This window comes from Aeromonas sp. 6P (assembly GCF_051919525.1).
In the GTDB taxonomy this organism is placed as follows: domain Bacteria; phylum Pseudomonadota; class Gammaproteobacteria; order Enterobacterales; family Aeromonadaceae; genus Aeromonas; species Aeromonas veronii.
The window spans coordinates 3,518,603-3,576,273 of the sequence record NZ_JBQBEO010000002.1 but is presented as its reverse complement, the minus strand read 5'-3'; the positions used below and the strand labels follow the sequence as shown (position 1 = coordinate 3,576,273).

Sequence of the window (57,671 nt, the reverse complement as noted above, 5' to 3'; positions counted from 1 at the left end):
CGTGCTCGGCGGTCAGGGGGATGCGCAGACCTTTATCATCCGCGGCATGGGGGAAAACCGGGTCAAGGTGGTGCGCGACGGTGTGCGCCAGAACGATGCCTACAGCAAGGGTGGGGTTGGCCAGAGCTACTTCGATACCGACATGATCAAGCAGGTAGAAGTGGCCAAGGGGCCGGCGTCTGCCGCCTACGGTTCCGATGCGCTGGGTGGCGTGATTGCCATCACCACCAAGGATGCCAGCGATTTCCTCAAGGGCAAGGATAGTTATCTGGATGTGACCAGCGGTTACGCCTCCAGCAGCCACCAGAAGATGGCGGGCTTTACCGGCGCCCTGCGCACTGGTGAAGTGGAGAACCTGCTGCGCTACACCTGGCGCGATGGCGGTGTGACCCAGAATTTCGACTCCACCAAGAACGACTTCGATATCGGTACCCACGCTCTGCTGCTCAAGAGCAAGTGGAACCTCTCCGATGAGCAGTTCCTCAAGCTGACCGTTGACTACCTGACCGATGGCGAGGAGCCGGATGCGGTCAAGCTCAACAAGGTCGGTACCGGTACTGCCCGTGTCTTTGATCAGCCCATCACCGACAAGCAGACCGACAACCTCTCTGTGGTGCTGGATCACGGCATCGCGCTGAATCAAGGCTGGGCCGATCGGATGGATAGCAAGGTCTACTTCGCCCGCACCAAGCAGACACTGGATCAGTACGCCTCATCCAAGTATCCGGTCAGCCCCGGCAACCCCTATGTGACCAAAAACTCGCTTGATCACAACGTGTTCGATCAGAAGAACATCGGCGCCCAGCTGCAGTTCCACAAGGCGGTCGCCAACCACCGCCTGGCCTGGGGGGCTGAATACGAGCACACCGACAACGAACGTACCCGTTACAAGGGGCCGACGACTCCCGGTGATTTTGTCGGCTACAACGAGCTGAGTTTCCCGGCTACCACCAGCGAGCGCAGCGCCCTGTGGGCCTTTGACGAGATCAAGTTTGGCGAGCGCTGGGTACTGACCCCGGGTGCCCGTTATGACTACTACCGGATGACCCCGGACAACGATCCCGCCTACACCGGCGACAAGCTGCACAAGTTCTCCGAAGGGGAGTTGTCACCCAAGCTGGGTCTGGTGTTCAAGGCCCACGAGGCGGCCAACCTGTTCGCCCAGTACAGCCACGGTTTCAAGGCCCCCATGTATGACAGCGCCTTCTCCACCCTGAACCATCAGGCTTACGGCTATCGCATCGAGCCCAACCCGAACCTCAATCCGGAGAGCAGCGACGGCATCGATCTTGGTGTGCGTGGCAGCAGCAACGGCTTCAGCTATGAAGTAGCCAGCTTCTACAACAAGTTTGAAGACTTCATCGAGATGGTGGAAGTGGGCAAAGAGGGGCGCACCGCCGTCTATCAGTACCAGAACCTGAGCAAGGCGACCACCAAAGGGGTCGAAGCCAAGGCGGATTACTGGCTCAACGACATCGTCAATGTCTGGGGCAACCTCGCCTACATCGAAGGCAAGGATGGGGATGGCAACTATATCAACAGCCTGAGCCCGCTCAACGGCTCCGTCGGTGTGCGTCTGGAACAGTTCCAGTGGAACTTCAATACCGCGCTGCGCTTTGCTGACGATATGGACAAAGTCCGTAAAGACAGCAAAGGCAACGATTACGTGAAGAGCGCCGGTTGGGGTGTCGTGGATATGTACGCCCAGTTCAACCCGATGAGCGATCTGCAGCTCAACGTCGGGGTCTTCAACCTGTTTGACAAGGAGTACACCAGCTACGAGCGCATCGCCGGTCGTGATGCAGGTTCCGACAACAGCCTGATGACCGAACCGGGCCGCAACCTGAGTGCACGGGTCAAATACGTATTCTAAAGAGCAAACAACAGACGCAGATAATCAAAGGGGCTTCGGCCCCTTTTTTGTCGCTGCCATGTTGTGACGATGGAGCAGATCAAATGTTTGCCTAAAAAAGAAACCCGCCGTGGGCGGGTGGAAGGATTGCAACACTAACCAGGAGGAGGTGTTACCAGGTAGACCCCGCATCTTCGGTAATAGTTCAATTTTATTGAAGTTTTTTCGTTTTCTTCGCGGGGTTTCCATCGGGATCTGTGGGTGCGGATGGGTTATCATTCTGCTCCCGTCATCCGGTTGCAGAGGATCTATGCCCGCGTTTTCCTGGTTAGCGCTCTTTTTCGGCGCCTTCTATTTTGTCTACGGTGCTTACTTGCCGTTCTGGTCGCTCTGGCTGGAGGGGGTGGGCGTCAGTGCCGAGATGATAGGTCTGCTGCTGGGGGCGGGGATGGCGATCCGCTTTGCCGGCAACCTGATGGTGATGGGGCAGATCAAGGGGGCGGGCCATCTGCTGCCGGTTACCCGGTTGCTCTCCCTGCTCAGTCTGCTGGCGTTTCTCGGCTTCTATCTCAGTCATCACCTCTGGTGGCTGGTGGGCTTGACCCTGCTGGCGAACTTTATCTATCCGACCCTGATGCCGGTGGGTGAGGCGCTGGCGACCCGCATGGTGGTGCAGGCGCATATCGACTATGGCAAGGTGCGACTTTGCGGTTCGTTTGCCTTTATCGTTGCCTCGACCCTGGTGGGGGCGCTGGTGGGCAACTTCGGCAGCGACTGGATTTTGCACACCATGGTGGCGGGGCTGGTGCTGATGCTGTTGCTCAGCTGGCTGCCACTTAGTCCCGCGCCACAGGATGTGCAGGGGGAGCGCGCCAAGGCATCCCTGCTGGCGACCCTGCGCAGCGCGCCGGTGCGCCGCTTCCTGTTGCTGACTGCGCTGCTGCAGGGAAGCCACGCCGCCTACTACGGTTTCAGTGCCATCTACTGGAAGGCGCAAGGGTATAGCGGCACCATCATCGGTTACCTATGGGCGATCGGGGTGGTGGCCGAGATCTGTATGTTCGCCGCCGACAAGCGCTTCCTGCAACGCTTCGGGGCGCAGAGCCTCTTTATCGCCGGAGCCATCGGTTGCGTGGTGCGCTGGGTATTGCTGGGGGCTTCGACCGAGCTGTGGGTACTGGTGCTGGGGCAGCTGCTCCACGCGGTCACTTTCGGGGTGAGCCATCTCGGGGCAGTGCGCTTCATGACCCGCCAGCTACCGGCCGAGCAGTTGATCCCGACCCAGTCCCTCTACGCTGCGCTGGGTCTTGGCATGACGGTGGCGGCTCTGATGGCACTCTGCGGCGTGCTGTTCGAGCCCCTTGGCGGCGGCATCTTCTTCCTGATGGTGCTGGTGGTCTTGCCGGTGTTCTTCCTGCGGCTGCGCCCCTTTGTGCCCTCAGCGCAGGAGAGTGCTCCGGCCTGATATCTGTCTGTTTGAATCATCACCTGGAAAAAGGGAGAGCCACGGCTCTCCCTTTTTCGTTGCTGCGGTTTGCGGTGTTACTGCTGCTCGCCAAGATAGTGGCGTCTGAGGCGGCGCCAGGTATCCGAGCCGATGGTGCCGGCAAGCAGTTCACTGGATGCGGCATCAAAGCGGCCATCCGGCAGCCAGCCCAGTTGGGGCAGCAGTTGGGCCAGCGTCACGTCATTGTGTTTCAGCTCCCGCTCCAGTGCCTCCCAGAAGGCGCTCCCCTTGACGTAAAAGAGCGGGTAGTAGGAGCGATCGCCAGCCATCACTTCGCGGGCAGCCCGATAGAGGCCGCTCTCGTTATGAGGCAGTTGTTTGCCCCGCCCGGCCAGTTCGTTGATCGCCGTGACCTGATGCAGCCGAAAGCGGCGCAGAGCCTTGATGGCGAGGTATTCTGCAAGGCTCTCTTCAACCCAGGTGGGCTGTGGCGTCGAGCTGCGGTCGTTAAGAATGTGCACCGCCTCGTGGGCCGAGGTGCGCAGCAGGCGCAAGGGGGCCTGTGGCGTCGGCTTGCCATTCATGGTTGGGTAGTTGGCGACAAACACCTGATCCCCGGCGGCTCCGCCAAGAGAGTGGGTCGCCACATCTCGCCCGAGCCACACCAGTTGCCATGGATGAGTGGGCTGGGCCACATCGAGCTGAAAGGCCAGATAGTCGATGATCTCATTCAGTTGTTGCTGCAAGGCCGGCAGATCGAGCTGGTTGGCAATCTCGTCATGGCTCAGCACCAGCCGCGGATCCGGCTTGGTGACGGGGACAATTTGCAGACCAAATGGCAGGATCAGCGGTGGCTGGTTGACATCCGGTAACGGTTGGCAGCTGCCATCCGGCAGACAGACCTCCCCTTGGTGGCTCCCTTGCTGGCGCACAAAGTTACCCCACTCGGTCAATAGCCACTGGTCGGGAGCAAACAGCAGCGACTGTTGGGCCGAGGCATCAGCACCCTCTGCCGGAGCCGGTGTGAGCGTGATCTGCCAGCCGATCTCCTTGCAAGAGAAGGGTTGGTTGAGAGCAACCGGCTGGTTGTCTGCAAGGCAGACCAGCGCGGGGGAAGCCGGCGTGGCACTGCCCGGCAACTGGCGGGTTGGGAGTAGGGTAAAAGGGGGCTCGCCCTGCATGGTAAGGCGCACTTGCAGCACATTGGCGCTGGCGCCCTGCTCGACAAGGTAGCGGGGGCCGCTCCCGTTATCGCTGGCGCAGGCACACAGCGGCAGCAGCCACAGGGCAAACAGGGTGATATGACGACTCATAAGGGGTTAGCGCTCCTGCTCGTAGCCCAGCAGATCGCCGGGCTGGCACTGGAGTTCACGGCAGATGGCCTCCAGAGTGGAGAAGCGCACCGCCTTGGCGTGGCCATTCTTGAGGATCGAGAGATTGGCCTCGGTGATGTCGATGCGCTGGGCCAGTTCACGGGCGGTCATTTTGCGCTCGGCCAGCAGTGCATCGAGTCGGATGATGATGGGCATGGGATCCTCACACCGTCAGTTGCTGTTCATCGGCCAGCAGTTTGGCCTCGCGCATGACCAGTGCCAGCGCCAGTACGATCAGTCCCGCCAGCAGTACCCGGAAATCTGAGGTACTCAGCGCTATGGTACCGAGTACTTCCGGGCCTCTCATGGTGAGCACAGTATCCAGCAGGGGCAGGTGGATCAACTCGACCACGAAGGTTGCACAGAGCAGCAGCCCGATCTGCCGGTAGCGGCGGATTTGCTCGAAGGTGAAGAGCAGGCCGTGGCGGTAGCCACGAAACAGCTGGCGCAGTTGCCAGAGCATCATCATGAAGACCAGATCCGGCAACAGTTGTACCAGAGTGCCGAGCAGCCGGGTGGAGAAGTGCAGCGGATAGTCTGCCGGGTTGATGCCGGGACGGCTCAGAATGGTGTTGAGCTTCTCCTGCAGCAAATCGGCGCCACCGAAGGGGGTCCACACCTCCAGCAAGGTGATCAAAGGGGTCGCCAGCAGAGCCAGTAGCAGCAGCCATTCGATCAGCATGCTCGAGCGTTCGAGTTTGTTGGATATCATCTCATTCCTCGCCGTTATGGGTGTTGTCTGAAAGGTAAAGTTTATCGTTTATCAATATTCACAGCGGCAATGTTTATTGTTTTGCGATATACAGTCAAGATGAAACTTATTGAGAAACGATAATTTCAATCTGTCCGAAGGGGATGACTTTTGGCTGCAGCCTCTCTAGACTGGCGAGGTTGTATACAAAAACTCAACATGGACAAGGAGTTATCGATGCACCAGGGATGGCTGCTGATCGGATTGTCGCTCTCCTATCTGGGGCTGCTGTTTCTGATTGCCTTCGTGGCGGACAAGCACAAGCGGCATCGCATGAAGGGGCAGCCCCTGCTCTACAGTCTGTCGCTGGCGGTCTACTGTACCTCCTGGACCTTCTTCGGCACCGTGGGCCAAGCGAGTGAATCCCCCTGGTCGCCGGTGCCCATCTATCTCGGCCCCATGCTGGTCTTTCTGTTTGGCTGGCGGCTGCTGGCGCGTCTCATTCTGGTGGCCAAGCGGGAACACATCACCTCCATCGCGGACTTCATCGCCGCCCGTTACGGCAAGTCCCAGCGTCTCGCCATGCTCATCGCCCTTATCGCCATCATGGGGATCCTTCCCTACCTGGTGCTGCAGCTCAAAGCGATCGTGACCGGGCTCGATCTGCTGATGGTCAACAGCGTAGGGACGGGGCACGCCAGCGCTATATCGGGCAATACCGCCGAACTGGCGCTTGGGGTCGCCATGTTGCTGGCGTTGTTCAGCATCCTGTTTGGCACCCGCCATCTCGATGCCACCGAGCACCACAGGGGGATGGTGGTGGCCATCGCTTTCGAGTCGGTGGTCAAATTGCTGGCCTTTATCGCGGTGGGGGGCTTCGCCCTCTGGCTGATCCTGAGCAAACCGGGCGAGGCTCACGAGCAGGTGACCCGCGACTTCTTTGCACAGGTGGTGGCGGTGAGCCCCGGCAATCTGCTGGAGCTTGCCATCTATACGGTGCTGGCGATGTGCGCCGTCATCTGCCTGCCGCGCCAGTTTCATGTGACTGTGGTGGAGAACAATCAGGGGCAGGACCTGCACTGGGCGCGCTGGATCTTCCCGCTTTACCTGTTCGTGATGGGGCTCTTTATCTGGCCGCTGGCGCTGGCGGGCAAGCAGTGGGTGGGTGCCGATATGGCCTCCGACACCTATGTGATCAGTTTGCCGATGGCCCTCGGGTTCGATGGCATGGCGATGCTGGCGTTTCTCGGCGGCACCTCGGCGGCTACCGGCATGGTAATCGTCTGCACCATCGCACTGGCGATCATGGTGAGCAATGATCTGGTGCTGCCGGTGCTGCTGCGCCGCTTCTGGCGGCAGGGGCGTGACGAGCGGCTGGTACGGCTGCTGTTGCAGGTGCGCCGTGGCGCCATCCTGCTGATCTTGCTGGCGGCCTGGGGTCTCTACCTCTGGCTCGGCGATCTCACCAGCTTGTCGCGCATCGGCTATCTCTCTTTTGGCGCGGTGGCCCAGTTTGCGCCAGCCCTGCTGCTCGGTCTTTACTGGCGTCACGGCAATCGCAAGGGGGTCTATCTTGGGTTGAGCCTCGGGGTGAGCCTCTGGTTCGTCACCCTGCTGGTGGAGAGTGGCTTGCTGGCGGGCTCGCCCTTGGCCGAGCTGCTGGCGCCGCCGGACTGGCCTGCGTTTCGCGAGCTGAGTCTCGGGGCCTGGTGCATCTTCCTCAGCCTGCTCTTCAACCTGCTCGGTTATGTGGCGGGCTCGCTGCTGTCGCGCCCTGCGGTGAGCGAGCGGCTGCAGGCGGCCAACTTTGTCGGCAAGCCGAGTCGCGATACCGCTGCCCTCTATCAGGCGCGGGTCTCGGTCAAGGAGCTGGAGATGCTGGCGGCCCGTTTCGTCGGTTCAAGCCGGGTCAAACGCGCCTTTGGTCGCTTCGCCGGTGAGCGCGGCGGCACCCTGGCGCCCCAGATGCAGGCTTCGGCCGAACTGATTGCCCACACCGAGCGGCTGCTGGCGGGGGTGTTTGGCACCTCGTCGGCACGGCTGGTGCTCGCCTCGGCCCTGCAGGGGCGCAATATGCAGCTCGAGGAGATCGCCACCATCGTCGATGAGGCTTCCGACGTGTTTCGCTTCAACCGCGGCCTGCTGCAGGGGGCGATCGAGCATATCGGGCAGGGGATTTCGGTGGTGGACAGGGAGCTTAGGCTGGTGGCATGGAACCGCCGCTACATCGAGCTGTTCCACTATCCGCCAGGGCTTATTCAGGCAGGGCGTCCCATCGAGGAGATCATTCGCTACAACGCCCAGCAGGGGCTCTGTGGCCCCGGCGATATCGAGGATCACGTGGCGCGGCGCGTCGCCTTTATGAAACGCGGCAGCGCCCATATCTCGGCGCGGGAGCGCCCGGACGGGCGGGTGATCGAGATGCAGGGCAACCCCATGCCCGCCGGCGGTTTTGTCATGACCTTTACCGACATCACGCCGTTTCGCGATGCGGAGCGGGTGCTGCGCGAAGCGAACGAACATCTGGAGGCACGGGTGGCCGAGCGCACCCGTGAGCTCTCCGAACTCAACCGCCAGCTGCTGTTGGTGAACCAGCAGGTGGAGCGGGCCAATCAATCCAAGAGCCGTTTTCTGGCGGCGGTCAGCCACGATCTGACCCAGCCCCTCAATGCCGCCAAGCTGTTTACCTCCTCCCTGCTGGAGATGTTGCCCGATGCTGGCGAGCAGGCCCGCATCGCCCGCCATATCGATGATGCGCTGGGGGCGACCGAGGATCTCATCACCGATCTGCTCGATATCTCGCGGCTCGAAGCGGGCAAGTTCAAGGCCAAGAAGCTCGACTTTGCCCTGTGCGATCTGCTCGACAACCTCAAGGCGGAGTTTGGCGTGCTGGCGCAGGCGGGGGGGATCCACTTCTCGGTGGTGGAGAGCAAGCACGCGGTGCACAGCGATGTGCGGCTGCTGCGCCGGGTGTTGCAGAACTTCCTGACCAATGCGTTTCGCTACAACCCGGGGGGCCGGGTGCTGCTTGGTTGCCGCCGGATGGGGGAGAAGATCCGCATCGAGGTATGGGACAACGGCCCCGGTATCCCGCAGGACAAGCAGGAGGCTATTTTTGACGAGTTCTCCCGTCTCGATCACTCCCGCACCGCCAAGGAGCAGGGGCTGGGTCTGGGGCTTGCCATCGCCCGCGGCATCTCGCAGGTGCTCGGTCATCAGCTCACATTGCAGAGCTGGCCGGGCAAGGGATCGGTCTTTGCGGTGACCCTCAATCTGGCGACCCGGCCGGTCACGGCCCATCAGCTGGCGGCGCCGGTGGTGCGTGACAGCCAGCTGGAAGGGGTAGCCGTGCTCTGTATCGACAACGAGCGGGACATTCTGACCGCCATGAGCACCCTGCTCGGCCGTTGGGGCTGCGAGGTGCGATGCGCCGTCGATCTGGCCGAAGCCGAGGAGCTGGTGGCACAAGGGTTTGTGCCGAGACTGGTGCTCTCTGACTACCACCTCGACGACGGCAAGACCGGGTTGGAGGCGCTCGCTGCCCTGCAACGGGTGTGTGGCGACGAGCTGGGGGGCATCATCATCAGTGCCGATCGCAAGAGCGAGCTGCAGGCGCAGATCCGCGAGCGGGGGTATGGCTACATCAGCAAACCGGTCAAACCGCTCAAACTGCGGGCCCTGATGAACAGTCTGCTGCTGCGCTAGCCGCATCCGGGGCGGCTAGCCGTGAACCGGCTCACAAAACCGCGCAATGATCCCGTGGACCCTGGTCATGGATGAATGCCGAAAACAGAGATTTATTGGCGAAGATATCGTCATCTTCTTGCGTAATGGCTGCCAGTTACTCTTTTGGCTTGCCACTGTCGGTGAACGCCGACAGTGGCAGACCGGATTGGCTCACTCTATAGTCGGGATGCGATTTTTTGCATCGCAAATGAAGTAACCGAAGGGCAAACCGATCGCAAGATCGGGACGCAAAGCTTCCGGTCCAGGGATAAGCCGTACTTGAGATAGCGGGGCCACCACAGGTTGTTGTGCACCTTTGCCAAGAGGCCGCACTGCCGTCTGCGTTACCTGTCAGGGCGTAGCCCTTTTCGTTGCCAACATAACGAAATAGGGAAATATAAAAATGCTAAGTCCAAAGCCTACCATGCTGGCCCTTGCGGTCGGTCTGTGCTGCGCCTCGTCCGCTTATGCTGCGGCGCCCGGCAAGCCGACCATCGGATGGGGCCCCACCAAGTTTTCCATCGTTGAAGTCGATCAGGCGGCCACTGCCTACAACAATCTGGTCAAGGTAAAGGATGCCGCCGATGTGGAGGTGAACTGGAACCTCTGGAGCGGCGATCTGGGCCAGAGTGCCAAGGTACTGCTCAATGGTCAGGAGGTGTGGTCCGGCTCCTCGGCCGCGGCGGGCAGCGCCAAATTCAAGGTGAAGAAAGGGGGGCGCTACCAGATGCAGGTGGCGCTGTGCAACGCCGATGGCTGTACCCTCTCTGATGCCAAGGAGATTGTGGTTGCCGATACCGACGGCAGCCATCTGGCGCCACTCAAGGCGCCGCTGCAGGAGAACAACAAGCCCTACGCCAACAAGTCCGGCAAGGTGGTGGGGACTTACTATGTGGAGTGGGGGGTCTATGGCCGCAAGTTCACAGTGGACAAGATACCGGCCCAGAACCTGACCCATATCCTCTATGGTTTCACCCCCATCTGCGGCGGGGATGGCCTCAACGACAGCCTCAAGGAGATCGAAGGGAGCTTCCAGGCGCTGCAACGGGCGTGTGCCGGCCGGGCTGACTTCAAGGTGGCGATGCACGATCCCTGGGCCGCCATCCAGATGCCGCAAGGCAACCTCACTGCCCATGACGAGCCCTACAAGGGCAACTTTGGCGCCCTGATGGCGCTCAAGCAGGCCTATCCGAACCTCAAGATCCTCCCCTCGGTCGGCGGTTGGACCCTCTCAGACCCCTTCTACTTCCTCGGTGACAAAACCAAGCGTGACGTGTTTGTCGGCTCGGTGAAAGAGTTCCTGCAGACCTGGAAGTTCTTCGACGGTGTGGACATCGACTGGGAGTACCCGGGCGGACAGGGCGCCAACCCGAAACTGGGCAGCCCGAGCGATGGTGCCACCTATGTGGCCCTGATGAAGGAGCTGCGGGCCATGCTCGACGAGCTGGAGGCCGAGACCGGTCGCCAGTATGAGCTCACCTCGGCCATTGGCGCGGGGGGCGACAAGATCCAGGATGTGGACTACAAGGCGGCCCAGCCCTACATGGACCACATCTTCATGATGACCTACGACTACAACGGTGCCTGGAGCAACACCGAGCTGGGCCACCAGACCAACCTCTATGCGGCGAGCTGGGATCCCGATACCAAGTACACCACCGACAAGGCGGTGAATCAGCTGCTGGCGCAGGGGGTTGAACCGGGCAAGCTGGTGGTCGGGGCCGCCATGTATGGCCGTGGCTGGACCGGGGTGAGCGGTTATCAGGGCAACAACCCCTTCACCGGCAAGGCGACCGGCAAGGTGAAAGGCACCTGGGAGGACGGGGTGGTGGATTACCGCGACATCGTCAACAACCGGATGGGGGCTGGCTGGGAGAAGGGCTACGACGAGGTGGCCGAGGCGCCCTATCTGTTCAAGGCGGCGACCGGCGATCTCATCACCTATGACAACGAGCGCTCGGTCAAGGCCAAGGGGCAGTATGTGCTGGCCAACAAGCTCGGTGGCCTCTTCTCCTGGGAGATCGATGCCGACAACGGCGACATCCTCAACGCCATGCATGAAGGGCTGGGCCACGGCGAGGGGACGACTCCACCAGCCAACAAGCCGCCGCTGGCCAACGCGGGCAGTGACTTCAAGGTGACCGGCCCGACCGAGGTGACGCTGGATGGGTCGGCCTCCCACGATCCGGAAAACAGCGCGCTCAGCTACAGCTGGAAGCAGATCTCCGGCCCGCAGGCAGCCCTGCTTGATGCCACTCAGGCCAAGGCCCGTGTTGTACTCGATGCGGTGACTGCCGACATCAATCTGGTGTTTGAGCTGACAGTGACCGATGACCAGCAGTTGAGTGCCAAGGATCAGGTTGTTGTCACCAACAAGGCGCCGCAGGCCAATCTGGCGCCGGTGGTGAGTCTACCTGCCACGGCCTCCGTGGAATCTGGCAAGCAGGTGACCCTCAAGGCGACCGCCTCTGATCCGAATGGTGATCCGTTGACCTATCAGTGGAGCGTGCCGGCAGGCATCACCGCAACGGGTCAGAACAGCGCCACCCTGGTGGTCACCGGCCCGAGCGTCACCAGCGACACCGGCTATGACTTGAGCGTCACCGTCTCCGACGGTGGGTTGGATGCCAGTGCGGCAACCCGTCTGACGGTCAAACCGGCCAGCAGCGGCGGTGGTTGCACGGCGACCGATCCGGATGCGGCCAACTGGCCAGTCTGGAAAGCGGCCAGCACCTATAACAGCGGCGACAAGGTGAGCCACAACCAGCTGGTGTGGCAGGCCAAGTACTGGACCCAGGGCAACGAGCCGAGCCGCACTGCGGATCAGTGGTTGCTGGTGAGTAAGGTGCAACTGGGTTGGGATGCCAATGTGGCCTACAACGGTGGCGAGCTCACCACCCATAACGGCCGTCAGTGGAAGGCGCAGTACTGGACCAAGGGCAATGAGCCCGGCAAACACGGCGTCTGGCAGGATGTGGGGGCCGCCAGCTGTAAATAAGCATTGAATGGTGGCGGGGCATGCCAGTCATGCCCCGTTTTTTCTCCCCGCTTCGCCACATTCTGGCGGGTCTGCCAACCGGTTTCCCCCAGCTTCTCTCGTGTCCCTGCAAAGTGCTCACTCTTGCCTAGTGATTAATGCTCTCCCCGCTTGCTGGCATCTGTGCCGCACGCTGCTCTTTGTTGTGCCGCTTGTGTTGATACATGTCGGCATCGGCTCTGGCAAACGCGGCGGCAAAGTCGCCGCGATAGGGGGTCATCCCCATGCTGCACGAGATAGTCGGAGAGGCGCTGGCCAGCATGGTCGTCAGCCTGGCCATCGCCTGTTGCAGCTCGGTCGGTGTCAGAGTGGTGAGCAGCACAAACTTATCCCCGCCGAAGCGGGCGGCAATCACCCCCTGACCGAAGTGCTGGCGTATGCCATCAGCGATAAGGCGCAGGGCCTGATCACCCGCTAAATGGCCACTGCTGTCATTGAGCTGCTTGAGATTATCCATGTCGATCAGCAGCAGGGTGCCTTCCGGCTGTGCTTGCAGAGCGAGTTCGAATTGCTGGCGATTGGCGAGCCCGGTCAGCTGGTCGGTATTGGCCAGCTGATAGATGCGGCGGGACTGCTGATAGATGGTGATGGCGTGGCGAATATCCCGCGCCAGGATCGCCATCAGGTGGCTGTCGTAGCGGGTAAAGGCATGACGTTTGCTGCTGTCCATATTGATCATGCCGTAGAGCTGACCATCGATATGGATCGGGGTCGCCAGCGTGGCCTGGATGGGCAGGTCGGTGCAGTTGACCAGCAGCTCTCTGTCCTGTTCGGACAGGGGCATGGTGGCATTTATCTTCGACAGGTCGTTGATCAGCAGTGTTTTGTTGCAGCGCCCCTGAGTCAGCTTGTACTGAAAGGTGTGCTCCAGCGGCAGATTGATCCGCCGCAGTTTCACCAGATCCATGCCGATGGCCGCTTCATACCTCAACATGCCTGTGCCCGGCAGCAGCTTGATCAGGCAGCCCATCTCGGCTCCCGGGATCAACATCACGGCTCGTCTGAGCAGATCCTCCAGAAAGGCCTCTTCGGTCTGGTATTGCGCCGAGTTGCGGGCCAGTTCGGCGGTGGTTTCGTTGATCTTGAGCGCCTCACTCAGATGCTGCCACTGGCGGTGCAGATGGTAGCGGTAGTGGCGATAGAGCCAGAAGGTGCAGATAAGGTAGCTCTGGACTAGCAAGGTGCTGGCAAGCGGCGCCCTTTGCCAGCCATTGAGGCTGTTGATAAGCCAGATCATCCCGGCCAGTGGCAAGGCATAAATCGTCAAACGAACAAATTTGTCGTATCTGGATAACCGGGTGCGTGAGGGCAATTCGCTGGGCATGAAGACACCTGCTGGCCATGCAAAGCGGCGATTATAAATTCATTAGTTGCGATACAGATGGGTCTTTTGTCGCATATTGTTCTTACTCATTGATTTTTCTCAATTTGGTGTGATGCAGATCAAAAAAATGGTGTGAGGTATCTGGTTGGAGGTGATGAGATTATGTCTGCATATCCGGCTGTTTTTTAAACATTAATTTCTTGAAAGTGGGTAATTGTCGGGGTTGGTAACTGGTGGGCTGGCAATGGTCCTATTTGCTTACTTATCAGAATTACCCTACAGTCAATCGGCGATTATTTATCGCCAGAAATAACGTTGTGACAAGGGCAAACCGATTGAAAAGTCGGGACGCAAAGCTTCCGGTCTAAGGGTCAAGACGACCTAGGATAGCGGGGCCACCACAGTAGAATGCAGGCTGCCTTTGCCAAGGGGTGGCCGTTTTTGTGTCACCTGTCGTGTTGCGTTGCTCTTTCGTTTTTCCAATAACGAAAAGGAAAGCAATATGCTAAGTCCAAAACCCGCGCTGCTGGCCATGATGGTCGGTACCCTGCTCGCCTCCTCCGCCGCTTATGCGGCAGCTCCCGGCAAACCCGCCATCGGTTGGGGCCCCACCAAGTTTGCCATCGTCGAAGTCAACCAGTCCGCGACCGCTTATAACGAGCTGGTCAAGGTGAAGGATGGCGCCGATGTGACCGTCACCTGGAATCTCTGGAACGGCGATATTGGCCAGAGTGCCAAGGTGCTGCTGGATGGCAAGGAAGTCTGGTCCGGTCCCTCTTCCGCCGCGGGTACCGCCACCTTCAAGGTGCACAAGGGGGGCCGCTATCAGATGCAGGTCGCGCTGTGCAACGGCGATGGCTGTACCCTGTCTGATGCCAAGGAGATCGTGGTCGCCGATACCGATGGCAGCCACCTTGCGCCGCTCAAGCCTGCCCTGCAGGAGCACAACAAGCCTTACGTCAACAAGTCTGGCAAGGTGGTCGGCACCTACTATGTGGAGTGGGGGGTCTATGATCGCAACTTCACCGTGGACAAGCTGCCGGCCCAGAACCTGACCCATATCCTCTATGGCTTCACCCCGATCTGTGGCAGTGATGGCCTCAATGACAGCCTCAAAGAGATTGCCGGCAGCTTCCAGGCGCTGCAACGTGCCTGCGCCGGGCGCAAGGATTTCCAGGTCGCCATTCACGATCCCTGGGCCGCGCTGCAAAAAGGGCAGGGGTCACTGGTTGCCTGGGATTAGCCCTACAAGGGCAACTTCGGCAATCTGATGGCTCTCAAGCAGGCTTATCCGGACCTGAAGATCCTCCCCTCCGTCGGTGGCTGGACCCTCTCCGACCCCTTCTTCTTCATGCATGACAAGGCCAAGCGTGATGTGTTCGTCGCCTCGGTCAAAGAGTTCCTGCAGACCTGGAAGTTCTTCGACGGTGTCGATATCGACTATGAGTTCCCGGGCGGCGATGGCGCCAACCCCAATCTGGGGGACAAGACCAAAGATGGTGAAACCTATGTGCTGATCATGAAGGATCTGCGCGCCATGCTCGACGAGCTGGAGGCCGAGACCGGTCGCACCTATCAGCTCACCTCCGCCATCGGTGCCGGTTACGACAAGATTGAGGATGTGGATTACAAGGTTGCCCAGCAGTACATGGACCACCTCTTCGTGATGAGTTACGACTACAACGGTGCCTGGAGCAATACCTCCCTGGGTCATCAGGCCAACCTCTATCAGGCCACCAACGGCTCGGCCAACAAGCGCTACAACACTGATGCAGCGGTACAGCAACTGCTGGCGCAAGGGGTCGACTCCGAAAAGCTGGTGATCGGTGCCGCCGCCTACGGTCGCGGCTGGAAAGGGGTGAGCGGTTATCAGGGCAATGACCCCTTCACCGGCACCGCCACCGGCAAGATCAAGGGCACCTGGGAAGATGGCGTGCTGGATTATCGCCACATCGTCAACAGCCATATGGGCGCAGGCTGGGAGTACAACTACGACGAGACTGCCGAAGCGGCCACCCTGTTCAAGCCCTCCACCGGCGAGCTGATCACCTATGACGACGAGCGCTCGGTCAAGGCGAAAGGCCAATACGTGCTGGCCAACAAGCTGGGCGGGCTCTTCTCCTGGGAGATCGATGCCGACAATGGCGACATCCTCAACGCCATGCATGAAGGTCTCGGTCACGGCGAAGGGGTCACTCCGCCAGCCAACAAGCCGCCAGTAGCCAATGCGGGCAGCGATCTGAGTGTCACCGGCCCGACCGAGGTGACGCTGAACGGCTCCGCCTCCCACGACCCGGAAAATGGCACCCTCACCTATAGCTGGAAGCAGGTCTCCGGCCCGCAGGCCGCTCTGCTTGATGCCACTCAGGCCAAGGCCCGGGTTGTACTCGATGCCGTGTCCGCCGACATCAATCTGGTGTTCGAGCTGGCAGTGACCGACGACCACAACCTCACCGCCCGCGATCAGGTGGTGGTGACCAACAAGGCGCCGCAGCCCAACCTGCCTCCGGTGGTGACTTTGCCCGCCAGCGTCAAGGTGGAAGAGGGCAAGCAAGTGACCATCACCGCCAAGGCATCCGACCCCAACGACGACGAGCTGATCTATCAATGGCAAGTGCCTGCCGGTATCACGGCGACCGGCCAGAACAGCGCCACTCTGGTGGTCACCGGCCCGGCGGTGGATGTCGAAACCGGTTATGACCTCTTTGTGACCGTCTCCGATGGCGCACTCGATGCCAACGCGGCCACCCATCTCACCGTCACGCCAGTCAACGAAGGTGGTGAGGGGGGCTCTTGCAGCACCACAGATCCGGAAGCGGCCAACGTTCCCGCATGGCAGGCCAGCAAGGTCTACAACGGTGGTGACAAGGTGAGCCACAACCAGCTGGTATGGCAGGCCAAGTACTGGACTCAGGGTAATGAGCCGAGCCGCGCCGCCGATCAGTGGGCGCTGGTGAGTCAGGTTGATCTGGGTTGGAACGCTGCCGTTGCCTACAACGGCGGGGATCTCACCAACCACAACGGCCGTCAGTGGAAGGCCAAGTGGTGGACTCAAGGCAATGAGCCGGGCAAGCACGATGTCTGGCTGGATATCGGGGCAGCAAGCTGTAACTGAGGCCTCCTCACCGATGACGGGGCATGGCGACATGCCCCTCATTCCCGATAGCAATATGAACGAGAACCCGACAATGACCACAAATGTGACCAGAATCGCAGCCCTCATCATGGCAACCCTGGCGGCTGGCCCCCTGTCTGCCACCACCTCGTCCCTGATATTCAATGACACGACACAGCAAAGCGATCTGGCGGGTAGCTTGGCTGCCAGCGTGCAGTTTGCCCAGAGCCAGATCCTGCCTTCCTATCCCAAAGAGGGGGATCGCCAACCCATCCTGACCAGCTTGCGCAAGAGCCTGCTGCTGGTGAAACCGCTCCAGGCCGACGGGGTGACCCCCATGACGGTGGAGGCCCGTGACGGCAGCGGCAAGCTGCTTGGCACCCTGACCTTGTCGCCGCCATCGGCGCTGCCCGAGACGGTCTACCACCTCGCGGGGGTTCCCGAAGGCGGAGTAAGTTTCATCCCGGAGAGCGGCAGCAGTGCCGTCATCAGCAGCAGTGCTGATTTGGCCAAACTGAGCGACAAGAGCGGCGCCTTCCTCAAGGAGCGGCTCACTGGTCGCGCGCTGGTGGAGATCCAGACCGCCGACGGCCGCTGGGTTCGGGATATCTACCTGCCCGTGAGCCCGGAGCTGGAGGGGAAGATGGTGCGGATCCGCTCCAGCGCCGGTTATAACTCGACGGCCTTCTATGGCGAGCGACAGGTGACCGTCTCCCGTGGCCAGACCCTGCAGTTCAAGTTTGCCAACGGGCAGTGGTTCCGCGAGGGGGAGCTGGAGAACAACCGCATCACCTATGCAGCGGATACCTGGAGCGGCGAGCTGCCTGCCGAGTGGATCCAGCCCGGACTGAACCTCTCCGTTCGTCAGGGCAATCTCAGTGGTGAACTGCGTGACATCAAGGTCGGCGCCCCCGGCGAGCTGCTGCTGCACACCATCGACATCGGCATGCTCACCCCGCCACGGGATCGCTTTGCCTTTGCCAATGACAAGGAGGCACATCGCGAATACTTCCAGACCATTCCGGCCAGCCGGTTGATTGTCAGTCAGTATGCACCGCTCTCCCTGCCTGAGGTGATGCTGCCCAACGGCACATTGCTGACTGATTTTGACCCGAGCGAAGGGGGCTGGCATGGCGGCACCATGCGTCAGCGCATCGGCAAGGAGCTTATCTCCCACGGCATCGACAATGCCAACTACGGCATCAACAGCAGTGCTGGTGAAGGGGAGGGAAGCCATCCCTTTGTGGTGGCCCAGCTGACGGCGCACAACAGTCGCGGCAAGTATGCCAATGGAGTTCAGGTGCACGGAGGTTCCGGTGGCGGTGGCATCGTCACGCTGGATGATTCGCTGGGCAACGAGTTCAGCCACGAGGTGGGCCACAACTTCGGCCTTGGCCACTATGTGGATGGTTTCCGCGGCTCGGTTCATCGCAGTGCCGATCAGCTCAACTCCAGCTGGGGCTGGGACAGTGACAAACACCGTTTCATCCCCAACTTCTCACCGACCCGCACCAATGAGGATGCCTGTCTGGATGGCCAGTGCCAGCCACCGTTCGATGGCCGCAAGTTTGGCCACGATGCGATGGCAGGCGGCCGCCCTCTCTCCGGCGCCAACCGTTTCACCCTCTATACCCCCAATTCCGCCGCCATCATTCAGCGCTTCCTCGAGAGCAAGGCAGTGTTCGATGCCAACTCGGCCACCGGCTTTAGCAAGTGGAACAGTGTGACGGCCATGATGGAGCCTTATCAGCACACAATCGAGGGGATCGAGAAGGTCGATGCCCCCATGGATGCCCTGAGCGAGGCCGGACTGAGTGCCCTGCTGGCGGATTACGGCTTGGTCAGGGTCGCCATGTGGGACGGTCGCTGGACTCGTGATATCCGGGTGCCGGTTGCCTCTGCGGACAACCGGGGGCGCAGTCTGACCATCGATCACGGGGCCGGTTACAACAGTCGCCTCTTTATCAACGGCAAGGAAATTGTGGTGAACCGGGGCTTCAAGAAGAGCTTCACCTCGGATGGCCAGAGCTGGGTGGAGGTCTCCCCCATCGATACCAAGGTTGCGCGCAAGCCCGAGCAATTCGGCGTGCCGGTGACCACTCTGGTGGGCTATTACGATCCGCAAGGAGCCCTGCGCAGCTACATCTATCCGGCGCTGCACGGCGCCTACGGCTTCACCTATCCGGATGACAGCAACACCCTGTCCGGCAGTGACTGCCAGCTGCAGGTGGAGACCCGCGATGGTCTGCAGCGCTTCAGGCTGGCCAATCACAGAGCGGCCAGCAGCGTCATGAACAAGTTCCACATCAACCTGCCTACCGCCAGCGAGCCCGGTCGCGCTACCATCCAGTGCCGTGGCCAGACGCTGGTACAGCAGAGCTTGTTGCCACCGCAGCAGACCCTCTCCTTTACCGTCAACGGGCGGCCGCTGGAGCAGGGCGTGGTTGAGAACCAGCCTCCTGTGGTGACCGTACCGGCGCAGCTTGGCGGCATCGGCGGTGAGTGGCTGACCATCACTGCTGAGGCGAGCGATCCCGAGGGGGATGCACTCAGCTACCGCTGGCACTTCCCGGCGGGTTGGCAGGCGGAAGGCGAGACCAGTGCCAACCTGCGTCTGTTACCGCCAGTTGTCACCACCAGCGAGCAGCATGAGCTGAGTGTGAGCGTCTCGGATGGGGTACATCAGAGCGAAGGGCGCGTCATGCTGACGCTGGCGCCCGTGGTCGACGGCTCTTGCAACACCACCGACCCGGAAGCGGCCAACGTTCCCGCATGGCAGGCCAGCAAGGTCTACAACGGCGGCGACAAGGTAAGCCACAACCAGCTGGTATGGCAGGCCAAGTACTGGACTCAGGGTAATGAGCCGAGCCGCGCAGCCGATCAGTGGGCGCTGGTGAGTCAGGTTGATCTGGGTTGGAACGCAGCCGTTGCCTACAACGGCGGGGATCTCACCAACCACAACGGCCGTCAGTGGAAGGCCAAGTGGTGGACTCAAGGCAACGAGCCGGGCAAACACGATGTCTGGCTGGATGTCGGGGCGGCAAGCTGCCCCTAGGTTGAGTCCATGATGAAGATGGCGGAGCCTGTTCAGGCAGGCTCCGCCTTTTGCCACAAAACCATAGAGAGCAACAATAATGAAAAAAAACCGCATCACCCTTCTGCTTGCCGGCATGATGCTGAGCGGCCACCTGTGGGCGGCCGAGGCATACGACATCAACAAATCCTACCCGGGCGGCAGCCAGGTCAATTACAACGGCCAGGTTTTCGAGGCCAAGTGGTGGGTCAACCCGGGTCAGACTCCGGGCATGGCGGCCGCCAATGAGTGGGATACCCCGTGGAAGCTTGTCGGCGAAGGGGAAGTGACCCCGCCGGACACCGGTGGCGATGACAAGCCCAATCCGCCGACGCCTACCCCGCCGGATGGCAGCACCACCCCCGTCTATATGAGCCAGGCCGAGCTGGATGCCAAAGAGAAGGCGCTGACCGACTTCCCGGCGATGGAAGCGGTCAAGGCCTCCATCGCTACCCGGGACAATCTGGTGGTCGAGGCGGTGCAGCCGGGCCGTGTCGACAACCCGGGCAACGTCAAGCGGGTCGAAAGCCTGCTGAGCGAGAGCCAGTTCAACTACCTGTTCCCGCTGCGCGCCCCCGAGTACACCTATCGCGGCCTGCTGCAGGCGGCGGCCAAGTTCCCTGCCCTGTGCAGCGACTACAGCGATGGCCGCGATGCCGATGCCATCTGCCGCAAGACGTTGGCAACCATGTTCGCCCACTTCGCCCAGGAGACCGGTGGCCATGAAAACTGGCGCCCGGAGGCCGAGTGGCGTCAGGCGCTGGTCTACGTGCGCGAGATGGGATGGAATGAGACCATGCGCGGCGGTTACAACGCCGAGTGCCGTCCCGATGTGTGGCAGGGTCAGCAGTGGCCGTGCGGTACGTTCGACAATGGCGAGTTCAAGAGCTACTTTGGCCGCGGTGCCAAGCAGCTCTCCTACAACTACAACTATGGCCCCTTCTCCGAGGCGATGTTCGGCACGGTGCGCACCTTGCTCGACCGCCCCGATCTGGTGGCCGACACCTGGCTGAACCTCGCCAGTGCGGTGTTCTTCTATACCTATCCGCAGCCGCCCAAGCCCTCCATGCTCCATGTCATCGATGGCACCTGGCAGCCGAATGACCATGACAAGCAGAACGGTCTGGTGCCGGGCTTCGGGGTCACTACCCAGATCATCAACGGCGGGGTGGAGTGCGGTGGCCCGGTCGAGCACGCCCAGTCCCAGAACCGCATCAACTACTACCGCGAGTTTGCCAACTACCTCGGGGTGGCGGTGCCATCCGACGAGGTACTGGGTTGCAAGAACATGAAGGTGTTTGACGACAAGGGCGCCGGTGCCTTGCCCATCTATTGGGAGCAGGACTGGAGCTATGTGGCAGAGAACCCCAACGGCGGCAAGAGTTACGCGTGCAAGCTGGTGGGTTACCAGACCCGTTTCAGCGCCTTCAAGGAGGGGGATTACAGCCGCTGCGTTCAGCACTTCTATCCGGAGGTGGTGATCGAGGATAACGGCGGTGGCACCAACCTGCCGCCGGTGGCCAATATCACCGGCCCGGCGCAGGCGGAAGGCGGCAGCAAGGTAACCCTCTCCGGCCAGCACTCCAGCGATCCGGAAGGCAAGCCGCTCTCCTATGCCTGGACAATCCCGGCTGGAGCCTCTGCCCCGGCACTGGATCAGGTCACTCTGGAGTTGACTCTGACCAAGCCGGCCAGCGATACCAAGCTGGATATCAAACTGACGGTCACAGATGAAGGCAATCTGAGCCGCAGCACCACCCATAGCCTGCTGGTGAAAGGAGAGGAGGGGGGCGTAACGCCGCCTGACTATCCGGCCTATAAAGAGGGGACTCCCTACAAGGCGGGCGAGCGGGTCAGCAATGGCGGTGTCAGCTACGAGTGCAAACCGCATCCCTACACCGGCTGGTGTGCCGGTGCCGCCTGGGCCTATGAGCCGGGCAAGGGTACGGCCTGGGCCGATGCCTGGATCAAGCTCTGAGCCGTTTCAGGGTTACAAGGCTTACCGATTAGCCAGCGCACTATCTGGTGTAATCACAGTCTGGTGCAATAAAAGATGGGGCCTGCGGGCCCCATTCTTGTTTGGTGGAGTTCAGGTTTGGCCGTGGAACATCTGGCCCGGACAGGACAGCGCCTCGAAAGGGCTGTGTAATGATGTGTGTTGTTTTTTTATTACATTTTCCGTGAAAGGCTTTCAGCAATTACTTGCCGTAGCGGAAGTAGTATTCACGGGTGGAGGGGGCATAGGCATCTTTCTCTACAACGCCGTTCTTGGTAGTTGCACCGCGCAGGTGGAACAGGACTGCCAGATTCTCAAACATGGTTTACCTCATCGCTCTGTCATTTATGGTTATGGTGTGTGACCTGGGTCACGGTTTGATCCTATGGTCATTTGTGAGCTAGATCAACTTTCTGTGTTGTAAATTTACAAAAATCATGGAAAGGGTTTTCAAATGCAATGCCCTTTATGGAAAGGCTTTCCCGAGGTGACGGGGGAGAAGCTGATGATCAGCTAGCAAAAGGGGCCTGAGAGCGGGGGCGTTGCACGGGGAAAGAGGCTTGCTGCACGGCCTCTCCTTTATAGGTGCTTGAGCCGATTTGTGACATAAAACAGAGAGATAGCACGCGTCTTGCTGGTAAAAACAGCGAACTGCTGCAATTTTGACTAAACGAATCAGTCGCGGTTATTTTAGGGTTGACAGCAAAGCGGGTGATGCCTATCATGCGCCTCCGTTGCCGGAGATAACTTCGTCAGCGCCGAGGTGAGTTGGGGTTATAGCTCAGCTGGGAGAGCGCTTGCATGGCATGCAAGAGGTCCGCGGTTCGATCCCGCGTAGCTCCACCAAATTATCCTCGAACAATCTGGAATCAAAGGGGTTATAGCTCAGCTGGGAGAGCGCTTGCATGGCATGCAAGAGGTCCGCGGTTCGATCCCGCGTAGCTCCACCAGATTCTTGATTGTTGTATTGAATACCCAGGGCAGTGTGGTGTGTATCACCCAAGCCGACCTTTGTGGGGTTATAGCTCAGCTGGGAGAGCGCTTGCATGGCATGCAAGAGGTCCGCGGTTCGATCCCGCGTAGCTCCACCATTATTTAGGATGAATGGCCGCCAGAACCATTCATTTAGTACCGAATTTGGGGTTATAGCTCAGCTGGGAGAGCGCTTGCATGGCATGCAAGAGGTCCGCGGTTCGATCCCGCGTAGCTCCACCAAATTCAGAGTGACTGCCGGTCATTCACAAAAATCGGGGTTATAGCTCAGCTGGGAGAGCGCTTGCATGGCATGCAAGAGGTCCGCGGTTCGATCCCGCGTAGCTCCACCAAATTCTTGTTACAAGAAACAAAAAGGCCACCGCATCGCGGTGGCCTTTTTGTTTTCTCCATCATTTATTTTCTCCATACGCCCGCGCCTTTCATTTGTAAATCCAATGACCTGAATGAAAAAGCCCGCGAGACTCGCGGGCTTTGCTTGCACTATTCAGATGCGCTTGTGGTTAACGGCGACGTCGCCAGGCCAGCGGTAACAGGGCCAGCAGGCCGAGTCCCAGTGCACCACCGCCTGAGGAGGTGTCCGGTTTGGTGGCATCGCTCTCCAGTCTCAGGTCGACGATGATGGGATCATGGTCGGAGGCACTGAAGGGGTTGTCAGACTTGAGCAGGGAGCCGGTGTACTGGCTGCCGTATTCGAACAGGGAGCTCTCGAAGGAGTTGATGTGCCAGTCGGCGACACCTGCCACCTTGCTGGCCAGCGCCGGGTTGGCGAGGGCATAGTCCAGGGTGCCCAGCTCCCCGTCGTAGCTGTAGGAGATGGCTTTCTCCTTGTTGAATTTGACGTTGAGATCGATCAGGCCGTAGCTGCGAGTCACTTCGCGACCGAGCTGTTCATAGGACTGATCACCGATAAAGGTGTGAGAGGCCGATACGATCTTCCGCTCGCTGGTGGCCGGGTTGTAGTCGGTCAGCACCCGGATCGGATCTTCCTTGGCGTAGGAGTTGAAGTCGCCAACCAGCAGCACCTGGCCCGGCAGTTTGCTGACCGCTTCACCCAGCACCTTGGCCGCGCTCACGCGGAACTCGGTACACTTGCCCTGCAGGTCGGCCGGTTCTGTCTTGCCATCGCCATTTTCGTAGCAGCCTGACCCCTTGGATTTGAGGTGGTTGACCACCAGCGTCAGCGGCTCCTTGCTCTTGGCGAGGGTGAAGGTCTGAACCAGCGAGTCGCGCTGACCGGCTGTCTTGGCCACACCACCAGTGGTGTAGCGCTGCTCCGGCAGCTTGATGACGCTGGCATCTCCGCTGGGGGTGAGCAGGGCAGGACGGTAGATCATCGCCACCATGATGGCGTCGCCGCCGAAGAACTTGCCATCGGTAAGTGCCTTGACCGGCAGACGCACATAGGCGTAGTGTTTGCTCGCATCCTTCTGCTGTTCGTTGAGGCGGGTCACCAGATTGTGGAGGGCCGAGTTATCTTCGAAGCCGTTGTTCTCCATCTCCATCAGGCCGAGCAGATCTGCATCCATTGCGGTGATGGCATTGACGATCTTGGTGCGCTGTTTCTCGAACTCGGGCTGGCTCTTGGCTCCCCGGTTGCAACCTTTGGCGTTGTCGGCATCCGCCTGATCCTTGCACAGGATATTGAGTGCGCCGCCAATGCTGGAGTGGCTGGTGAAGTAGTTGAGCACGTTGAAGCTGCCGATCCGTAGATCGCTGCCAGCGAGGCGAGCTGGCGCGTCTTGACGATCCTCTTCAGGGCTACGCAGCAGAGCACCGGCAGTCAGGGTGATATCGCTCGGTACTACCAGACGGAAGGCATCCTTGTTATAGACGATAACCCCCTCCAGCCCGGTCAGTTGATCGCCGATACGCAGATATCCCTGATCGGCATCCCAGCTCGGGAACCAGGGCAGTACGCCATCCGGTGCTTTGTAATCAGACTCGACCACCAGACGGTTGCTGCCATTTTTGGTGGCCAGTGCGACAGCGTCCGCACTGTTGGCAACATGAAGTTGGGTCGGTTTGATCAGTGGGGTTTTGTGGGCCAACTCTACGTTGTTGCGATAGACCTTGTAGTCGAAGCCGTAGTTGCGGGTCAGGTGCAGGTCACTGCTGCTGTCGAGACGTACCCGCATCCCTTCGTGGCGATTGAGCGCTTGCGCCAGCGTCTCCCCTTCATTGACCTGCAATACGCTGGTCGGCACATTCAGCCCTTGTGCGGTGACTTGCAGGCGGGCTTTGCTGGATTCGAAGGTGGGTTTGAGCTGGGTGCCGCCGTAATACTCCTCGACCTTGGCTTCGAGGCAGAGTTCAGCCCCCGGTTTGACGTCTTTATATTTGGTCGCGAAGTCCTTGTCGTTCAGATAGACAAAGATGCCATCAGAGGTGGCCGGATTGCCATCGCCCACCGGGTCAGTCAGATAGAAACCCTTGGTCAGACTTTGGCCAAGCGTCGTCACGATACCGCGAACGTTGAAGGTGCCCGGGCTGATTTTGCCGGTCACCTTGCCGTTATTGTCGGTCACGGTCTGGGTGGCCAGCGCGCTGGCGGAGCCTGTACCCTGAATGGTCGGGATGGGGGTGAGTTGAGCCGGATCGGACGGGCAGACAAATGCCGCATGGGCGCCTGAGGATGCAAGTGCCAGCCCCACGGCCAGCGACAGCAGGGTACGAGTACCTTTCATAGGTGTTCCTTTTTTATTTTTGCCAGTGATTCCATAGCCTTGGCTCGTTGACCAAGGGCGCGCATTGTCACATTTCTGGCATGTCATACCAGTGAGCCAACGCACATTAAATGAATCTGGGAAGGTGCGGGAAAGCGTTTTTATGATCCCAATAACGATATGATTTTTTTGATAATTCAATCAATTTTAACCCTGTGATCATGACGCTTTCGTGGCAGGGGATAATTCTCTTTGAGAATAAAGATTGAGGGGATCTTGTCGCCTTCCTATACTGGGTTCGTTCCTCACGGAACCCAGGTAAAGGGCAAACCGGCAGTGATGCCGGGGCGCAATGCTTCCGGTCTCGATCGTGGATCCAGATAGCGGGGTTTCCCTGGGTGAGGGGTGGTTTTTGTGGCAGGTCCATTGCCAGTTGTCTGCGCCCATCATGCAGGTTGCGATCGTTCTTTGCCTTGGTGACCAAGCCAAGACAAAACAAGGAAGATAACAATATGCAGCAGCTCTTCAGACCCAGCAGGCTTGCCATGCTGGTCGCCCTTGCGGCTGCGCCCGCCTGGGCTCAGGCCGCTTATCCCGCCTATAAATCCGGTACTGCCTACAAGGCTGGCGATATCGTCAGCAACGTCGGTGCCCTCTATGAATGCAAAGAATTTCCCTATTCAGGCTGGTGCGGGGCATCCCCCTATCACTATGAGCCGGGGGTAGGTGTAGTCTGGGCAGATGCCTGGAAGCCCTATGGTGGCGAGGTGCCCCCTCCTGCACTCGGCGTAGCCGTCAGCTCGCCAGCTGCTGGCGCCAGCTTCAACGAAGGTACCAGTGTGGCGCTGGCGGTGACCTTGAGCGGCCCGGTGACGGCGCTGGTTAAAGTGGAATACCTTGTCGACGGCAAGCTGGTGGCCACGGCCAGCGCCTCGCCCTGGAGTGCCAGCTGGAGCGCCGCCGGAGTGGGGGCCCATACCCTCAAAGCTCGCGCGCTGGATAAAGATGGCAAGGTGCTGAGCGAAGCGGATTCGAGCTTCAACGTCGCCGCCGTGGTCGCGCCAGAGGCGCCCAAGGCGAGCATCAGCAGCCCGGCCAATGGCGCCAAGGTGACGCTGGGTCGCAGTGTGGCGGTGAGCGGTAACGTTACCGATGCCAACAACGATGTGGCCAAAGTCGAGCTCTATGTCGACGGCAAGAAGGTGGGCGAAGATACCACTGCCCCCTGGCAGGTGAACTGGACGCCGGATGTCAAAGGCAGTGCCGCCCTCAAGCTGGTGGCTACTGACAAGACCAATCTGAGCGGTGAGTCGGCGGCGGTGACCGTCAATGTCGAGGAGGCCGCGCTGCCGCCCACCGGTGGCAACCTCTCTTGTGACATTCGCCAGATCTATCGTCCGGATGGTTACGAGTGCATGGGGGATGACCATGCCCGTCGGGTCATCGGCTACTTCACCTCCTGGCGCACTGGCAAGAACGGCCTGCCTGCCTATCTGGTGAGCGATATTCCATGGAACAAGATCACCCACATCAACTACGCCTTCGCGGCGGTGGATGAGCAGAGCCACACCATCAAGGTGGACGATGCAGCCACCAAGATGACCTGGGATGGCGTGCCGGGTGCCGAGATGGATCCTGAATTCGCCTACAAGGGCCACTTCAACCTGCTGTCGAAGTACAAGAAGCAGTATCCGGACGTGAAGACCCTCATCTCGGTCGGCGGCTGGGCCGATACGCGCGGCTTCTACACCGCCACTACCAAGGGTGACTGCTCGGTCAATACTGCCGGTATCAATACCCTGGCTGACTCGGCGGTGAGTTTTATCCGCCAGTACGGTTTTGACGGGGTCGATATCGACTACGAATACCCCACCTCGATGAAGGATGCGGGCAATCCCAACGACTTCCCGCTCTCCAACCAGTGCCGGGCCAAGCTGTTTGCCAATTACGAGGTGCTGATGAAGACCTTGCGGGCGCGGCTCGACAACGCCGGTAACGAAGATGGCCGCAAGTATATGCTGACCATCGCCTCACCGGCCTCGGCCTATCTGCTGCGCGGGATGGAGAACTTCCAGGTCACCCAGTACCTCGATTACGTCAACCTGATGACTTATGACTTCCACGGTGCCTGGAACCACTTTGTCGGTCACAACGCGGCGCTGTTTGACAACAATGCTGACCCCGAGCTCTCCCACTGGGGCGTCTATACCCAGGCCCAGTTTGGCGGTATCGGTTACCTCAACGCCGCCTGGTCTGCCCATTACTTCCGCGGTGCGCTGGCGGCCGGCAAGATCAACGTCGGTGTGCCCTATTACACCCGCGGTTGGCAGGGGGTGAGTGGTGGCAGTCACGGGTTGGGTGGCAAGGCGGCCTTGCCGAGTCAGAGTGATTGTCAGCCGGGCACCGGTGGCAGCACGATTCCGTGCGGCAACGGGGCGGTCGGCATCGACAACATCTGGCACGATCTGGACAAGAACGGCAAAGAGATCGGCGGTGGCGCCGTTCCCATGTGGCATGCCAAGAACCTGGAGAATGCGGCCAGCCTCGGCATCACCACGCTGCCGAGCTACGGCACCGCCTGGGGTCTGGATCCCAACAACCCGGCTCACGTGATGCAGGGCAAGTACGTCCGTTACTACGATGACAAGGCCCACGCGCCTTGGCTCTGGAACGAAGAGAAGAGGGTGTTCCTCTCCACCGAAGATGAAGAGTCCATGGGCCACAAACTGGACTACATCATTAAGCGCGGTCTGGGCGGCGTGATGTTCTGGGAGATGGCGGGCGACTACGCCTTCGATCCGGCCAAGAACGAGTACGGCATGGGCAGCACTCTGACTACTCTTGCCTACGACAAGTTTGCCAAGGCAACCCCGTACAACACCAAGCAGAATGATCTGGCCGCGCCGAGCGCTCAGCTCGACATCCAGGTCAGCCTCTCCGGCTTCAAGGAAGGGGACTCCAACTACCCGATCAACCCGAAACTCAAGCTGATCAACAAGTCGACCCAGACCATTCCGGGCGGCGCGCGCATCGAGTTTCTGGTGCCTACCTCCACCTCTGACACCATCACGGATCAGAGTGGCATGGGGCTGAAAGTGGTGGAGAGCGGTGGCAACGACAACTCGGAAGGTATTGCGGGCGAGAAGGACTTCCACAAGGTCGCCATGAACCTGCCGGGCTGGCAGACCCTGGCACCGGGGGCCGAGATTGAAGTCGCGATGACCTACTACCTGCCTGCGGCGGGTGTGCCGAGCGGGATGCGCATCATCAGCGGCAGCCAGACCATCGGGCTCAAGGCCGAGTTCCCGACCCTGCCGGAGGCCGTGCTGGGCTCGGGGGGCGGCGAGAATCCGGGTACCAGCTGCAGCAGCCAGAACGTCAATCCGACGGCTTACAAGGCCTATCCGAGCTGGCCGCAGGGGGATCATGCCAATGGCGGCGATCGCATTACCCATAACAAGGTGGTGTGGCAGGCGAACTGGTGGACCAGCAGTGAGCCCAAGGCAACCGATGGCAGTTGGAAATCCGTATGTAGCTATTGATTTTAAAATCAATGAGATAAGTGAGGCTTCGGCCTCACTTTTTTTGTCTGGTTGGTCGCTCTGGTTGAAAATGCGTCTGCCTTTCCTGACAGGCAGCCTCTATAATAGAGTCGATTAATAATCAGATGGATATCAGCGTATGGCGAGTATATTGGATTCCGTTGATCAACGAACTCAGCTGGTGGGTGAAAACCGCCTCGAGTTGTTGATGTTTCGTCTCGGCACCCGTCAGATGTTCGCCATCAACGTCTTCAAAGTGCGGGAAGTGGTCAAGCTGCCCCACCTCAGCAAGATGCCGGGTTCCCACCACAATATCAGCGGGGTGGCCAATATCCGCGGTACCTCGATCCCGGTGATCAACCTGCGCAGCGCCATCGGCATGCGTCCCATGCCCATCGACAGTGAATCCAACCTCATCATTACCGAGTACAACCGTACCATTCAGGGCTTTCTGGTGGGGCAGGTGGCCAATATCGTCAACATGACCTGGAAGGATATACTGCCGCCGCCGCGCTCCGCCGGGCGCGCCAACTACCTCACCGCCATCACCCGCATTCCCGAAGATGGAGTGGATCAGATCGTCGAGATCATCGACGTGGAGAAGGTATTGGCGGAGATCATCACCTATGACATCCGCATCTCCGAAGAGGTGCTGGATCGGGAGATCCTGCCCGAGATGCATGGACGCAAAGTGCTGATCGTCGATGACTCCAGCACCGCCCGCAATCTGGTGCGCGAGACCCTGGGCCAGCTTGGGCTTGAGGTGATCGAGTGTCAGGATGGTTTGCAGGCGCTGACCCTGCTCAAGGGGTGGTGCGATGCAGGCAAGAAGGTGACCGACGAGATCCTGCTGATGATCACTGATGCCGAAATGCCGGAGATGGATGGCTACCGCCTGACCCACGAGGTGCGCAGCGATCCGCGTATGTCCGATCTCTTTATCACCCTCAACACCTCCCTGAGCGGCAATTTCAACGAAGCCATGGTCAAGAAGGTGGGGTGCGACCGCTTTATCTCCAAATTCCAGCCTGACTTGCTGGTCGGCGTGGCCCAGGAGCGGCTGCGCCAGGTGCTGGAAAGCTGAGACGCTGCCTGCCGGTTATGCTAAATCAATAACAACACATCCCGCTTCGGCGGGATGTTTTGTTACTGGGTATTGGCGATGGATTGGTTGAATCAAGGTGCCATGCCGAGATCGTCGACCATTCAAAACATCCGATTTTGGCGGGATATTTTGTTATGGGATATTGGCGATAGACGGCGGGCTTATTGGCTGAGCAGCGGCTCCATAAAGCGGGCGACTTTATCGCGGATTTGTGGCTGGGCCGCCGGGGTGGGATGAATACCATCGTTCATCATAAGTTCAGGGCGCAGCGCAATATCATCCATAAAGAAGGGCAGCAGCGGCAGATCGTTAGCCTGGGCCAACTCGGGAAAGATCTGTTCGAACTGGCGCAGATAGCGGGCACCGTAGTTGCGGGGTAGCTGGATTTGGGTCAACACCACACGGGTCTGCTGCTCCTTGGCGAGCGCGATCATGCTGGCCAGATTTTGGCGGGTAATGGTCGGTGCGAAGCCGCGCAGGCCGTCGTTGCCTCCCAGTTCGATCAGCAGCCAGTCCGGTTTGTGCTCCTTCAGCAGAGCGGGCAGACGGGCCAGCGCCCCCTGGGTCGTTTCACCGCTGATGCTGGCATTGAGCAGGGTGTGTTTGCCCCCCTCCTCCTGCCATTTCTGGTTGAGCAGGGCTGGCCAGCTCTGCTCAACCTGCATTTGATAGCCGGCGCTCAGGCTGTCTCCCAGCACCAGCAGGGTCTGGGCCTGAGCCGACGAGAGCAGGCTGCCGAGGCCAACGAACAAGGCAAACAGAATACGCACCATCAATTCAACTCCCGCTATGGATTGTCATCAAGGGATTGGAACAAAGGATACAGAGCATGAGTTCAACCCCCATTATTGTCGTCAAGGGCCTCGGCAAATCGGTTCGCCTCGGCCAGGAAAGCCTCACCATCCTTGAAGGGATCGATCTGCAAGTCAATAGCGGCGAGACGGTGGCACTGGTTGGCGCCTCCGGCTCCGGCAAGTCCACCCTGCTGGGGCTGCTGGCCGGGCTCGATCTGCCGAGTCAGGGGGATATCGAGATCCTCGGCAAATCCCTTGGCGAGCTGGATGAGGAGGGGCGGGCCCGATTGCGCGCCGAGCAGATCGGTTTTGTGTTCCAGTCGTTCCTGCTGCTCCCGACCATGACGGCGCTGGAGAATGTGATGCTGCCTGCCGAGCTGCGCGGCGAGCGCGATTGCGAACCAAGAGCTCGCGAGCTGCTGGCCGCGGTCGGGCTTGGCGAGCGGTTGCACCATCTGCCGCCACGGCTCTCCGGCGGTGAGCAGCAGCGGGTGGCCATCGCCCGCGCCTTTATGACCCGTCCCAGCCTGCTGCTGGCGGACGAGCCGACCGGCAACCTCGACAGCAAGACCGGCGAGAAGGTTATCGAGCTGCTGTTTGAACTCAATCGCAAGCACGGCACCACGCTAGTGGTGGTGACCCATGATCATCAGCTGGCCGAGCGTTGCCAGCGGCAAGTGGTTATGACGGCGGGCAGACTGGATCGCGAGGTGGCCCATGGTGTGGTGTAACGGGGTGAGCTGCGGGTCAGGCGGGAGATGCAAGGGATGATGCAGTGGCGATTGGGATGGCGACTGCTTCGCCGGGAAGGTTTCAGCGGCGAGCTGCGCTGGTTTGTGCTGGCGCTGGCCCTGAGCGTGGCGTGCGTCTTGAGTGTGGCATTGGTGGCGGATCGGCTCGATGCCGGACTCAAGGCGTCGGGCCGCGACTTTATCGGGGCGGATCGGGTGCTGCGTACTGCCGCTGCTCTGCCGGATGGTTGGCTGGAACGAGCGAAACAGGATGGCTTGGCGGTGCAGACCACCGTCAGCTTCAACAGCATGCTGTTTCACGGTGATGCGTTGCAGCTCGCCTCCATTCGGGCGGTGCCCGACGGTTTTCCCTTCTATGGCAAGCTCACTCTGGAACCTGCCCGCGCCCCGGCTCCCGGCGAGATCTGGCTCTCCGCCCGGGTGATGCAACTGCTCAAGGCCAAAACGGGGGATGAGCTGGAGGTGGGCAATACGGTGCTCAATGTGGCAGGCCTGCTTGGCGAGGAGCCGGATCAGGGCTTCAGCCCCTTCCTGCTGGCGCCGCGTGCGCTGATCCACACAGCCGATATCGAGGCAACTGGTGCCCTGCTCCCCGGCAGCCGCCAGCAGTGGCGCTATCTGTTCAAGGGGCCGAGAGAGTCGCTGGCCCGTTACGAGCAATGGTTGTTGCCGAAATTGCATGCCGGACAGAAGTGGATCAAACCGGATGACAGCGAATCCCAAGTGGGCCGCTCGCTGGCCAATGCCGAACGTTTCTTCCGGCTCGCCTCGCTAAGCGGGGTGTTGCTGGGGGCGTTGGCGATGGGGATTGCGGTGCGCCACTTTGCCGAGCGCCAGACCAATATGGTGGCGCTGCTCAAGACCCTGGGGGCATCTCGTCGCTCGCTCTGGCAACTGATGGGAACCCTGCTGCTGTCGCTGACGCTGATTGGTGCGTTGCTGGGTCTGGTGGCGGGCACAGCCATGCAGTGGATCACCTTGCAACTGCTGGGGGACCTGCTGCCGCCGGATCTGCCGCCCCCCTCCTGGCGCCCCTTTGCGCTGGGCGTGGCAGTGGCGCTCTTTATCACCCTGCTGCTTGCTTTTGTGCCCTTCTTGCGGCTGCTGAAGGTGCCGCCGCTGCGGGTATTGCGCCGGGAGCTGGAGGCGGGGATTCCCCCCTGGCTGGCCCTGCCGGTCGGCCTGTTCGGGCTGTTTGCGCTGGTCTGGGGCTTTACCGCCGATGTACGGCTGGCGCTGGGTCTGGTGGGTGGCATGGGCTTGCTGATGGCCCTGCTGGCCCTGCTGGCGGCACTGATGTTGCGGCTGGGGGCAAGAGTGAGCGGGCCTCATGCCTTGCGGCTGGCGCTGGCCCACCTGTCGCGCGAGCGCAGCAGCGGCCTGTTTCAGCTGGCGGGCTTTGCGCTGGCGCTGATGCTGTTTGGCTTGCTCTGGGCGGCCCGGGTCGATCTGCTGGATGAGTTTTCGGCCCGTCTCCCGGTTGATGCGCCCAACCGTTTTCTGGTCAATGTGGCGGAGAACGAGCGGGAGGGGATCCTGAGCGAACTGGCGGCGGCCGGGGCCAACACTTCCGACTTCTACCCCATGGTGCGCGGCAGGCTGACCCATATCGCCGGTGAGGCGGTGGGCGAGGGGGCCAGCAGTGGCCGCGAGGGGGTCGATCGGGAGCTCAACTTCACTACCACAACAACCCTGCCAATCGACAACAAGCTGGTGGCCGGGAAATGGCTTGCCGGACCCGGCGAGGTGTCGGTGGATAGCGAGCTGGCCAAGCGGCTCGATATCAAGTTGGGGGACATGCTCGCCTTTACCATCGAGGGGCGCAGCTTTGGCGCCAGGGTCACCAGTTTGCGCAGCATCAAGTGGGACAACATGCGCCCCAACTTCTACATGATCTTCTCCGAGGATCTGCTGGCATCCTTCTCCCGTACCTGGCTTGGTAGTTATCGATTGCCCGAGGCGGGGCGCACTGCCGAGGTGGAGCTTATTCGCCGCCACCCCACGGTGAGCCTTATCGATGTGGATGATCTGATTGCGCGGCTCACTCAGGTCTCGGAGCAGGTGAGTAGGGCGCTGGCGCTGATGCTGGGGCTGGTGACAGTGGCGGCGCTGCTGGTGCTGCTGACCCAGACTCAGGCCAGCATGGCTCAGCGTCGGCGCGAGCTGCTGCTGATGCGCACTCTGGGTGCCAGCAGTGAACTACTGAAAAAGATGCTGCGCTGGGAGCTGGTGGCCAGTGGTGCGCTGGCGGGGCTCTGTGCCGCCATGGTGGTGGAGCTCTGCTCTTTTGGCCTGCAGTGGTGGTGGTTCGAGGGGCAGTGGCAGTTCCACTGGGCCATCTGGCTCGGCCTGCCGACGCTGGGGGCACTGCTGGTGACGCTGGCGGGGCAGAGGATGCAGCGCCAGCTGCTGGCTGGCACCCTGAGCGATCGGCTGCGGGGTCTGGGCCAGGGGTTGTTGTAATCCCGCCAGCGCGAGCCGATGCACACAAGGCGCAATAGCGCAGCCACAATAAACAAGCAGCCCGGCCATTGGCCGGGCTGCTTGCTATATGAGGTGCTGACGAGTGGACGCAGCGAGCAGGTGTGATTTAGCGGGGCTCACGCAGCAGATTGGTGAGGGCGCTCGGCAGCTCGGGATAGCTGAAGTGAAAACCGGCCTGTTGCAGCCTTGTTGGTATCACCTTTTGTCCGGTCAGCAGCAGATCTGCCGCTTCCCCCATCACCAGTTGCAACAGCGGCGCCGGGACGAAGAAGAGGTGTGGACGGTGCAGCGTGGTGGCAAGGGTCTGGCTGAACTCCCGGTTGCTGACCGGATGGGGCGCAGTGCCGTTGAAGATGCCGCTGCACTCTTCGTGATCCAGCAAGAACAGCATGGCGCGCACCAAATCCTGCACATGGATCCAGCTCATCATCTGGCTGCCTGATCCCATAGGGCCGCCGAGTCCGAGTCGGTAGGGGGGGAGCATTTTGGGCAGGGCGCCGCCATCCATGCCAAGCACCAGCCCGATCCGCACGATACAGACCCGGGTTTGGCGGCTCTGGGCCTCCTGCGCCAGGGTCTCCCACTGCTGGCAGAGCTGGTGGGTAAACTCGTCGTTGGGAGAGCGGCACTGCTCGTCGAGGGTTTCGGTGCCCTGTCTGCCATACCAGCCGATGGCGGAGGCGTTGATCAGCACCTTGGGCGGCGTGCTAGATAGCTTGATGAGATCCACCAGCTGCTCGGTCAACAGCCAGCGGCTATCGCAGAGCAGCTGTTTGCGCGACTCGCTCCAGCGTCCGGCGGCGATGGGTTCACCGGCCAGATTGATCACTGCGTCCACGTCATTGAGGTCATCAAGCCGGTCGAGGTTATCCAATACCTTGATATCGTGACCGAGCAGGGAGTAAGCACGGCTCCCCTGCCTGCTCAATACCACGACCTCGTGATTGACTTTGAGATGGGCAACCAGCTTGCGGCCGATAAAGCCGGTTCCTCCGGTAATAAGAATCTTCATCGCTGCATGCTCCTGCTGCCGTTTGCTCAACTTTAATGGTGTGGCTTCCCTTCAACAAGTGAGACGTGCTTCGGGAGTTTTCTGTTTGACGTTTGTTAACTCTATCCTCTTCTTACGACATATTGTTGAACAATAGTTTGAATTGATTGATTTTTGTTGTGTGGACATTTGTTGAACAATCGCTATTATGGCGACCCTTTTCGCCTGTCCACCGAGGCTGTCACCCATTATCCGAGCATCAAAGAGGCCGCCATGCCATTTCGCCGTTTGAAACTTCGCCAGCTTTACTCGAGGATTCTGTTGGCGCTGCTGATGGGGGGCGGGATCCTGCTGCTGGGGGTTATTGCCGTTATCTGGCAGACCGTGACGGAGACAGAGCGTGATGCCGATTCACGGTTGCAGCATGCCCGGATGATGTTTGATCGCTCCATCGGTCATGCCCGGCAGGCGGCCATCAATGTGGAGGGGATGCTTGGTCACTCCTGCAAGGAGGCGGCACAACTGCTGCGCGAGCAGGTGGCCACGGTGCCCGATGTCCGTTCCGCCAATCTGGCTGTCGGCAGCCACATCTACTGCACCTCGCTCTATGGTGACTACGATGGCCCCTTCAATCCCGACCGCTATGTGGATGGCAGGTTGCAACTGCTGCCTGGCAATGAGGTCACACCGGATCGCCCCTTGATCGTGCTGCGTCATGAAACTGACAAGGGGAGTGTGCTGATCGGTGTAGATGGCTACTACCTGCGCAATACCCTGGAGATCTCCAGCAAGAACTCCCCGATGGCTCTGGTGGTGGGGCAGAGGGCTCTGTTTGGCTCAGGTCAGGTCGGGGCGGCGCCCTCTCCGACAGAAGAGGGTTATATTGCCCTCGCTTCGGCCGATTTCCCCTATCAGGTCGTCACCCGGGTCACGGTGCATGACTACTGGAGCCACGCATGGCGATACTCCAGATATACCTTGATCCTCTCTCCGTTGCTGGCGCTGCTGATTGGATTCGGCACCTTCAGGCTGATGGGGCGTAGCAGCTCGCCAGCGGAGGAGCTAAAGCGGGCGTTGATCGAAGAGGAGTTTGTCCCCTACCTGCAGCCGGTGGTCTCCGGTGAGGATGAGCAGTGGCGTGGCTGTGAGGTGCTGATGCGCTGGCAGCATCCCAAGCAAGGGATGATCTCGCCGGATCGCTTTATTCCGCTGGCGGAAGATAGCGGGCTGATCGTGCCCATGACCAGCTTGTTGATGGCGCAGGTGCGCGATCACTTCTCCCCTTATGCCCGCAAGTTGCCGGCAAAGTTCCATTTTTGTTTCAATATCAGCGCCAAGCACTTTCAGGACCTTGACCTGTTGGCTGACTGCAAGGCCTTTCTCGACGCGTTTAAGGACAATCCCGTTGATTTGGGGCTGGAGCTGACTGAGCGTGAACTGCTGGTGGCTGATGAGACTACCGCTCAGATGTTTGCCGAATTGCGTAAACTGGGCGTGTTGATCTCTATCGATGACTTTGGCACCGGTCACTCCAGTCTCACCTATCTGCAACAGTTTCAGGTCGATGCACTCAAGATTGATCGGAGCTTTGTAGAGATGATCGGCACGGATGCACTCTCCAGCCATATCGTTGAAAACGTGATTGATCTGGCGAAGCGACTTGAATTGATCCTGATCGCGGAGGGGGTCGAGAAGCAGTCGCAGGCGGACTACCTGCGGGCGCGCCACGTTGACTATCTGCAAGGGTATCGTTACAGCCGCCCCATCCCGATGAAGCAGTTTTGCAAGACCCTGTTTGGCTGAACGGTTGAATGGGGAGCATAAAAAAACCAGCGATCGCCGCTGGTTTTTTGTTGGTACCGTTTGTCTGACGATCAGAGCATGCGCTGGAGGGCGCGAGCCAAGCGTTTGACCCCCTCCTCGATGGTTGCTTCATCGACGCAGGAGAAGCTCAGGCGCAGGGTGTTCTTGATCTCGGGGCGCACGTAGAAGGGTGCGCCGGGTACGAAGGCCACCTTCTCCTTGATCGCCTCGTCAAATAGCGCCATGGCACTGATGTGGGCTGGCAGGGTCAGCCAGAGGAACATGCCCCCTTCCGGTCGGGTGTAGCTGACACCGGGCGGGCAGTGACGGGCCAGCGCGGCCTCCATGGCGGCACGCTGGCGGCCATAGACCTCCTTGATCTTCTCCAAGTGAGCGTCGAGGGAGTTGTCGGTCAGGAAGCGGTGCAGTACCTGCTGGCTGAAGGCGTTGCTGTGCAGATCGGTCGCCTGCTTGGCGATGGTCACCTTCTTGCGCAGCCACTCCGGCATCACCATCCAGCCCAGACGGAAGGCGGGCACCACGGTTTTCGAGAAAGAGCCGAGCAGCACGGTATTGTTTGGCGCCAGCTTGGCAATCGGGGGGAGATGCTCGCCCTCGAAGCGCAGCTCGCCGTAGGGATCATCTTCCACCATCAACAGATCGTGGCGCACCAGTCGCTCGGCCAGTGCCTCGCGGTTGGCACGGCTATAAGAGACACCGCTCGGGTTCTGGAAGTTGGGCACGCCGTAGAGCAGCTTGGCACTGGATCCGCTTGCCAGCAGCGCATCCAGCGCCGCCAGATCCAGACCCTCTTCTTCAAGGGTGATCGGCTTGAAGGTGGGCTGGTAGACAGAAAAAGCCTGAATGGCACCAAGGTAACCCGGCTCTTCGATGATGAGATCCTGACCCTCGTCGATCAGCACCTTGCCCAGCAGATCCAGCGCCTGCTGGGAGCCGCTGGTGATCAGGATGTTGTCCGGATTGACCTGCATGCCGTGGCGGGCCAGATAGCGGTCGGCAATATATTGGCGCAGCGGGGCGAAGCCCTCGGTCGCCGCATATTGCAGGGCTGCAGCCCCTTGCTCGCGCAGCACATCCTGACAGGCCTGATCGATCGCCTTGACCGGAAACAGGTGGGGATTGGGCAGGCCACCGGCGAAGGAGATGATCTCCGGATTGGCGGCAACTTTGAGGATTTCACGGATAAAAGAAGGTTCAACCTTCTCGAAGCGCTGGGCAAAAAACGGCTGCATAGACAATTCTCTCGGCATGTGGGCGGTCGCTCCATTCGACCGCCAGGTTATCCGTTTGTATCAGATTTCAGAAATGAGGCAATGATTGTCACAAAAATCGCCAAAAAAGGGCTGGAACGACTCTACTGCGGATTATATTGGACGGTTAGTCGGTGTGGTGATGCCAGTGAGGGAGCAGGGAAGTGGATGGCCGGAATATTTGTTGCGCGAAACACTTGCGCCTTGGGCCTATCTTGGGATAATTCGCTCCCCTGTTTTCGCGGGTCGATGAAATGCCGAGCCGCGAGCGGTCCCGCTCGGGATCGGACACAAGATGTATTACCCGGATTGATGAAATAACGAGACCATTATGCCTGTGACCCAAGATGTATTTAACGAAGACGGCAAGTTCATGCGCAAGATCCGCAGCTTTGTCCGTCGCGAAGGCCGCCTGACCAAAGGGCAGGAGAAGGCCCTGGAAGAGCTTTGGCCGGTCATGGGCATCGATTTTGAGCCAAAGCAGCTCGATCTGGTCGCGCTGTTTGGCCGTGAAGCACCTGTGGTGCTGGAGATCGGCTTTGGCATGGGCGCCTCTCTGGTGGAGATGGCCAAGAATGCCCCCGAGAAGAACTTCATCGGCATTGAAGTGCACTCCCCGGGCGTGGGCGCCTGTCTGGGTACCGCTCAGGAAGCGGGCGTCACCAATCTGAAGGTGATCTGCCACGATGCGGTGGAAGTGCTGGAGCACATGATCCCGAACGGCTCACTCTCCTGCCTGCAGCTCTTCTTCCCGGATCCCTGGCACAAGAGCCGTCACCACAAGCGTCGCATCGTACAGCCTGCGTTTGCCCAGGACATTCGCCAGAAGCTGGCCATCGGTGGCGTGTTCCACATGGCGACCGACTGGGAAAACTATGCCGAGCACATGCTGGAAGTGATGAGCGCCGCCGAGGGTTACGAGAATACCTCTGCCACCGGTAACTGGGTGCCTCGTCCGGACTGGCGTCCGCTGACCAAATTTGAACAACGTGGCCACCGTCTCGGCCACGGGGTTTGGGATCTGATTTTCAAGCGTGTCAGCTAAGCTGGCACGTCAACACACCTAGCGTATCAACTAACTTGAGGAGCTATCATGGCCAATCGTAGCCGCCGCCTGCGCAAGAAACTGCGCGTCGATGAATTCCAGGAAATGGGTTTCGACATCAGTTTCAACTTCCCGGTCGGCACTGCCGAAGAGACCATCGATGCGGTAGTCGATGCGATGATCGATGAGGTTGTTGAACCCCGCAAACTGGCTTTTGCCGGCTCCGGTCACCTGGCCTGGGAAGGGATGATCTGCACCCAGCAACTGGGCAAGTGTACCGAAGAAGACCGCGCTGCCGTCAAATCCTGGCTGGAAGGCAAGGGGATGGAAGCCGTGGTCGTTACCGAACTGTTCGACCTCTGGTACGGTGAACCGGCCTGATACAAGGCTGCCGCATCTGGCGCCTTGTTGTGGGTAACTGAAAAATCCCGCCGCTGGCGGGATTTTTGTCAGTGGGGATGGGATCTCCACCGCTGTTTTAGTCATGGAATCGCTTATTGCTTATGGTGTTGTCATCCGAATTACTGGCCAGCATCCTTGAAGAGGTGCGCCCGTTGCTGGGACAAGGCAAGGTGGCCGACTACATTCCGGCACTGGCTCAGGTACCGGCCGATCGGCTTGGTATCGCAGTCTGTACCGTCGAGGGGGAGCTGTTCACCGCCGGTGACGCTTTTGAACCCTTCTCCATCCAGAGTATCTCCAAGGCCCTGAGCCTGACCCTGGCACTCACTCTCTATCAGGAGGAGGAGATCTGGGCCCGGGTTGGCAAGGAGCCCTCCGGCCAGCCCTTCAACTCGCTGGTTCAGCTCGAGTTCGAGCAGGGGATCCCCCGCAACCCCTTTATCAATGCCGGGGCGCTGGTGGTGAGCGATCTGCTGGAGACCCGCCTCACTGCGCCGCGTCAGCGTACCCTCGAGCTGGTGCGCCGCCTTTCCGGCAATCCGGCCATCATGGCGGATCAGGTGGTCGCCCGCTCCGAATATCAGCACTCTGCCCGCAATGCCGCCATCGCCTATCTGATGAAGGCCTATGGCAACTTCGAAAACGAAGTGGACAAGGTGCTGCAAAGCTACTTCAATGCCTGTGCCATTCGCATGAGCTGCGTCGATCTGGCGCGGGCATTCATCTATCTGGCCAACCGTGGTGTGCCACTGGGCGAGAGCGTGCCGCTGCTGCCCGCCCGCACCACCAAACAGGTCAACGCCCTGCTCGCCACCTGCGGTCTCTATGATGAGGCGGGCGATTTTGCCTATCGTGTCGGCATGCCGGGCAAATCGGGTGTCGGCGGCGGTATCATCGCCCTGATCCCGGGCGAGCTCTGCGTCTGTGTCTGGTCGCCCGAGCTCAACAAAGCCGGTAACTCGCTGGCGGGCACGGCAGCGCTGGAGCTGCTGGCCGAGCGGCTGGGTCGCTCCATTTTTTAACCTTGTTCACTATGAATCGAGAAATCACCATGAAACGACATCTTCGCTTCCTGCAGGCCGCGCTGGCGACCTTACTGCTCTGGTGTGCCCTGCCCGCCGTGGCAGGGGAGTTGCCACCGCTCTCGCTGGCCGATGCCAAGGCCAAACAGGCTGTCATCCTGGATACCCGCGCCAGCTACTTCTATCAGGGGTGGCCGATGGAAGGGGAGAAGCAGGGCGGTCATGTGGCGGGCGCCGAGAACCTCTCTGCCGAGTGGAAATACAGCGATGAAGAGTGGCCAAAGGCCCTCGAGATCAAGGGACTGAAGGCCGATCGTCCGGTTGCCCTCTACGGTGCGTCCCGCGAAGTGGCCGAGGTGGCCCGTCTGCTGCGCAAGCAGGGGATCAAGCAGCTGTTCGAGCTGCAAGGGTGGCAAGCCGCACCGCGCGAGTCGTTGGCACGCTGGCAGCAGCTGGTCTATCCGCGCTGGTTGGCGGATCTGCAAGAGGGCAAGCCGGTTGCCGCTGCGCCCAAGGGGGACTGGAAGCTGTTTGAAGTGGATTGGGGTTCACCCAAGGCCTACCTCATCAGCCACATCCCGGGGGCCGGTTATATCGATACCAACAGCCTCGAAGAGGAGCCGCTGTGGAACAAGGTCTCTGACGAAGCGCTCAAGAAGCTGCTGCTGGATAACGGCATCCGTCACGACACCACCGTCATCCTCTATGGTCGCAACACCATGGCGGCTGCCCGTGCCGCGCATCTGATGATGTATGCGGGGGTGGAAGATGTGCGCCTGCTGGACGGTGGTCTGGATGCCTGGTTTATCCAGCACCTGCGCACCGAAACCGGTCTGCCCAACAAATATGAGCCGGTGAAGGAGTTTGGCGTGGCCATTCCCGCTCACCCCGAGTACTACACCACGTTAAGTCAGGCGAAAGAGCTGCTCAAGCAGCCCGATAGCGCACTGGTCAGCGTGCGTACCTGGGACGAGTTTGTCGGCAACACCTCAGGTTATAGCTACATCAAGCCGAAGGGCGATATCCCGGGGGCCAAGTGGGGTCACGGTGGGGTGGATGCCAATAGCATGAGCGATTTCCACAACCCGGACGGCACCATGAAGCCGGCCCGCGAGATCCTCGCCATGTGGGAGCAGTGGAACATCGAGCCGACCCAGCAGGCGGCGTTCTACTGCGGTACCGGCTGGCGCGCCTCCGAGGCCTTCTTCTACGCCTGGCTGATGGACTGGAAACAGATCAGCGTCTACGACGGCGGTTGGTACGAGTGGAGTTCCGATCCCAAGAACCCGACCGTGACCGGTGAGCGCCAGCCTGCCAAGTCATGATTGCGCTCTTGCGCTGAAAAGAAGAGGCCGGACAGAGATGTCCGGCCTTTTTCATTGCGCTCGCCACCCGGCCAGATAGCGAGGCTAAGTCGCTGATTATTGACGGCGATCCCGCTTTGCTCATCCCGCCATCCCGTGCCGTGCTATTGAACTAGGCTTCAAGAAACATCCTCGTGGTGAGGATGATCGCAGAAGAGGCCGCAATGAAAAAACTGATGATGATCCTGGTGTGCGCCCTGGGGCTGGTGGCATGCAGCTCCCAATACATCATGAGCACCAAGGATGGCAAGATGATCACCACAGAGAGCAAACCCAAGCTGGACGAGAGCACCGGCATGTATCGCTATTACGATCATGAAGGGCGCGAGGTAATGATCAAGAAAGATGACGTGACCCAAATCATGGAGCGCTAAGCGCTCTCTTGCCGCAAGGGCCGCTATCTGCGGCTCTTCTCTTTTTGCCGAAAAGTCGCGCTGTTTTCTCTGTTTATCCCCGCACATTCGCAGCAAATTCAGCCGTGATACAGCTTCCGTTATGGTTTAACCCTTATCATCACACTCCATTTTTTATTGGAGGTGTTATGTCCTTGATGTCTATCTGGAATTCCCGTTTTTCTGCACGCAGCTTGCTGGGTGGTGCCTTGCTGGTGGTGGCGTCAGCCAGCCATGCCGGTGACGATCAGTTCACGCTGGGGCGGACTATTTTGCTGGGAGCCGGTGATCATGGTGCGACAATACCTTTGGTGGTTTGCCGTCAGACCAAATATATCAAGGTGAAGGCGGAGCGTGATTTGACCCTGGATCGGGTGGTGGTGACCTATGGTGGTGATCGTACCAAGACCATTCGTTTCGATCGGGAAATGAGCAGTGATAAAGAGACCGAGTGGAAATCACTGGGCTCGCGCCGTTGTGTGAAAAAAATCGAAGTGTACGGTAATTCAGAGCGCAGCAAAGCGGGCGTAAAAGTATTCGGCCGCAAATAATTGATGCGGTTTTTCTGCGCAGACAGATGAGTTAAAAATAATGGCGAGCCTTGGCTCGCCATTATTTTTTATGGTCGGGTTCGCTATTTTTTCGGCCGAAACGGCTTGATGACAGTTTCATCGCACTCGAGATACGGCCCTTCCATCAAATCGATACAGTAGGGGATGGCGGGGAAGACTGCATCCAGACATTCGCGGATTGATTTGGGCTTGCCTGGCAGATTGACGATCAGGGTATCGTCCCGCAGCCCGGCAGTCTGGCGCGATAGAATGGCAGTCGGCACAAACTTGAGGGATTCGGCCCGCATCAGCTCGCCAAAGCCAGGCATCATGCGATCACATACCGCCTCGGTCGCTTCCGGCGTGACATCCCGCTTGGCCGGACCGGTGCCGCCTGTGGTGACGATGAGACAACACTGCTCCTCATCCGCCAGCTGGATCAGGGTCGCTTCAATCAGCTCCTGCTCATCGGGGATCACCTGATAGACAGGTTCCCACTCCGAGGTCAGATAGGCGTTCAGGGTGTCGATGATGGCCTTGCCGGAGAGGTCTTCATAGATGCCCGCGCTGGCGCGATCGCTGACGGTGACGATACCGATTTTTGCCTTGCTCATGGTTTGCTCTTGAATGTCCGATAAAAGTGGCAATTAAAATAACATAATCAGTGAGATATGTTAAACCGTCAGGAGATGACGCGGGTCGGTGAGGGAAGAATAAAGTGTCGAATGAAGCAAAATAAGGCCACCCGGATTTTTATTTGCAATAAAAAACAGAAAATCACAACCTAAAATGTATAAGTGTTTTATCTCGCCTGAATTAAAAACAATCGCTTGTTTCCAAACACAATTAAAATAGATAGACACCCTCGTAGTGACCATTGTCCGGTTTAGTCGCCAGTGGATGGATTGAACCCTTTTTAGCCGCGTCGTATATACAGATTTATATGGCTGGGACGTGATGGTGTGGTACCGCAGTGTGTTGCCAGCAATAGTCGCCAAGGAGGGCATATGGAGTTGCCTGATTTTGACACCCTGAAGGAGTTGGCTGCGAGTGAGCCCTCCCGGCTGGATGCGATTCTGGAGCAGCAGATCGACCAGCTGATGGCCCGAGCGAGCCCCGATCAGCAGCGCCGTCTGCGCGGGTTGCAGTTCAAGATTGATGGTCAGCGCCGTCTGGCGAAAAACAATCTTGATAGCTGTATCCGGATTACCAACATGATGCGGGAATCTTTTTATTTGATGCGCAGCGAAATGAGCCAGTTCAGGGAAGAGGGGGACCCTCCGCCTGAAAGCGATGGCTGTGGTAAAATAATCCATCTGGCGGACTATCGACGTCGCAAATAATCTGCAATAGCCCTCTTGAATGATATTTCAGCCAAATCGGTGAGGCCATAATAAAGGGAGTTTCTGGCGACCTGATTGTTATGTTTTAATGCTAGTCGTAATGTATTTGTGATGTAACCTCTTTTCTCTTTCTTGTAATAACTAATTAGTCAGGTTGTGATAGGGGTGGATGAATAACAGTAAAAGTTAGGCTAATATGGCCGAAATTTTTATTGCTACGACTCGAAGGGATTATGAGAAGTATCACACCAAGACGGGTGTTGTCGCGGGAGCAACAGACAGAGATCACCCGCATTATCGTCAAGGTGGGTCAGATGTTGGCCCAGTTCGGGGCGGAGAGCCGGATCATCGAGCAGACCACGGTGCGGCTGGGGATGGCGCTGGGGCTGGAGAGTGTCGAAATGGCCATCTCTTCCAGTGCCATCGTGCTCACCAGTCTCTATCAGGGGGGTTGCGTCACCACTACCCGGCGGGTGCGCGAACATTGCATCAACATGCAGGTGGTGTGCGAGATCCAGCGGATCTGCATCATGGCGGAGAAAGAGCTGATCGGCGCCCGTGAAGTGCGTCAGCGCCTCGAGGCCATCGTCCCCTTTCACTATCACCCCTGGTTGGTGGTCCCCATGGTGGGGCTTTCCTGTGGTGCCTTTAGCCTGCTGTTTGGCGGTGACTGGCCCATCTTCCTGGTGACCTGTTTCTCGTCTGCCGTGGCGATGCGGATGCGCCAGCTGATGGCCCGCCATCACCATAGCCCGCTCATCAACTTTGCCGCCACCGGCTTTATCGCTACCTTGCTCTCCTCCAGCGCCACCTTCTTTAACTGGGGTGACCAGCCCTATCTCGCCATGGCGGCCAGCGTGCTGCTGCTGGTGCCGGGCTTTCCGCTGATCAATGCGGTCTCAGACATGGTGAAGGGCTACTTCAACATGGGGCTGGCCCGCTGGGGGACCGCGACCCTGCTGACCATCAGCGCCGCCATAGGTATCATTTTGGCCATGTCGGTCACGGGGATCTGGGGGTGGAAAGTATGATGGATTTGCTCTGGCTACTGGCCAAGGATGCCTTCTGGTCCTCCATTCCGGCGGTGGGGTTTGCCATGCTGTTCAACGTGCCGCCATGGATGCTGAAATATTGCGCCATGGGCGGCGCGCTGGCCCACAGCCTGCGTACCCTGCTGATCCACTATGGTATGCCCATCGAGTGGGCGACGTTGGCGGCGGCGACCACGGTCGGCTTTGTCTGCGTCTACTGGTCGCGCCGTCTGCTGGCGCCGCGTCCGGTGTTCAGCGTTGCTTCCATCATTCCGATGATCCCGGGCAGTTATGCGTTCAAGACCATGATTGCGGTGGTAGAGCTCAACATCAACGGCGTGACTATGGAGTTGATCCAGAGTGCGGTGGAGAACGGCCTCAAGGCGCTGTTTATCGTCGGTGCCCTCAGTTTCGGTTTGGCGATCCCCTCTCTGGTCGTGTACCGTAACCGCCCCATAATCTGACAGACGGTGAGAGGCCCCATGAAGATTTCCATGATTGCCGCCATGGCCCACGACAGGGTGATCGGCAAGGACAACCAGATGCCCTGGCATCTGCCTGCCGATCTGGCTCACTTCAAGCGTGTCACCCTCGGTAAACCGGTATTGATGGGGCGCAAAACCTTCGAATCCATCGGTCGACCGCTACCCGGACGGCGCAATTTGGTGATCAGCCGCAATCCCGACTATCAGGCCGAGGGCATTGAGGTGGTGGGCTCCGTCGAGGCGGCGCTGGCTCTTTTGGCAGGCAGCTTGGTGGAGGAGTTGATGGTGATCGGTGGCGGTCATCTCTATGCCGAGATGTTGCCGAGCGCGGATTGTCTCTACCTGACCCGCATCGATCTGGCGGTGGAGGGGGATACCCGCTTCCCCGCTTTTGACGATGGTCAGTGGCAACGCGTTGATTGCGAGAGCCACCCTGCCGATGAGAAGAACCCGCACCCCTATAGCTTCGAGACCTGGCAGCGCCGCTGACGGATGAATGCTAATGGGCAAATAACAACAAGGGCATCTTCGGATGCCCTTGTTGTTCTGTTGGGTTTTCAAGATGGAATTAGATGCCTGAGCCGTCGTTCTCGCCATTTTCCTCGTGCAAACCGCACTCGCGCTTGAGGCCGAAGAAGCGGGTCTGCTCCTCGCTCATGCCCGGTTCCCACTTGGCGGTGGTGTGGACATCGCCCACCGAGAGATAACCCTGCTCCCACAGCGGGTGGTAGGGGAGGTCGAACTCCTTGAAGTAGTAGAAGACATCCTTGTTGCTCCAGTCGATCACCGGCAGGAACTTGAAGCGGCCGCGCTGGATGCCCAGCACCGGCAGCTTGCCACGGCTGCCGGACTGCTCCCTGCGCAGGCCGGAGAACCAGGTCTGGGCCCCCAGCTCACGCAGGGCGCGGTCCATCGGCTCCACCTTGTTGAGCTGGTTGTAGCGGGTGATCCCCTCCACCCCCTGCTCCCACAGGAGGCCAAATCGCGCCTCCTGCCAGGCTGGGCTGAGCTCGGCCCGATAGATCTTGAGATTTAGCGCGAGGCGCTCGGTCAGCTCGTCGATAAAGCGGTAGGTCTCCGGGAACAGATAACCGGTATCGGTCAGCACCACCGGCACATCGGCCCGCTCGCGGCTCACCAGATGGAGCATCAGCGCCGCCTGAATGCCGAAGCTGGATGAGAGCACATGCTCCCCCGGCAGATTTGCCAGGGCCCAGCGCACCCGCTCGGGGGCACTCATGGTATCCAGCTCCCGGTTGAGGGGCGCCAGCGCCTCGACTTGCTCCTCACGGCCGAGGGCCAGCAGTGCCTGTAGGTCAAGACTGCCATCTTCAGTGACATTAAGCGGCAGATTAAGCGGCATAGAAATCCCTCGCAGAATCGATAACGGGGGCAATCACCCCAACTCGGATCACGAAGTCGCCGAAGCACTCACCTTGATTGCGCTCTTTGGCCCAGCGGCCGATCAACGCGTCCAGTTCGGCCAGGATCTGCGGCTCGGTGATGTTCTCGAGATGCAGGCGCGGAATGCGGGTGCCTTCTAGGTTGCCCCCCAGATGCAGGTTGTAGCGGCCGGGCGCCTTGCCCACCAGACCCACTTCCGCCAGCATGGCGCGGCCGCAGCCGTTGGGGCAACCGGTGACCCGGAAGATGATGGCGTCATCCGCCAGCCCATGTTTGGTTAGCAAGCCCTCGATGTCGGTGACAAATGCCGGCAGCATGCGCTCGGCCTCGGCCATCGCCAGCGGGCAGGTGGGCAGGGCCACACAAGCCATGGACTGCTTGCGCTGCTCGCTCACGCCGTCATCCAGCAGGCCGTATTGGCGCGCCAGTCCTTCGATGCGGGCCTTCTCGCTGGCAGGCACCCCTGCGATGATCAGGTTCTGGTTGGCGGTCAGGCGAAAATCCCCCTGATGCACCTTGGCGATCTCCAGCATGCCGGTTTTGAGCGGCTTGCCCGGGAAGTCAAGCAAGCGGCCATTCTCGATAAACAGGGTGAGGTGGTGCTTGCCGTCGATCCCCTCGACCCAACCGAAGCGATCGCCACGGCTGGTGAACTCATAGGGGCGAACCGGTCCGAACTGGATGCCGGCGCGGCTCTCCACCTCGGCCTTGAACGCTTCGACGCCGACACGCTCTAGGGTGTACTTGGTCTTGGCGTTCTTGCGGTTTACCCGGTTGCCCCAGTCGCGCTGGGTGCTGACCACGGCGGCCGCCACCTCCAGCACGTGAGAGAGCGGAATAAAGCCAAAATCGCTCGCCTTGCGCGGGTAGGTGCTGGTGTCGCCGTGGGTCATGGCCAGGCCGCCGCCCACCAGCACGTTGAAGCCCACCAGCTTGCCGTGTTCGGCAATGGCCACGAAGTTGAGATCGTTGGCGTGGATATCCACGTCGTTGTGAGGCGGGATCACCACGGTCGTCTTGAATTTGCGCGGCAGGTAGTTGGAACCCAGGATCGGCTCCTCATCCTGCCCCAGTTTTTCACCGTCCAGCCAGATTTCCACGTAGGCGCGGGTCTTGGGCAGCAGGTGCTCGGAGATCTTCTTGGCCCACTCGTAGGCCTCCTGATGCAGCTCGGACTCCACCGGGTTGCTGGTGCAGAGCACGTTGCGGTTCACATCGCCGGCGGTGGCGATGGAATCGATGCCGGTGCTGTTGAGGGTCTGGTGCATCAGCTTGATGTCGCGCTTCAATACCCCGTGGAACTGGAAGGTCTGACGGGTGGTCAGGCGGATGCTGCCGTAGAGGCTGTGCTCTTCGGCGAACTTGTCGATGATCTGCCACTGGGCCGGGGTGATGATCCCACCCGGCAGGCGGGCACGCAGCATGACGTTGTGCAGCGGCTCCAGCTTCTGGGCAGCGCGCTCCGGGCGGATGTCGCGGTCATCCTGCTGATACATGCCGTGAAAGCGGATCAGCTGGAAGTTGTCGCCGTTAAAGCCGCCGGTGAGCGGGTCCTGCAGATCTTGCTCTATGGTGCCGCGCAGGAAGTTGCTCTCGCGCTTGAGGCGCTCGTTGTCGGCCAGCGGCCCTTCGACCGGTCCCGCTTTTGGGTGAGAAAGAGGTTGTTTGCTCATCAATAGACATCCCTTTGATAACGTTTGGCACGACGCAATTCGCTCAAATACTCTTCTGCTTCCTCACGGCTCTTGTGACCGTGTTCAGCAATTACATCCAGCAGGGCCTCCTGCACATCTTTGGCCATCTTGTTGGCGTCACCACACACATAGAAGTGAGCGCCTGCTTCCAGCCACTGGTAGAGCTCAAGCCCTGCCTCGCGCAGGCGGTCCTGCACATAGATCTTGTTGGTCTGATCCCGGCTGAAGGCTAGCGAGATCTTCGACAGCAGCCCAGATTTCACATAACGCTGCCACTCCACCTGATAGAGGAAATCCTGGGTAAAGTGGGGGTTGCCGAAGAAGAGCCAGTTCTTGCCCTCGGCCCCCTGCGCTTCCCGCTCCTGCATAAAGGCGCGGAACGGGGCGATGCCGGTGCCCGGGCCCACCATGATGACGGGGGTGTCGGGATTGGCGGGCAGGCGGAAGTTGTCGTTGTGCTCGACGAATACCCGCACCTCGCCATCCTCAATCAGCCGATCCGCCAGATAGGAGGAGGCTGCGCCGCTGCGCACTGTGCCATCTTCCTGCGGGTAGCGCACCACGCCGACGGTCAGGTGCACCTCCTCTTCCACCTCGCTCTGGGCGGAGGCGATGGAGTAGAGGCGCGGGGTGAGGGGACGTAGCAACCCGATCAGCTGCTCGGCCGTGAGGGCGGTCGGGAAGCGTTTCAGCACATCCACCACCTGAGCGGAGGCCACCAGTGCATTGACCTGGGCCTTGTCACCGGCCAAGTCTTTCAGCGCCGCGTTGTCCGATATGTCAGCGAGTCCTGTGATAAAGCTGCCGTGCAGCCGGGTCAGTTCGAAGTGACCGGTCAGGGCGGCGCGCAAGGTGCCGTGGGCCGTGGCTTCATCGCCGGAGAGGCCGGTCAGGGCCAGCACTTCGCCCACCAGTTCGGCGTCATTGTCGAACCAGACACCGAGGGCATCCCCCGGCTGATAGGCGAGTCCGGAGGACTCGAGGCTGATCTCGATATGGCGGATATCCTTGGTGGAATCCCGGCCAGTGATCTTCTGATTGACCGACAGGCGGGCAGGGAAGGGATTCTCCTTGCTGTACTGGCTGTGGCCAACCGCCTGCTGCACCGCACTTGCCACGCTGCGGCTGGCCGCTCCGGTAGAGAGGGTCGTGGCAATGGCGTTGAGCGCCTGTTCGCTCCACGCCTTGGCGGCATCCTGATAATCCACATCGAGGCTGGCGAGCTCATAAATGCGCTCGGCCCCAGCGGTGGCGAGGAAGTTGTCAAAATCTTTCCCGGTCTGGCAGAAAAATTCGTAGGAGCTGTCACCCAGCCCCAGTACCGCGAACTTGAGGCCGTCCAGCTTGCCAATCTTGCCTTTTTTAAGCTGCTCGAACAGGTCGACGGCGCTCTCCGGCGGTTCACCCTCCCCGTAAGTGCTCACTACCACCAGCAGGTGGCTCTCTTTCTTGAGCTGCTTGGGTTTGTAGTCGGCCATCGACGCTAGGGTGACGGGGAGGCCGCGGGCCTCTGCCTGCGCCTTGATGGCAGTGGCGACACTTTTGGCGTTGCCGGTCTGGGAGCCGTAGAGAATGGTCAGGCTGCCGCTGGGCGCAGCCACGGCGGCGCTGACTGCAACGCTCTGCTGACCGCTCTGGGAGAGGCCGTAGAGATATCCGCTCACCCAAGCCAGTTGCTGGGTATTGAGGGTCGAGAGTACCTGACCCAGCTGACGTTGCTGCTCGTCAGAGAGGGGGAGAGGTTGAATGGGGAATCCTTCAATTGCATCACACGCGTCTTCCATGGTCTGATTTTTGGCCAGATTAAAGGGCGTGTTGGATAACAACAAAGAATAAAAATGTCTTCTTTATTCTATTAATGCATTAAAGGGGCAGAGGTACGCCTGTTCCCGCAGCAAAAGAGGGGCGTGGTATAAAGAGCGTTAAATGAAAGCCACTTGATAACACAGGAAGTGCCATGTCGAATATCCGATTGTTTCATGTCAATGCGTTCAGTCAGCAGCCCCTTGGTGGCAATCCCGCGGTGGTCGTATTGGGAGCAGCCCTGCCTGATGCCAGCCAGTTGGCGATGGCGGCCGAGTTCAACCTCTCCGAGACAGCCTTCTGGTACAACTTGGCAGGGCCCATTATCAGTTGCGCTGGTTCACGCCGAAAGTCGAGGTTGATCTCTACGGTCATGGCACCTTGGCGGCTGCTCATGTGTTGTGGCAGACAGGCGCGGTAGCTGCACACGAGACTATCCGCTTCGAGACCCGTAGTGGTGAGCTGCTGGCCCGGCGCGAAGGGGAGTGGATTTGGCTCGATTTTCCGCGTATCGCGTTGACGCCACTGACGCTGGATCCCGCCTATGCTGCCGCGCTTGGTTGCCAGCCACGACAGACCTTGGCGGTCGGGGCCAAGTTCTTGCTGGAACTGACAAGTGAAGAGGAGATCCGTTCGCTTTCGCCTGATTTTCATGCTCTGCGTGCTTTGCCGGGACGGGGGGTGATAGTGACGGCGCCCTCAAACGACCCGAACCATGACTTTGTCTCCCGCTATTTCGCCCCTTGGGTGGGCGTCGATGAGGATCCGGTTACTGGTTCCAACCACTGCGCTCTGGTGCCCTTCTGGGCCGAACGGCTTGGTAAACGGCAACTGCGGGCCCGTCAGATTTCGGCCCGTGGTGGTGAGTTGCGGCTTGAACTGCAGGAGGCGCGGGTACTGATGGCCGGTCAGGCCGTCACCTTGTGGCAGGGAGAGTGGCTGCTACCGCCAGCCTCATAAGCGGTAAGCATTCGTCAATTGTTGTGAGCATTATAAAAAAACGCCCCGCAGTCGCGGGGCGTTTTTATTGGCTATCACGCTCGGGATTGACCCAAGGGATTTAGCTGGCTTCTGCGGGCCTTACTTCTGCGGACGCAGGGCAGGGAACAGAATGACGTCACGGATGGTGTGGCTGTTGGTGAACAGCATGACCAGACGGTCGATACCGATACCCTGACCGGCAGTCGGCGGCAGGCCGTGTTCCAGTGCGGTGACGAAGTCGGCGTCGTAGAACATGGCTTCGTCGTCGCCAGCTTCTTTCTGATCAACCTGATCCTGGAAGCGCTTGGCCTGGTCTTCTGCATCGTTCAGCTCGGAGAAGCCGTTGGCCAGCTCGCGGCCACCGATGAAGAATTCGAAGCGGTCGGTCACGTCCGGGTTCACGTCGTTGCGGCGGGCCAGCGGAGAAACTGCAGCCGGGTACTCGGTGATGAAGGTCGGTTGCAGCAGCATGTGCTCCACGGTCTCTTCGAAGATCGCGGTGATCACGTGGCCCAGCTCCCAGCCCTTCATCAGCTCGATGTGCAGACGCTTGGCAACGGCCTTGGCGCTCTCGAGGGTAGCCAGATCGTCCAGGGTCACATCCGGGTTGAACTTCAGGATGGACTCGACCATGGTGAGGCGCTGGAACGGCTGACCGAAATCGATGGTCAGGCCCTCTTCGCCCTCTTTGGCGTAACGGATCTTGGTGTCACCCAGAATGTCCTGCGCCAGGGTGCGCAGCAGCTCTTCGGTCAGGTCCATCAGATCGATGTAGTCGGCGTAGGCCATGTAGAACTCGATCATGGTGAACTCGGGGTTGTGACGCACCGAGATACCTTCGTTACGGAAGTTGCGGTTGATCTCGTAGACACGCTCGAAACCACCGACCACCAGACGCTTCAGATAGAGCTCCGGAGCGATACGCAGGTACATGTCGATGTCCAGCGCATTGTGGTGAGTGACGAACGGACGCGCGGAGGCACCACCCGGGATGACTTGCATCATCGGGGTTTCCACTTCCATGAAGCGCTTTTCGTTGAAGAACTTGCGGATACCGGCAACCACCTGGGTGCGGATCATGAAGGTCTTGCGGGACTCTTCGTTGGCGATCAGATCCAGGTAGCGCTGGCGGCAGCGAGCTTCCTGGTCGGTCAGGCCTTTGTGCTTCTCGGGCAGCGGACGCAGCGCCTTGGTCAGCAGGCGGATATCGGAAACGTGAACGGAGAGCTCACCGGTCTGGGTCTTGAACAGGGTACCTTCGACACCCACGATGTCGCCCAGATCCCACTTCTTGAACTGCTCGTTGTAGAAACCTTCCGGCAGGTCGTCACGGGTGACGTAGACCTGGATCTTGCCGGCCATGTCCTGCAGGGTGGCGAAAGAAGCCTTGCCCATGATCCGGCGGGTCATGATGCGACCGGCAATCTTCACCCGTTTACCCAGGCTCGTCAGCTCCTCGGCGCTTTTGTCGTCGAACTCTGCGTGCAGATCGCCAGAGAGGCTGTCGCGACGGAAGTCGTTGGGGAAAGGATTACCCTGGGCGCGCAGGGCGGCCAGCTTGGAACGACGCTCGGTCATCTCGTTGTTAAGTTCGAGAGTTTGGTCGACTTCCGGAGTGATGGTTTGTTCAGACATGGTGATTCCTGCTTGTTTACAGACCTGATTTCAGGCTGGCTTCGATAAACTTGTCCAAGTCACCGTCGAGCACCGATTGGGTATTACGGGTTTCGACGCCGGTGCGCAGATCCTTGATACGGGAGTCATCCAGCACATAGGAACGGATCTGGCTGCCCCAACCGATATCAGACTTGGTCTCTTCCAGGGCTTGTTTCTCAGCGTTCTGCTTCTGAATTTCCAGCTCGTAGAGCTTGGCTTTCAGTTGCTTCATACACTGGTCTTTGTTTTTGTGCTGGGAACGGTCGTTCTGGCACTGTACCACGACACCGGTCGGAACGTGGGTAATACGCACCGCGGATTCGGTTCGGTTAACGTGCTGACCACCGGCACCAGAGGCGCGGTAGACGTCGATCCGCAGATCCGCCGGATTGATCTCGATATCGATATCGTCGTCGATCTCGGGGTAGACGAACACAGAACAGAAGGAGGTGTGACGACGGCCACCGGAATCGAACGGGGACTTGCGAACCAGACGGTGTACGCCGGTTTCGGTACGCAGCCAGCCGAACGCATATTCGCCGGTGAACTTGATGGTGGCGGATTTGATACCAGCCACGTCGCCTTCGGAGCATTCAATCAGCTCGGGCTTGTAGCCGTGGGCATCGCCCCAGCGCAGGTACATGCGCAGTACCATGTTGGCCCAATCCTGTGCTTCGGTACCACCGGAGCCGGACTGGATGTCGATATAGCAGTCGGAGCCGTCGTGCTGACCGGAGAACATGCGGCGGAATTCGAGATCCACCAGCTTGGCTTCCAGCTGTTCGGATTCGGCGATGGCTTCGTTGAAGGTCTCTTCGTCTTCCCCTTCCACGGCCAGGCTCACCAGCATCTCGACGTCATCCACGCCCTGGGTCAGGGTGTCGATGGTGCCGACCACGTTTTCCAGCGCAACGCGCTCTTTGCCCAGCGCTTGTGCGCGCTCGGGTTCATTCCATACGTCCGGCTGTTCCAGCTCGGCGTTGACCTCTTCTAGACGCTCTTTCTTGGCGTCATAGTCAAAGGTACCCCCTAAGAAGCTCGGTCCGCTCAGACAGCTCCTTAAGTTTATTTAATACGGGATTAACTTCGAACATCGTGAAAACTCTCAGGGTCGATGTGATTTAAAAACGGGATATTCTAGCCAATTGTGGAAGGAATAAACAGGGTTGCCTTGGCTTGTGCGGCTCATGCCGTCAATTTCTGGTGCACTTTTCTCCACCTCGGTAGAAAATATCGCCCGCAGACCCATTTTCAGGTTCAGTTTTGGCCATTCGGGTCGCTAATGACTACGTGTAGTGTTGTGCAATTTAGGGAAAAACCCGCTCCTCACCTCAATAAGAAGAACACATGATGAAAAACCTGTCACTCAAGCAGAAGATACTGTTGTCAGTGGTGATCGCCCTTTCGTTGGTGATTTTGTTGCTCTCCTGGCAGAGCTATAGCAGCCAGAAGTCCCTGTTGCTGCAAGGCAGCCAGGAGCAGTTGCAACGGCTGGGTACCCAGCAGGCCGAGCGTGTCAGCGACTGGCTCGCAGCCCGTCGCGACGTGATCCAGGCGCTCGGCAACAAGGCCGGTGCCGAACCCCTCAATGCCTTGCAACAGGCACAAGTTTCCGGCCGTTTCCAGCTCACCTATTTCGGTGAGAGCAGTGGCAAGATGAATGACTCGGATCCCTCCATCAACCGCGATGGCTACGACCCGCGCTCCCGCGGCTGGTATCAGGAGGCGATGAGCAAAGGTGGCCTGATTGTCACCAAGCCCTATCTCGATGTGGCTTACAACATCATGGTGGTGACTCTGGCCCAGCCGGTTTCTGGCGGGGTAGTCGGTGGTGACCTCTCCATCGCCTCGCTAGTGGAAGACGTGACCAAGATGCAGCTGCCTGCCGACGGTTTCGCCATCATGATGCACAAGGATGGCACCATCATCGCCTACAAGGATGCTGCCAAGGCGATGAAACCGGCCAGCGAGATCGACAACGATCTGACCAACGCGCTGATCGAGCAGAGCAAGTCAAGCAAGGATCTGGTACCAGCTTATTTTGACAGCGAAGGTCGCGACAAGCTGTTGTGGGCGGTTGATATCCCCGACACGGATTGGGAGCTGGTGCTGGTGCTGGACAAGGCCGCGCTGGAAGCGCCGCTCTCCTCTCTGCTGATGACCCAGCTGGGGATGGCGCTGCTGGTGCTGGTGGGGAGCATCCTCGCTATCTCCTGGCTGGTCAGCATGCTGCTGGGCCCGCTCACCAAGGTCTCCCAGGCACTGGCCCGCATTGCCGATGGTAATGGCGATCTGACCCAGCGCATCAAGATCGACGCCAACGACGAAGTGGGCCAACTGGCCAACAGCTTCAACCGTTTCGTCGGCAGTCAGCATCAGCTGATCGGCAATATCCGCCAGCTGGCCAACGAGTTGAACGCCGATGCCGAGCGCAGTCTGGTGACCAACCAGGCCGCGGTGGACGAGCTGCAGCGTCAGCAGCAGGAGGTGACCATGGTCGCCACGGCCGTCACCGAGATGGCGAGCGCCACCATGGAGATCGCCGGTAACGCCGAGAACACCGCCGCCGCTGCCCAGCAATCTGCCCAGAGCAGTGAGCAGGGCAAGATGCTGGTCAACAAGACCCGCCAGTCCATCAATGGTCTGGCCGAAGAGGTGGGGCAGGCGACCGAGGTGATCGGCGAGCTGAGCCGTCATGCGCAGGCGATCACCAGCATTCTCTCCACCATTCAGGGGATTGCCGAGCAGACCAACCTGCTGGCGTTGAACGCGGCCATTGAAGCGGCCCGTGCCGGTGAGCAGGGTCGTGGTTTTGCGGTGGTGGCTGACGAGGTGCGGGTGCTCTCGCGCCGTACCCAGGACTCCACCCAGCAGATCCAGTCCACCATCGAGACCCTTCAACAGACCACTGCCCGTGCGGTGAGCCTGATGCAGACCAGTCAGGGGCTGGCGGACAACAGCGTGCAGGATGCCGATCAGGCGGTACGCGCACTGGAAGAGATTACCAGCGCCATCTCCCTCATCTCCGACATGGCGGGCCAGATCGCCACCGCCGCCGAGGAGCAGACTCAGGTGACCGGCGAGATCACCCAGAACACCACCGCCATCAAGGATGTGAGTGACGAGATCACTGCATCTGCCATGCGCGATCTGGATCAGGCCCACAGCCTTAAAGGGCGTGCCGCTGACCTGAATCAGCAGGTGTCGACCTTTATCCTGTAAGGGGCAACTCACGGCCTGTTCCGGCTGAGATAAACAAGCCCCGCACTCTGTCGAGTGCGGGGCTTTTTGTTGTTCGGGGGAGTGCGGGATGTGGGGATTTCGGGTTTTCTGAGTTGCTCACGGGTCACCCGGGTAGCGGATATGTGCCCCGGCTCTGCCTGCGTCAGCTGGCGAGTAGAGAACAAACAAAGAGCCCACCGAAAGGTGGGCTCTGATCATATACGTCTGACGGAAAGGGAATTACAGGAATGGCATCGCCATAAACAGCTTGATCACCATGGCGTTGATGATGTCGATAAAGAAGGCCCCCACCATGGGCACCACCAGAAACGCCAGGTGGGAGGGACCGAAGCGCTGGGTGATGGCTTGCATGTTGGCAATCGCGGTCGGGGTGGCCCCGAGGCCAAAGCCGCAGTGACCCGCCGCCAGTACGGCAGCATCGTAATTTTTGCCCATGACCCGGAAGGTGACGAAGATGGCGTAGAGCGCCATCGCCACTGTCTGGGCGGCCAGCAGAATGAAGATGGGCAGCGCCAGGCTGGCCAGATCCCACAATTTCAGGCTCATCAGTGCCATGGCGAGGAACAGCGACAGGCTGACGTTGCCCAGCAGGGAGACTTCTCGATCGCTCACCTCATGCCAGTTCAGCAGGGTCAGGACGTTGCGCAGCAGCACGCCGACAAACAGCACGCAGACGAAGATCGGCAGCTCGAAGGCGCCCCCTTTGAGCGAGGCGGAGAGCAGCTCGCCGCCCTTGAGGCTGATGGCGATCAGTGCCAGCGTCTCGATGACGCTGAAAGTGGTGAGGGGGCGCTCCATGTCGGGCATTTCGAAGCCCTGTGGGGCCTCATCCTGATTGTGCTCCTCACCGGGCACCTGCACTTTCTTCACCAGATAGCGAGCGACGGGGCCGCCAATCAGGCCGCCCAGCACCAGACCGAATGTGGCACAGGCGATGGCGAGCTCAGCGGCGGATTGCACGCCGTATTTCTCGGAGAAAGTAGCACTCCAGGCCGCCCCGGTGCCGTGGCCGCCGGAGAGAGTGATGGAGCCGGCCAGCAGCCCCATGTGGGGATCCAGACCGAGCAGGGTCGCCAGACCGACACCCAGACTGTTCTGCACCAGCAGCAGGCCGGTGACCACCATCAGGAAGGTAACCACCGCCTTGCCGCCGCGTTTCAGGCTGGCGAGATCGGCGGAGAGACCGATGGAGGCGAAGAAGGCCAGCATCAGCGGGGTTT

36 protein-coding genes, 5 tRNA genes, 3 pseudogenes and 3 riboswitches (2 of these 47 running past the window's edge) are annotated in these 57,671 nt (G+C 59.7%); of the genes and pseudogenes, 29 read left to right on the top strand and 15 right to left on the bottom strand.

What is annotated here, in order from left to right:
* Both ACTG2J_RS16465 and ACTG2J_RS16460 read left to right on the top strand, forming a co-directional pair.
* Positions 1-1,873, top strand: partial view of a TonB-dependent hemoglobin/transferrin/lactoferrin family receptor gene (locus ACTG2J_RS16465; RefSeq protein WP_439997677.1) — the 3' portion only. The gene continues 233 nt to the left of window position 1, outside the view; only the last 1,873 of its 2,106 coding nucleotides appear in the window; the start codon falls outside the window, past its left edge; its stop codon occupies positions 1,871-1,873.
* Between the two features lie 289 nt (positions 1,874-2,162).
* A complete protein-coding gene (locus ACTG2J_RS16460) occupies positions 2,163-3,317 on the top strand; it encodes a 3-phenylpropionate MFS transporter (protein WP_439989349.1) in 1,155 nt (384 codons plus the stop codon).
* A gap of 77 nt (positions 3,318-3,394) precedes the next feature.
* Here the strand turns inward: ACTG2J_RS16460 and ACTG2J_RS16455 are convergent, their stop codons facing one another.
* From ACTG2J_RS16455 to ACTG2J_RS16445, 3 genes are read right to left on the bottom strand one after another with little or no spacing between them, the layout of a single operon-like run.
* On the bottom strand, positions 3,395-4,612 hold the full coding sequence (locus ACTG2J_RS16455) for a hypothetical protein (protein ID WP_439989350.1): 1,218 nt from the start codon (positions 4,610-4,612) through the stop codon (positions 3,395-3,397).
* Between the two features lie 6 nt (positions 4,613-4,618).
* A complete protein-coding gene (locus ACTG2J_RS16450) occupies positions 4,619-4,828 on the bottom strand; it encodes a helix-turn-helix domain-containing protein (protein ID WP_033112641.1) in 210 nt (69 codons plus the stop codon).
* A gap of 7 nt (positions 4,829-4,835) precedes the next feature.
* Entirely contained in the window at positions 4,836-5,384 is a 549-nt protein-coding gene (locus ACTG2J_RS16445; RefSeq protein WP_041210868.1) for a DUF2975 domain-containing protein, read from the bottom strand.
* Between the two features lie 216 nt (positions 5,385-5,600).
* On the opposite strand from ACTG2J_RS16445, the gene ACTG2J_RS16440 reads away from it, so the two are divergent.
* Positions 5,601-9,068, top strand: coding sequence for a hybrid sensor histidine kinase/response regulator (locus tag ACTG2J_RS16440; RefSeq protein ID WP_439997676.1), 3,468 nt, complete (start codon positions 5,601-5,603; stop codon positions 9,066-9,068).
* A 234-nt stretch (positions 9,069-9,302) separates the two neighbouring features.
* Positions 9,303-9,390: riboswitch (cyclic di-GMP riboswitch) on the top strand.
* A gap of 102 nt (positions 9,391-9,492) precedes the next feature.
* The gene (locus tag ACTG2J_RS16435; protein ID WP_439989351.1) at positions 9,493-12,087 is read left to right on the top strand and encodes a glycosyl hydrolase family 18 protein; all 2,595 of its coding nucleotides are present in this window, start codon (positions 9,493-9,495) and stop codon (positions 12,085-12,087) included.
* 127 nt (positions 12,088-12,214) lie between these two features.
* On the opposite strand, the gene ACTG2J_RS16430 is transcribed toward ACTG2J_RS16435, so the two are convergent.
* Positions 12,215-13,450 carry a sensor domain-containing diguanylate cyclase gene (locus ACTG2J_RS16430; RefSeq protein WP_439997675.1) on the bottom strand — a complete coding sequence of 412 codons (1,236 nt, stop codon included), beginning with the start codon at positions 13,448-13,450 and terminating at the stop codon, positions 12,215-12,217.
* Between the two features lie 315 nt (positions 13,451-13,765).
* Positions 13,766-13,853: riboswitch (cyclic di-GMP riboswitch) on the top strand.
* Positions 13,854-13,952: 99 nt separating this feature from the next.
* Between ACTG2J_RS16430 and ACTG2J_RS16425 the strand changes: the two are divergent.
* The 8 genes and pseudogenes from ACTG2J_RS16425 to ACTG2J_RS16390 all read left to right on the top strand — a co-directional run bounded on the left by ACTG2J_RS16425 (position 13,953) and on the right by ACTG2J_RS16390 (position 22,959).
* Positions 13,953-16,565, top strand: a pseudogene (locus tag ACTG2J_RS16425) (glycosyl hydrolase family 18 protein).
* Between the two features lie 73 nt (positions 16,566-16,638).
* Entirely contained in the window at positions 16,639-19,620 is a 2,982-nt protein-coding gene (locus tag ACTG2J_RS16420) for a M66 family metalloprotease (RefSeq protein ID WP_439997674.1), read from the top strand.
* 79 nt (positions 19,621-19,699) lie between these two features.
* Positions 19,700-21,616 carry a glycoside hydrolase family 19 protein gene (locus tag ACTG2J_RS16415; protein ID WP_439997673.1) on the top strand — a complete coding sequence of 639 codons (1,917 nt, stop codon included), beginning with the start codon at positions 19,700-19,702 and terminating at the stop codon, positions 21,614-21,616.
* A gap of 788 nt (positions 21,617-22,404) precedes the next feature.
* Positions 22,405-22,480: transfer RNA gene (locus ACTG2J_RS16410), tRNA-Ala, on the top strand.
* Positions 22,481-22,508: 28 nt separating this feature from the next.
* Positions 22,509-22,584: transfer RNA gene (locus ACTG2J_RS16405), tRNA-Ala, on the top strand.
* A gap of 65 nt (positions 22,585-22,649) precedes the next feature.
* Positions 22,650-22,725, top strand: a tRNA-Ala gene (locus ACTG2J_RS16400).
* A 48-nt stretch (positions 22,726-22,773) separates the two neighbouring features.
* Positions 22,774-22,849, top strand: a tRNA-Ala gene (locus ACTG2J_RS16395).
* Between the two features lie 34 nt (positions 22,850-22,883).
* Positions 22,884-22,959 (top strand) — tRNA-Ala (locus ACTG2J_RS16390).
* Positions 22,960-23,130: 171 nt separating this feature from the next.
* Here the strand turns inward: ACTG2J_RS16390 and ACTG2J_RS16385 are convergent.
* Positions 23,131-25,314 (bottom strand): ExeM/NucH family extracellular endonuclease, encoded by a 2,184-nt coding sequence (locus tag ACTG2J_RS16385; RefSeq protein WP_439997672.1) that lies wholly within the window; start codon positions 25,312-25,314, stop codon positions 23,131-23,133.
* A 293-nt stretch (positions 25,315-25,607) separates the two neighbouring features.
* Positions 25,608-25,690, top strand: a riboswitch (cyclic di-GMP riboswitch).
* Positions 25,691-25,805: 115 nt separating this feature from the next.
* Between ACTG2J_RS16385 and ACTG2J_RS16380 the strand changes: the two genes are divergently transcribed.
* Together ACTG2J_RS16380 and ACTG2J_RS16375 are read left to right on the top strand one after the other, a co-directional pair.
* Positions 25,806-28,835 (top strand): glycosyl hydrolase family 18 protein, encoded by a 3,030-nt coding sequence (locus ACTG2J_RS16380; RefSeq protein ID WP_439997671.1) that lies wholly within the window; start codon positions 25,806-25,808, stop codon positions 28,833-28,835.
* A 139-nt stretch (positions 28,836-28,974) separates the two neighbouring features.
* Complete coding sequence (locus ACTG2J_RS16375) at positions 28,975-29,919, top strand: chemotaxis protein CheV (RefSeq protein ID WP_005335238.1); 945 nt, start codon at positions 28,975-28,977, stop codon at positions 29,917-29,919.
* 182 nt (positions 29,920-30,101) lie between these two features.
* On the opposite strand, the gene ACTG2J_RS16370 is transcribed toward ACTG2J_RS16375, so the two are convergent.
* Positions 30,102-30,713, bottom strand: a complete 612-nt coding sequence (locus tag ACTG2J_RS16370; RefSeq protein WP_005335237.1) for an arylesterase — start codon at positions 30,711-30,713, stop codon at positions 30,102-30,104.
* 56 nt (positions 30,714-30,769) lie between these two features.
* Between ACTG2J_RS16370 and ACTG2J_RS16365 the strand changes: the two genes are divergently transcribed.
* Both ACTG2J_RS16365 and ACTG2J_RS16360 read left to right on the top strand, forming a co-directional pair.
* Positions 30,770-31,465 (top strand): ABC transporter ATP-binding protein, encoded by a 696-nt coding sequence (locus ACTG2J_RS16365; RefSeq protein WP_098970368.1) that lies wholly within the window; start codon positions 30,770-30,772, stop codon positions 31,463-31,465.
* 36 nt (positions 31,466-31,501) lie between these two features.
* Positions 31,502-33,949, top strand: coding sequence for an ABC transporter permease (locus tag ACTG2J_RS16360; RefSeq protein WP_113739655.1), 2,448 nt, complete (start codon positions 31,502-31,504; stop codon positions 33,947-33,949).
* Positions 33,950-34,076: 127 nt separating this feature from the next.
* On the opposite strand, the gene ACTG2J_RS16355 is transcribed toward ACTG2J_RS16360, so the two are convergent.
* On the bottom strand, positions 34,077-34,982 hold the full coding sequence (locus ACTG2J_RS16355) for a TIGR01777 family oxidoreductase (protein ID WP_113739656.1): 906 nt from the start codon (positions 34,980-34,982) through the stop codon (positions 34,077-34,079).
* A gap of 252 nt (positions 34,983-35,234) precedes the next feature.
* Between ACTG2J_RS16355 and ACTG2J_RS16350 the strand changes: the two genes are divergently transcribed.
* On the top strand, positions 35,235-36,764 hold the full coding sequence (locus ACTG2J_RS16350) for an EAL domain-containing protein (RefSeq protein ID WP_439997670.1): 1,530 nt from the start codon (positions 35,235-35,237) through the stop codon (positions 36,762-36,764).
* Between the two features lie 71 nt (positions 36,765-36,835).
* On the opposite strand, the gene ACTG2J_RS16345 is transcribed toward ACTG2J_RS16350, so the two are convergent.
* Positions 36,836-38,017, bottom strand: coding sequence for an aminotransferase-like domain-containing protein (locus ACTG2J_RS16345; protein ID WP_270819285.1), 1,182 nt, complete (start codon positions 38,015-38,017; stop codon positions 36,836-36,838).
* Between the two features lie 349 nt (positions 38,018-38,366).
* Between ACTG2J_RS16345 and trmB the strand changes: the two genes are divergently transcribed.
* The 6 genes from trmB (at position 38,367) to ACTG2J_RS16315 (ending at position 42,811) form a co-directional block, all read left to right on the top strand.
* Positions 38,367-39,080 carry a tRNA (guanosine(46)-N7)-methyltransferase TrmB gene (trmB, locus tag ACTG2J_RS16340; protein WP_005335228.1) on the top strand — a complete coding sequence of 238 codons (714 nt, stop codon included), beginning with the start codon at positions 38,367-38,369 and terminating at the stop codon, positions 39,078-39,080.
* Positions 39,081-39,128: 48 nt separating this feature from the next.
* Entirely contained in the window at positions 39,129-39,461 is a 333-nt protein-coding gene (locus ACTG2J_RS16335; protein WP_005348158.1) for a YggL family protein, read from the top strand.
* 122 nt (positions 39,462-39,583) lie between these two features.
* Positions 39,584-40,504, top strand: a complete 921-nt coding sequence (gene glsB / locus ACTG2J_RS16330) for a glutaminase B (protein ID WP_005348151.1) — start codon at positions 39,584-39,586, stop codon at positions 40,502-40,504.
* Between the two features lie 29 nt (positions 40,505-40,533).
* On the top strand, positions 40,534-41,829 hold the full coding sequence (locus ACTG2J_RS16325; RefSeq protein WP_040066781.1) for a sulfurtransferase: 1,296 nt from the start codon (positions 40,534-40,536) through the stop codon (positions 41,827-41,829).
* 203 nt (positions 41,830-42,032) lie between these two features.
* Entirely contained in the window at positions 42,033-42,242 is a 210-nt protein-coding gene (locus tag ACTG2J_RS16320; protein ID WP_005335219.1) for a YgdI/YgdR family lipoprotein, read from the top strand.
* 167 nt (positions 42,243-42,409) lie between these two features.
* A complete protein-coding gene (locus ACTG2J_RS16315) occupies positions 42,410-42,811 on the top strand; it encodes a DUF2541 family protein (RefSeq protein ID WP_005335217.1) in 402 nt (133 codons plus the stop codon).
* An 83-nt stretch (positions 42,812-42,894) separates the two neighbouring features.
* On the opposite strand, the gene mog is transcribed toward ACTG2J_RS16315, so the two are convergent.
* Positions 42,895-43,425, bottom strand: coding sequence for a molybdopterin adenylyltransferase (mog, locus tag ACTG2J_RS16310; protein ID WP_021229718.1), 531 nt, complete (start codon positions 43,423-43,425; stop codon positions 42,895-42,897).
* Positions 43,426-43,818: 393 nt separating this feature from the next.
* On the opposite strand from mog, the gene ACTG2J_RS16305 reads away from it, so the two are divergent.
* The 4 genes from ACTG2J_RS16305 to folA all read left to right on the top strand — a co-directional run bounded on the left by ACTG2J_RS16305 (position 43,819) and on the right by folA (position 46,159).
* Complete coding sequence (locus ACTG2J_RS16305) at positions 43,819-44,154, top strand: DUF3135 domain-containing protein (RefSeq protein ID WP_040066785.1); 336 nt, start codon at positions 43,819-43,821, stop codon at positions 44,152-44,154.
* A gap of 233 nt (positions 44,155-44,387) precedes the next feature.
* Positions 44,388-45,185 (top strand): threonine/serine exporter family protein, encoded by a 798-nt coding sequence (locus ACTG2J_RS16300; RefSeq protein WP_439997669.1) that lies wholly within the window; start codon positions 44,388-44,390, stop codon positions 45,183-45,185.
* Entirely contained in the window at positions 45,182-45,649 is a 468-nt protein-coding gene (locus ACTG2J_RS16295) for a threonine/serine exporter family protein (protein WP_439989360.1), read from the top strand. Before ACTG2J_RS16300 ends, ACTG2J_RS16295 begins: the two co-directional genes overlap by 4 nt.
* 18 nt (positions 45,650-45,667) lie before the next feature.
* Positions 45,668-46,159 (top strand): type 3 dihydrofolate reductase, encoded by a 492-nt coding sequence (gene folA, locus ACTG2J_RS16290; protein ID WP_236316865.1) that lies wholly within the window; start codon positions 45,668-45,670, stop codon positions 46,157-46,159.
* Between the two features lie 79 nt (positions 46,160-46,238).
* On the opposite strand, the gene ACTG2J_RS16285 is transcribed toward folA, so the two are convergent.
* From ACTG2J_RS16285 to ACTG2J_RS16275, 3 genes and pseudogenes are all read right to left on the bottom strand, one after another.
* On the bottom strand, positions 46,239-47,033 hold the full coding sequence (locus tag ACTG2J_RS16285) for a phosphoadenylyl-sulfate reductase (RefSeq protein ID WP_201972889.1): 795 nt from the start codon (positions 47,031-47,033) through the stop codon (positions 46,239-46,241).
* Positions 47,023-48,747 carry an assimilatory sulfite reductase (NADPH) hemoprotein subunit gene (gene cysI / locus ACTG2J_RS16280; RefSeq protein WP_439989361.1) on the bottom strand — a complete coding sequence of 575 codons (1,725 nt, stop codon included), beginning with the start codon at positions 48,745-48,747 and terminating at the stop codon, positions 47,023-47,025. Before cysI ends, ACTG2J_RS16285 begins: the two co-directional genes overlap by 11 nt.
* Positions 48,747-50,536, bottom strand: a pseudogene (locus ACTG2J_RS16275) (assimilatory sulfite reductase (NADPH) flavoprotein subunit). Before ACTG2J_RS16275 ends, cysI begins: the two are co-directional and overlap by 1 nt.
* A 189-nt stretch (positions 50,537-50,725) precedes the next feature.
* Between ACTG2J_RS16275 and ACTG2J_RS16270 the strand changes: the two are divergent.
* Positions 50,726-51,531 (top strand): annotated as a pseudogene (locus ACTG2J_RS16270) (PhzF family phenazine biosynthesis protein).
* 120 nt (positions 51,532-51,651) lie between these two features.
* Here ACTG2J_RS16270 and lysS read toward each other — a convergent pair.
* Positions 51,652-53,187: a lysine--tRNA ligase gene (gene lysS, locus ACTG2J_RS16265; RefSeq protein ID WP_005335201.1), complete on the bottom strand. Its 1,536-nt coding sequence runs from the start codon at positions 53,185-53,187 to the stop codon at positions 51,652-51,654.
* Between the two features lie 16 nt (positions 53,188-53,203).
* A protein-coding gene (prfB, locus tag ACTG2J_RS16260; protein ID WP_100645262.1) for a peptide chain release factor 2 occupies positions 53,204-54,302 on the bottom strand; the annotation gives its coding sequence in 2 pieces (ribosomal slippage) (positions 53,204-54,226 and positions 54,228-54,302; 1,098 coding nt in all).
* Positions 54,303-54,558: 256 nt separating this feature from the next.
* Between prfB and ACTG2J_RS16255 the strand changes: the two genes are divergently transcribed.
* Positions 54,559-56,430, top strand: a complete 1,872-nt coding sequence (locus ACTG2J_RS16255; protein ID WP_113739749.1) for a methyl-accepting chemotaxis protein — start codon at positions 54,559-54,561, stop codon at positions 56,428-56,430.
* Between the two features lie 240 nt (positions 56,431-56,670).
* Here the strand turns inward: ACTG2J_RS16255 and gltS are convergent, their stop codons facing one another.
* Positions 56,671-57,671 carry the 3' portion of a sodium/glutamate symporter gene (gltS, locus tag ACTG2J_RS16250; RefSeq protein WP_005348115.1) on the bottom strand. Its footprint extends 199 nt past the window's final position, so 1,001 of the gene's 1,200 nt are visible here — the last part of the coding sequence; its start codon lies beyond the right edge, outside the window; its stop codon occupies positions 56,671-56,673.

Bases quoted from the DNA above. Each gene is read 5' to 3' on its own strand.
- ACTG2J_RS16450 (WP_033112641.1), bottom strand. From the start codon at position 4,828: ATGCCCATCATCATCCGACTCGATGCACTGCTGGCCGAGCGCAAAATG.
- ACTG2J_RS16350 (WP_439997670.1), top strand. From the start codon at position 35,235: ATGCCATTTCGCCGTTTGAAACTTCGCCAGCTTTACTCGAGGATTCTG.
- ACTG2J_RS16295 (WP_439989360.1), top strand. From the start codon at position 45,182: ATGATGGATTTGCTCTGGCTACTGGCCAAGGATGCCTTCTGGTCCTCC.
- cysI (WP_439989361.1), bottom strand. From the start codon at position 48,747: ATGAGCAAACAACCTCTTTCTCACCCAAAAGCGGGACCGGTCGAAGGG.
- ACTG2J_RS16420 (WP_439997674.1), top strand. From the start codon at position 16,639: ATGACCACAAATGTGACCAGAATCGCAGCCCTCATCATGGCAACCCTG.
- ACTG2J_RS16305 (WP_040066785.1), top strand. From the start codon at position 43,819: ATGGAGTTGCCTGATTTTGACACCCTGAAGGAGTTGGCTGCGAGTGAG.
- ACTG2J_RS16430 (WP_439997675.1), bottom strand. From the start codon at position 13,450: ATGCCCAGCGAATTGCCCTCACGCACCCGGTTATCCAGATACGACAAA.
- ACTG2J_RS16380 (WP_439997671.1), top strand. From the start codon at position 25,806: ATGCAGCAGCTCTTCAGACCCAGCAGGCTTGCCATGCTGGTCGCCCTT.
- glsB (WP_005348151.1), top strand. From the start codon at position 39,584: ATGGTGTTGTCATCCGAATTACTGGCCAGCATCCTTGAAGAGGTGCGC.
- lysS (WP_005335201.1), bottom strand. From the start codon at position 53,187: ATGTCTGAACAAACCATCACTCCGGAAGTCGACCAAACTCTCGAACTT.
- ACTG2J_RS16440 (WP_439997676.1), top strand. From the start codon at position 5,601: ATGCACCAGGGATGGCTGCTGATCGGATTGTCGCTCTCCTATCTGGGG.
- ACTG2J_RS16370 (WP_005335237.1), bottom strand. From the start codon at position 30,713: ATGGTGCGTATTCTGTTTGCCTTGTTCGTTGGCCTCGGCAGCCTGCTC.
- ACTG2J_RS16365 (WP_098970368.1), top strand. From the start codon at position 30,770: ATGAGTTCAACCCCCATTATTGTCGTCAAGGGCCTCGGCAAATCGGTT.
- ACTG2J_RS16345 (WP_270819285.1), bottom strand. From the start codon at position 38,017: ATGCAGCCGTTTTTTGCCCAGCGCTTCGAGAAGGTTGAACCTTCTTTT.
- trmB (WP_005335228.1), top strand. From the start codon at position 38,367: ATGCCTGTGACCCAAGATGTATTTAACGAAGACGGCAAGTTCATGCGC.
- ACTG2J_RS16455 (WP_439989350.1), bottom strand. From the start codon at position 4,612: ATGAGTCGTCATATCACCCTGTTTGCCCTGTGGCTGCTGCCGCTGTGT.
- ACTG2J_RS16285 (WP_201972889.1), bottom strand. From the start codon at position 47,033: ATGCCGCTTAATCTGCCGCTTAATGTCACTGAAGATGGCAGTCTTGAC.
- ACTG2J_RS16360 (WP_113739655.1), top strand. From the start codon at position 31,502: ATGATGCAGTGGCGATTGGGATGGCGACTGCTTCGCCGGGAAGGTTTC.
- ACTG2J_RS16435 (WP_439989351.1), top strand. From the start codon at position 9,493: ATGCTAAGTCCAAAGCCTACCATGCTGGCCCTTGCGGTCGGTCTGTGC.
- ACTG2J_RS16445 (WP_041210868.1), bottom strand. From the start codon at position 5,384: ATGATATCCAACAAACTCGAACGCTCGAGCATGCTGATCGAATGGCTG.
- ACTG2J_RS16315 (WP_005335217.1), top strand. From the start codon at position 42,410: ATGTCCTTGATGTCTATCTGGAATTCCCGTTTTTCTGCACGCAGCTTG.
- mog (WP_021229718.1), bottom strand. From the start codon at position 43,425: ATGAGCAAGGCAAAAATCGGTATCGTCACCGTCAGCGATCGCGCCAGC.
- ACTG2J_RS16355 (WP_113739656.1), bottom strand. From the start codon at position 34,982: ATGAAGATTCTTATTACCGGAGGAACCGGCTTTATCGGCCGCAAGCTG.
- ACTG2J_RS16375 (WP_005335238.1), top strand. From the start codon at position 28,975: ATGGCGAGTATATTGGATTCCGTTGATCAACGAACTCAGCTGGTGGGT.
- ACTG2J_RS16300 (WP_439997669.1), top strand. From the start codon at position 44,388: ATGAGAAGTATCACACCAAGACGGGTGTTGTCGCGGGAGCAACAGACA.
- ACTG2J_RS16320 (WP_005335219.1), top strand. From the start codon at position 42,033: ATGAAAAAACTGATGATGATCCTGGTGTGCGCCCTGGGGCTGGTGGCA.
- folA (WP_236316865.1), top strand. From the start codon at position 45,668: ATGAAGATTTCCATGATTGCCGCCATGGCCCACGACAGGGTGATCGGC.
- ACTG2J_RS16335 (WP_005348158.1), top strand. From the start codon at position 39,129: ATGGCCAATCGTAGCCGCCGCCTGCGCAAGAAACTGCGCGTCGATGAA.
- ACTG2J_RS16255 (WP_113739749.1), top strand. From the start codon at position 54,559: ATGAAAAACCTGTCACTCAAGCAGAAGATACTGTTGTCAGTGGTGATC.
- ACTG2J_RS16460 (WP_439989349.1), top strand. From the start codon at position 2,163: ATGCCCGCGTTTTCCTGGTTAGCGCTCTTTTTCGGCGCCTTCTATTTT.
- ACTG2J_RS16385 (WP_439997672.1), bottom strand. From the start codon at position 25,314: ATGAAAGGTACTCGTACCCTGCTGTCGCTGGCCGTGGGGCTGGCACTT.
- ACTG2J_RS16415 (WP_439997673.1), top strand. From the start codon at position 19,700: ATGAAAAAAAACCGCATCACCCTTCTGCTTGCCGGCATGATGCTGAGC.
- ACTG2J_RS16325 (WP_040066781.1), top strand. From the start codon at position 40,534: ATGAAACGACATCTTCGCTTCCTGCAGGCCGCGCTGGCGACCTTACTG.